The organism is Streptococcus suis, from assembly GCF_002960425.1.
GTDB classification, from domain to species: Bacteria; Bacillota; Bacilli; order Lactobacillales; family Streptococcaceae; genus Streptococcus; species Streptococcus suis_S.
The window spans coordinates 1-57,200 of the sequence record NZ_POIZ01000031.1 but is presented as its reverse complement, the minus strand read 5'-3'; the positions used below and the strand labels follow the sequence as shown (position 1 = coordinate 57,200).

Sequence of the window (57,200 nt, the reverse complement as noted above, 5' to 3'; positions counted from 1 at the left end):
AAGCCAGCTGCAACGATATTTTTTGCGATATAACGTGCCGCATAAGAGGCAGAACGGTCCACTTTGGTCGCATCCTTACCAGAGAAGGCACCGCCGCCATGACGTGAATAACCACCATAGGTATCAACGATAATCTTACGACCTGTCAAACCAGAGTCTCCTTGAGGTCCACCAATAACAAAGCGACCTGTTGGATTTATAAAGTAGTTGGTTTGGTCATCCAAATATTGAGCTGGAATAATTTCCTTAATGACACGCTCAATGACATCCTGACGAATTTGCTCTTGACTGACTTCCGGATCATGCTGGGTCGAAATAACGACTGTATCCACACGAACGGGTTGGTTGTTTTCATCATACTCAACCGTTACTTGTGACTTAGCATCTGGACGGAGATAAGCAATTTCACCAGATTTTCTCAACTCGGCCAAACGACGCACCAATTTGTGACTCAGTGAAATTGGCAACGGCATAAGTTCAGGCGTTTCATCTACTGCAAAACCAAACATGAGCCCCTGGTCACCTGCACCAATCAAATCCAGCGGATCTTGACTAGCATCTTGACGAGTTTCCAAAGCTTCATTGACGCCTTGGGCAATATCTGGCGATTGCTCTACAAGTGACGGATGAACCCCAACCGACTCAGCTGAAAAACCATACTCACCTTTTGTATAGCCAATCTCCGCAATGGTATCACGTACCACACGGTTAATATCCACATAGGCAGTGGTTGAAATCTCTCCAAACACATGAACACTGCCTGTATAAACAGCCGTTTCCGCCGCTACGTGCGCATCTGGATCCTCTGCTAAAATAGCATCCAAAATGGCATCTGAAATCTGGTCTGCAATCTTGTCCGGATGACCCTCCGAAACAGATTCAGACGTAAACAACTTACGTTCTGACATAAACATGTCCCCCTTAAAATAAATTGTTATCAAGGTTACAAAGAACTAGTCGAAGACTAGTGATTTGCGAAAGACTTTGGTCTTGAGCAAAGAAAAGCTCTATTTGCGAAAGACACCTGTCTTGAGCAAAGAAAAGCTCTATTTGCGAAAGACTTTGGTCTTGAGCAAAGAAAAGCTCCATTTGCGAAAGACTTTGGTCTTGAGCAAAGAAAAACTCTATTTGCGAAAGACTTTGGTCTTGAGCAAAGGAAAATTTCCAGATACATAACGAGAAAACAATAACTTCCAAGTATGTCTGCGAAAGTTAACTAGTCTGATAACTACCTTTTCGGGACTTAATAACGCTTCTAGTATAGCATATATTAGGTGACTAGCCTAGTATTTTTCTAAAAAATAAAGAGAGGTGTGCAAGACAACCTCCCTTACTAAATAAATTCTGCTTCTGCAATGGCCTGTTTGACCGTTTCCAGTGGCAAATGAACCAGTTCGCATCCCTTTTCCTTGTAGAGATAGTGAGCATAGTCGTCCATGCGGTATTCATTAATATAGACAACACGCTGGCAACCAACCTGCAATAACTGCTTGGAGCAATTTAAACAAGGAAAATGGGTCACATAGGCTGTAAACCCCTTGGGAATGCCACGCTCTGCCCCCTGCAAAATAGCATTGACTTCTGCATGCAGGGTTCTGGCACAATGCCCGTCAATCATGAGGCATTCCTGGTCCAAGCAATGTTCCGTCCCTGAAACAGACCCATTGTAGCCCGTCGCAATAACCTTGTTGTCCTTGACCAAGACAGCACCGACCTTGGCACGTTTACAAGTCGCCCGATTGGCAATCAAGAGCGCCTGCGCCGCAAAATACTCATCCCAGGCTAAACGATTTGTTGACATGATTTCTCCTTTCCAATCAATCCACCATTCCATAAATTGCTACTAAGTCGTGAGCCGTGATAATTCCAATTATGTCCTCTGGCGCATGAAGTTGCCCATTGGATTGACGACTGACCAAAACCGTTGTCCTTTTCTGGCCTTCAAAATGATTGATCAGCTGGTAAAGACTTGTTTGCGCTGGTAAAGTGACCACTTGGATACTATCTTCCTCACAAGCCAATACATCTGCCAAACTTGCTTCCACTAATGTATCACGGATTGAGACTACTTCCTTACTGGCTTTGGCTAACCAGTTGGCCAAACCCTTATCGGACACCAAACCTTGATAAGATTTGCCTGAAAAAATAGGAAACTTGGAAACATGTTCTCGCTCGACGATTTCCAAGGCTTTGATCAATTTATCCTGACTATCAAATATAATAGGCTTGATCTTCTGGACCTTTTGTAAATAGGTTTCAATGGTCACGGGTGTTTGGTACTGGGCAATGACCTTTTCCAAGACAGCAATCAACTCTTGCGAAGGTTGAGCTACCTCTTTCAAACTCGTTCGTCTTTCGTGGACCATGAGATTACGGAGCTGTCTGGCTACGTAGAGATTGTCCCAATTAGCCTCAACGGGATTATGTCGCGTCAATTCCTTGGCTTTGGCTAGCATGGAGCCAACATCTGCATATTCCCCATCCGCAACTCCACAGACCTTGCGCAGGACCTTGTCCAAGTCATTGAATAACTCTAAAAAACGGCTTTCATTCATCTTAGTCTACCATTGCTGATTTCAAGTAGGCATCGACCATCCGCTCTGTCGCATGGACCGAATCCAAATGGGTCCGCTCGTAAGAATGGCTGGATTCAATTCCTGCACCAAGCAGGGCATGTTTGACATCCGCACCCGCCCGCATAGCTGCTGAAGCATCTGAACCATAGTAAGGATAGATGTCCAACTTATAAGGAATGCCATCCCTTTCAGCCAAGGTTACCAAGTGTTGACGAAGTTCGTAGTGGTAGGGACCCGAGCCGTCCTTGACGCAGATAGAAACCGTGTATTCATCAGTCTGCTGGTCATCTCCCATTGCCCCCATATCGACTGCCAGATATTCAACTACTTGACTTGGAATGCTGGAGTTTGCTCCATAGCCAATCTCTTCATTATTGGAGAAATAGAAATGGGTGGTATAAGGAAGCTTGATTGCCTCTTCCTTGTAAACCTTCAAAAGATGCAGCAGGATAGCGGCTGAAACCTTGTCATCCAGGTGACGGCTCTTGATAAAACCAGTTTCAGTCACAACGGTCCGTGGATCAAAGGAGATAAAGTCTCCGACTTCAATACCCAAGGCCCGCGTCTGATCCGCATTGGTCACCTTTTCATCCAAACGAATTTCCATGTTGGTCTGGTTGCGCTCAGCGGTGCTGGCATCTCGGTAGACATGGACTGAAGTTTGGTGCATCAAAATTGTACCTGTAAAGATCTTACCATTCTTGGCACAATGAATCAGGCAGTTTTCTCCTTCAATAGAAGGGTAGCCAAATCCTCCCACCAAATCCATTTTGAGTCGGCCGTCTGGCTTGACTGCACGCACCATGGCACCCAAAGTGTCCAGGTGAGCAGTCAGCATCCGGTGCTCCTTGTCATTTTCCCCAGGAACTGTCACCAAAACGCCTCCCTTGGCTGTCTTGATGGCCTTATAGCCCAGACCTTCCACTTCTGCCTTGATGTAGTTCATAATGTCCGTCGTAAAACCTGTTGGCGACGGTGTATTGGTCAGTTTAACGATGTAATCAAGTGTCTTCATGAAAACCTCCTTATTTGTAATCTATTATATCATGTTTTAGGACATTTTTTTGCTATAATGAAGACATGAAAACCTACCAGAAGATTTATTTATTATTAAAAGAAAAAGACGACTACGTCAGTGGCGAGGATTTGGCCCAGGAATTGGGGATTTCTCGGACTTCCATTTGGAAAGCCATACGCCAGTTAGAAGCACATGGTCTGACCATTGAAGCAGCCCGCAATCGTGGCTACAAATTGGCCGAGGGGGATTTGTTGCTGCCAGATTTGATTTCACAGGAGCTCCAACTCCCTGTCCACCTCAATACCGATAGTGATTCGACCCAGCTAGATGCCAAGCAAGGTATCGAAACAGGTCATGCGAGCCCAGCCCTCTATCTAGCTCCCTACCAAAATAGAGCAAAGGGACGGTTTGGAAGACCTTTTTATGCTTCCAAATCAGGCGGTATCTATATGTCTCTCCGCCTTTCACCCAATGTCCCCTTCCTTGAATTTAAGCCCTATACCATTCTAGCCGCAGCCGCTGTGGTCAAGGCCATTCAGTCCCTCTGTGACCTAGATGTCCAAATCAAGTGGGTCAATGATATTTATCTGGGGCAGAAGAAAGTTGCAGGCATCCTGACCGAAGCTATTTCTTCCATGGAAAACCAACGGGTGACCGATGTCATCATCGGAGTGGGTATCAATGTCCATATCGATGATTTTCCCAAAGAACTCCGGCAATCAGCTGGAAACCTCTTTGAAGGTCATCCACCTTTTACACGAAATCAGTTGATTACAGCCATTTGGAAAGCATTTTTAGAAACCGATGACAAGGAACTCATTGCCCTTTACAAAGAAAAATCACTTGTTGTTGGCCAACAAGTGAGCTTTGTAGAAAATCAGGTTGAATTTAAGGGAACAGCCATCGCAGTCACCGACACAGGCAATCTAGTCATCCAACTGGATAACGGCAAGGCAAAAATCATCTCCAGCGGAGAAATCAGCCTTACTTCTTGGACTGCTTCTCCACCAAACGAATAAAGCGTGTCACCTTGTAGGCAAAGTGGAGATTTCGAAAGGCGATAAAGGCAAAAATACCTGCAAGCAAAAAATCCTTAGAAAGAATGGAAGTATTCATAAAATAAATAGCGATAATTGTCGAAAGAGACAAGAGAAGAAATTGTGACAGTTTCATAGATAAATTATACCAAAAAATCAGTCGACTGGCTGATTTTTTCTATCCCTTCTTTCTATGTATGCTAGTTAAACAAGAAAACACCAACTCAGTCGGTGCTTTCTTAAGGAGATTATGAAAAATATTTAGGATTGACTATAGTATAGCTTAGTCAACCACATTCCACATCAGTCCTAAGACCGATATTGCTATCAATCGTTTACTATCTCAACGGTGTCTGCTAGAAAGCCAAATTCTTCTGGAACAGGGCTTTCTTCTTTTTCTCTTTCTTGCGTTTTTTGCCCCTTGGCCTTGGCTGAAAATTCGGCTCGAATGCTGACCCAATCTTCTTGAGCAATAGCCAAAATCTGTGGCGAAAATCCTGCTGCCTTGCTGAGAATATTACCAAACATGGTATTGAGATTATCCCGTTTCATAGTCTGTTCAGCATTGAGTGGGGACTCAAAGGCCAAGATTGCATGATTTTCATTGGCTGCGACTGGCTGGGAACCAACAAGCAAAGCTCTGTCTGCACCAGATAAACTCTCGATAATTTCTCCCCAGGCATTTTGCAGGCGAGTCAAATTTTCACGCGCCAAAGCTGGATTTTCCATGGCTTCCTGCAAAATAGCATGAACCTTGCTGGTATCCAATCGGTACTTCTTCGGTGCCTGTGGCTTGCGTGAAACTGGCTTAACAGCACTCGGTTGACTGGAGAGTTGGCTTAATTGTTTCTGTAAATCCGCAACTTGTTGTTGAAGGTTACTTAATTGACTGACCAAATCTGCTGGTAGCTCTGCCATTGCTCCCGAAGAAGAACCACTTTCAGCCAACCGAATGGTCATCATTTCAGCGTAAATCTTGGGTTGGGGGCTAGACTTGATGTCCGCCAGTCCCTTGGTCACCAACTCAATCATGGTAAAGATCCGATCCTGAGCCAGTGCTAGATTTTCCGTAAAACCAGCAGTCAGATGGGTATTCTCACCGCCTGTCTGCACGATAAGGAGGTCACGCAGGTAATGCAAGAGGTCCGTCGCAAAACGGCTCATGCTCTTGCCTTGGTCAAACAAGGTCTGCAGATGCCCCAATGCTGACACGCTATCTGCCTGACGCAGACTAGCTATATAGTCATCCAGAGCACGCAGACTGATAGATCCTGTGATCTCCTCTGCGATTTCCAAGGTAACTGTCTGGTCATGGCTAAGACTGAGCGCCTGATCGAGAATAGACAGGGCATCCCGCATCCCCCCTTCTGCCCGACGGGCAATAATGGTCAAAGCTTGGTCATCAAATCTAAGACCTTCCTTGGTCAAGATTTGAGCCAAATGGGCCTGAATATCCGTGACCTTGATGGATTTGAATTCAAAGCGTTGCACCCTAGACAAAATTGTCGCAGGAATCTTATGCAACTCCGTCGTCGCAAGAATAAAGACCACATTCTCTGTCGGCTCTTCCAAGGTCTTCAAGAGGGCATTAAAAGCCCCCGTTGACAGCATGTGGACCTCGTCAATGATATAAACCTTATAGGTCGCAAGGCTAGGTGCATAAGTTGACTTGTCCCGAATATCACGGATTTCATCCACACCATTATTGGATGCCGCGTCAATCTCAATCACATCTTCCAGACTGCCCTCAGTGATAGCCTGACAGATATAGCAGTCATTACAAGGCTCGCCCCCAACCTGATTAGGGCAGTTCATAGCCTTGGCAAAAATCTTGGCTGCCGAAGTCTTACCCGTACCACGAGGTCCAGAAAAAAGATAGGCATGGCTGATTTTCCCCTGCTCAATGGCCTGCTTGAGCGTGGTCGCCACCACCTCCTGCCCCACCATTTCTCCAAAAGTCTGGCTGCGGTATTTCCGATATAAAGCTTGGTACATTACCCTTTTTCTCCAAACATAGCAAAATTCCAGTCCGTTTTCTCCACTAAGAGGGCAACAAACTGCTCTAAATATTCTTGGTCAATGGCATCATAATCCGCTACCAATCTCGAATCCAAGTCCAAAACGCCCAAAAGCTGGTCGTTTTTCACCATAGGTACCACGATTTCCGAAAGGGCTGCCGCATCGCAAGAAATATAGTTATCATGCAGACGAACATCGTCTACGAGAATGGTCTGGCGTTTAGAAGCAGATTCACCGCAGACACCTTTTCCAAGAGCAATGTGGACACAGGAAACGCCACCTTGAAAAGGCCCTAAAATCAATTCTTGACCATCATATAAGTAAAAACCTGTAAAGACAGAATGTGGTAGAGCCTGATTGAGCAAAGCTGAGGCATTAGACAAATTGGCAAGTGCATTGGTTTCGCCGTCTAATAGGGCCTCCAACTGAGCCAGTAATAATTGATAAGTTGAGATTTTTTCTTGTTTCATCATAGAAACATTATAGCATAGATGACTAGTCTAGGACAGTACCGACTGTTAGAAACCAGCAAAAAACGAGACCTGTCGATCTCGTTTATAGGATAGCCGATTAAGAAGACTTGCGTGAGCGTCTTTTCACAACCAGACCTGCTAGACCCAGTAAGCCCATACCTGTCATATGCAAGACAGAATGAGCTTCACCAGTAGCTGGTAGGGATTTGGCTTGGGGCTGACTAGTTGGCGCTGGTTTAACAGTTGCCTGTTTGCTTTGGCTGGCTGGGGCAGCTTGTTCCTTAGTCTCCTGTTTTGTTTCTTGTTTGCCTGGTGCTGACTGGCCCGTAGAACCTGACTGAGCCTGACTGACTGGCTTGTTAGCCTGATAAACAATACCATAGTGTGAAAAATGGCTTACAACAAAGCTCACCTGATTGGTTGACTTATCTACAGTAAATGGCAATTCTTCAACAGCTCCTGTACTCGCTAGGAAGTAGATAACCTTGTCAACCTCTTTTCCAGCTTCCACTGGCAAGGTAACGGTAGCATCTTCTGTGATTTGGACAAACTGACCAGCAGCATCAAGCGTCTTAATATCATATAAATCAACCTGCTGTTCTGCAAATGCTTGAGGAAGTTTGGCTATTACTGCAGGATCATTTTCCTCCTTAATTGATAATGAGGCAACCTTAGCCACATCCTCACCACGCACTCGTACAGTTACAGACGATGACGTTTCGGTCACATCTTTATATGAATCAAGGGAGGTGACCTTACTAGGTTCCAGCTGTTCTTTTACTGTCGGTTTAATTTCTTCTGATACAGGATTAGTAGTTTGAACAGTGCTTGGCTCGACAGGGCTAGTAGGGGTATTGACCGGTTTTCCTACTGTAGTCGTCGATTCGCCTTCTTGCTTAGGCTGAGCGGTTGGTGAAGTAACTGATTGTCCTGCTTGATTACCTGTCGTCTGGGGGACAGTCGTGGTCTCCTCTGGTTTGTTTAACGGAGTTTCTGCTGAGGTTTCTACAGGTTTTTCCGTAGGGGTAGATGGAGTGATGCTGCTATCTGTCTCACTAGTCACAGGAAGCTCTTTCTTTTCATGAGACCACTTCCCTACTTCAGTCGGAATTGCATAAATCCCATTGCTTAACTTGTCCTCAGGATAGCTATAGTTCAAGGTGATAAAACGAAAAGCTCTATCTGCATAATATTTTGTATTAACTTCACCTGCTTCAAAATTGACCAAATCTCCATAATTTGGATGGGTTAGAAGAGCTGGAGCGACAGCTGTATTGGCAGGAACCCTATATAAGCGATGACCCCGTTCTTCGCCATTGATTTTATCAACTACCCGCAACTGATACTTAACATCACCGGCAAGGACTTCTCCACTATAGTTGTCTGGAACAGCCGGAACAACTGGGATATATGGAGTATACCAATTGATATAATAGTTCTCAAAAACCGTATTACCATCATTGGTGAGCGTTTGATCTTGAAGCGAACCATGTTTAAAAGAGTATTCCTTATACTGAGGAGCTGTAAATGTATAGCTCTCTCCTGGCTGAAGGGTAATCTCTTTCACTTCAATAATGCTATTTGAACCATGAGGACCCCAAAAAACTTCAATCCTATTGTAAATCTTAAAGCTAACTGGTTGAACCGCTGGATCTACTGGAGGAGTTGTGGGAGCCTGTTCTGAAACAGGCGGTGTTACAGGAGGAGTATCTGTTACTGGATGTGTATCAGGTGATGAGCTAGAACTAGTATCCTCGACGGATTTTTTATAATGATTGACAATGCTGAGCTTGCTATTGTGCTGATTCTTGACCTCATCAAAACCAACCACTCTGCTATAGGAATCACCAATATAGTCATAGCCTTCTAACTCAGGAGTTGTAACAAGAATACTGTCTTTGTTATTCCAAAATGTAAGATGATAACTGCCTAGGACGGTACTACCTGAACCATCTTCATGATCATAGATATTTGTAACTTCAATATAGGGATAGGGATTCCCGTCTCTATCCTTATACTCAATCACCTCTTCCTCTGCATGGATCACTAAAGGATTATAGATGTCGACTGCTGTCGTCTCAACCACGCCTCCCAAAACTGTGACCGTAGCTAATCCAACACCAAGTTTGACCCACTTGTGAATTTGCATCTTTCTAGAACTTCTTTTCATTTAAAAACCTCCGTTATATAAAATACTTTTGTGCCAAAAGGTACTTCTATTAGTAGGCTAAATCCTATTTGCTCCAAACTCTTCTATCTTGTATCTTGATAGATAAGAGTTCGTTTCTTTCATAAGATTCCAAAGTTTCTTTTACTTAGCCGAGTAGAAGGCGATTCCTTCCTGTGTCCAGCCACGTGTAGCTAGCACTTTGTATTCATTTGCATCTGTAGTGTAAAGATGTTTTTTCAATCCTTCATTGTAAAGGCGGTAAACAGGTATGCCATCTGTCACTGAGTAAAAGGCAGTGCCTTCTTGTCTCCAACCACGACCTGCTAAAACCTTGTACTCGTGAGCATCTCTGGTATAGAGATGGACTTTCAAGCTCTCATGATAGAGACGATAAACTGGGCTACCTTTTGATGCGGACAAGAATGCCTGACCTTCCTGTCTCCAACCACGACCTGCCAAGACCTTATACTCATAGGCATCTATGGTATAGAGATGGACCTTCAAGTCTTCATGATAAAGGCGATAGACTGGAGAAGTGGATACTTGGTCCTCAGTAACCTTGGTTTCTGTTGGGTTGCTAGCACTTGGCTGGGTGCTGGAAGTACTTGTTTCGCTTGGCTGGCTAGTGCTGGACTGGCTAGTCGAGCTACTTGAAGCGGTAGGCTTAGTAGCACTTGGTTGGGTGCTGGAAGTACTTGTTTCGCTTGGTTTGCTAGCACTTGGCTGGCTAGTGCTGGACTGGCTGGTCGAGCTACTTGAAGTGGTAGGCTGGGTTTCGGCTGGCGTAGAAACAAAATGCGCCTCACCATAATAAATTTCCGTCCTACCGTTTTCCCCAACAACCTCTGTATGTTTCACTAATTTTAGACTAGTAAGAGTCTTACCATATATAGGCTCATACTCTTTAATATTAAGGTCGGCTGCCGAAGTTGGCAAGCTCCTTCTATCGTATCTTGGATGATCCTCTATTACGTAGAGATATTCTCCGTCAAGATAGGCATCTATAGCAATTACATATCCCACCTCTTCCGCATAAACAAGAGCAGGAGCACTTGGTAGCCGGCTACCCGCAGGAGCAACTACACCTCCCAAAACAGTGACTGCTGCCAAACCAAGACCCATCTTGCTCCACTTGACAAGCCACCACTTCCTAGAACTTCTTTTCATATAAAAAACCTCCGTTATAATAATACTTTTGTGCCCAAAGACACGCTCACCAGTATACTATAAAAAAAAAGCAACCTGTCAAGCAATTATACATTTAATATACAAATATTCGGTTCTTTCATCGTTTTCAGTCGATTTTTCAAATTTTCAACAAAAAGAAAAGGCTTACGCCTATTTCCATATCCAATACATGATAAGGACATCAATCAAAACACCCACAGCCCAAGCCAGTTGAAAATACTTCTTCTGGGTTTTATGGCGGAAATGAGTACCACCCGCCCAGGCACCTAGACCTCCACCCAAGTAGGCCATGAGTAATAAAGTTTTTTCTGAAATCCGATAAGCATCCTTTCTAGCCTTGCCCTTATCCAGACCATAGGTCATAAAGACAATCAGATTCCAAACCATTAAGACCATGCTTACCATTTGTTGAATAGACATTGGTTCCTCCTTCTCTCACATTTCTGTTATAACTCTATCACAAACTATCCGACATCACAAGAAAAAACGGCTCGGAAAGCCGAACCGTTATAAACTTGCTAGGGTATCTTCCAACCATTTGAGCTGGGCACGATTGCGCTCGATGGCTCGGGTCAAAATCAAGTAATGACCATAGTTGTCCTGGATACTCTCCTTGGTTGAGAACAACTCAACCTTGCGACTGTCTAGGTGTTTCAAGTGCTTGGTGACTAATTCAATTTGATTCTCCAATAAACCTGGTATCCGTGGATCATTCTTATCACGGATAAAGAACATTTTAATAGAAAACAAATCCTTTTGTTGAGGAGTTTCATCATTTGGAATGGATAGCCAATCATCCAAAATCTGACGACCTGTTGCAGTCATAGCATACTGCTTTTCTTTTTCATTGCCAGGTACCGCATGACAGGTAATCAACTCTTCCTTGGTCATGCGTTTTAGCTCTGGATAGACTTGGCTATGAGCTACCTGCCAAAATTCTCCTAAATCACGTTGAACATAGTCGGTAATCTGCTTACCAGTTACCATTTGACCGCTAGCACCCATTATCCCTAGTATAATATGGGGTAATATTCTCTGCTTCGGCATCTTAACCACGCTCTCTTAAAATACTCTCCACCTTGGTGTTGATCAAGTCGATGGCTACAAGATTGCTGACGCCTTCAGGAATGACGATATCTGCATAGCGCTTAGTTGGCTCGATAAACTGGTGATACATAGGTTTCACCACCGAGGTGTACTGTTCAATGATACTATCTAAGCTACGCCCACGTTCTTCCATGTCTCTCTTAATGCGGCGAATGATACGAATGTCATCGTCTGTATCGACAAAGATTTTAATATCCATCAAATCCCGCAACCGTTTGTCTTCCAATACCAAAATACCTTCCACAATAAATACATCTTGTGGTTCCTGACGATAGGTTTTATCTGAACGGGTGTGCTGAGTGTAATCATAAATCGGAATATCCACTGAACGCCCTGCTAACAATTCACCAATGTGGTAAATCATCAAATCCGTATCAAAGGCTAGTGGATGGTCATAATTGGTTAGTATCCGTTCTTCAAAGGTTAGGTGTGACTGATTCTTGTAGTAGGAATCGTGTTCAATCATTGATATGCGAGCATTTGGGAAATTATCCAGAATGGCACGCGACACACTTGTCTTGCCACCCCCAGATCCGCCGGTTACACCAATAATAATGGGTTTCTGAGTCATCATCATCTCCTTCTATTTTCAATACTATTTTACCATGAAACATGGTATAATGGAAAGGATAACACATAAAGAAATGAGAATTTATGCTAAATTTTGGTATTATTGGCACTTCAGACATCAGCCACAAGTTTATTTCCTCTGCTCATTTGAGTAAATATCTTCAATTATCAGCGATATTTTCAAGAAAATTGGAAACTGCTGTGTCATTTTCAACAAATTACGAAAATGTAATTTTATACACAGAATGGATAAAATTTCTTTCTGCACCGATTGATTTGGTCTATATTGCCAGTCCAAATGCCTTGCATTTTGAGCAAGCCAAGGCAGTCCTTTCTGCTGGTAAACATGTGATTATTGAAAAGCCAATGGTCTCAACACCGCAGGAACTGACCCAACTTCGTCAGATTGCCAAGGAAAATGGAGTCTATCTATTTGAAGCAGCACGCAACTACCATGAAGAAGCTATCACTATCATTAAGGACTTCTTGAAAGAACAGACGGTTTGGGGTGCCAACTTCTCCTATGCCAAATACTCTTCCAAGATGCCTGAGTTACTTGCAGGACAAACTCCCAATATCTTTTCAGCTGATTTTTCAGGCGGAGCCTTGATGGATTTGGGCGTTTATACGCTCTATACTGTCATTGGGCTCTTTGGCCGACCAAATACAGCTCGATACACTGCCCAACAACTTCCATCTACTATTGACTTGAACGGGACCGGGCAATTGATTTACAATGATTTTCTAGTGACTATTCAGGCTGGAAAAAATATCACCAGCAACCTGCCAAGTGAAATCTATACCAGTGAAGGAACCCTCACACTCAACGCTTGTCAGCATATCAGCTCTGCTATTTTTACAAAACACGATGGTAGCCAAGTGGTCCTACCTATCCAAGCGCAAGAAGATGCTATGCTGGAGGAAGTGCAAGCCATTGCCCAGGTCATCCTGCAAGACAATCATGAACTAGCAGAAGAATGGCTGGATGTGGCTGAAGCTGTCCATCAAACTCTATACACCATGCGTCAGGACGCAGGAATAACCTTTAAGGCGGATACCCATGAAAACTAACTTCCCGACCAGCTGGACCGACCAGCTGACTCAACTTGGCTTTGAGGACTTCACTCCCGTCCAAGTCCAAGCCTTCGAGCCAATTAAAAATGGCCAGTCACTGTTGGCTATTAGTCCGACTGGTACTGGTAAGACTCTTGCTTACCTCTGGCCAAGCTTGTTGGCTTTGACACCAAAAAAATCTCAACAATTGCTCATTCTTGCTCCCAACACAGAACTTGCTGGTCAAATATTTGAGGTCTGCAAAACCTGGTCAGAGGCCATTGGTCTAAACGCTCAACTCTTCTTATCGGGTTCCAGCCAAAAGCGCCAGATTGAGCGACTAAAGAAAGGACCGGAAATCCTGATTGGAACTCCCGGTCGTATCTTTGAGCTGATTAAATTGAAAAAAATCAAGATGATGAATGTCAATACCATTGTCTTGGATGAATTTGACCAACTCTTCTCTGACTCCCAATACCGGTTTGTTGAAAAAATTATCCACTATGTATCACGGGATCATCAATTGATTTACATGAGTGCAACGGCTAAGTTTGACCGACAAAAGATTGCTCAAGACATTGATACCATTGACTTGTCTGAACAGAAATTGGACAACATTCAACATTGCTACATGATGGTGGACAAGCGTGACCGCTTAGAAACCCTTCGCAAGTTTGCCAATATTCCAGACTTTCGTGCCTTGGCATTCTTCAACAGCCTATCAGACCTTGGTGCCAGCGAGGACAAGCTCCTATATAATGGAGTGAATGCTGTTTCTCTGGCTTCGGATGTCAATGTCAAATTCCGCAAAGTCATCATTGAACGATTTAAGAACCACGAGCTCAATCTTTTATTGGCTACAGATATGGTTGCGCGTGGGATTGATATTGATAACTTGGAATGCGTCCTTAACTTTGACGTTCCATTTGACCAAGAAGCCTATACCCACCGAGCTGGACGGACTGGTCGCATGGGCAAGGAGGGGCTAGTCATTACCCTAGTATCCAGTCCAAGTGAAGTGAAGCAGTTGAAAAAATATGCTCAGGTCCAAGAAGTTATCTTGAAGAACCAAGAACTCTATAAAGTATAAGAAAAAGGAGGCCCAAACCTCCTTTTTAATGTTGTGCTGGACCACTGGCTTCCTGATCATAATAAATATGTTGGGGATTGAGATTTGGTCCCAATAATTCTGTTATCGTCACTAGATTGTAGCCCTCAGATGTGAGGAACTGTAAGACAGGTTCCAAACTATCCACTGTCGGCTGACGGATATCATGCATAAGGATGATGCAGCCAGGACAAGCTTGCTCTTTCACTCTTTTAAAAATGGCATGGCTATCTCGATTTGACCAATCCTCTGTATCCACATTCCAGTAAATTGACGGTAATCCCATGGCATCTACCACAGCCTGGTTGATGGCCCCATAGGGCGGTCGCATCATAGTAGGACGCTTCCCAATAGCTTTTTCAACGATAGCCTGTGTCAACTCAATTTCTTCTTTAATTTGCTCGGTTGAAAGACGTGTCAAATTTGGATGGCTCCAAGTATGGTTAGCAACTTCATGCCCTTCCGCTACCATCCGTTGTAAGATAGCTTCGTTCCCTTCTACTACACTTCCCAGTACAAAGAAGGTTGCTTTGACATTGTATTTCTTCAAGAGGTCCAAAATAAGTGGTGTCGTAGCTGGGTTTGGTCCATCATCAAAGGTCAAGGCAATTTGACGAAGAGCAGTTTTATCCACTTGATTCTGAGCAAGAAACTGATCATAGTTAGCCTTATCAACGTCTGCCAGATAGTCTCCCTTCATAATCGCGAAGAAGTCCGAAATAGCTAGTTCTAAACTACTTACCTGAAATACTTCCTCAGATAATGCTAGGACCAACTGACTATTGGCATAACTAAATACGACCGTTTCCAAGTCCAGATTTTGAAACTCTGCTGCAATCCTTGCTTTTTCTGCCTCATCCACTCCTTGATTGGTCAACTTTTCCTGCAACTTAGTGACCATAATGGTCTTGGCGGCATTCAAGTCCAAGAACATATCCCCCAAGGTAAAGAGTTGCTGGTCCTCTGTCAGCAAGACACGTTCAGGTCTAGCCTCCTCCTCTTTTGTTACTTGTAAGGGTTGGACAGCATACTGCTCACTATGGATTTCATGGGCACGAACCTTTTTAAAATTGGTCTGCCCCTCCTTGGTATGAACAACAAGGACATTCTTTATTTTTCCTGACGGCTTCTTATAGCCTAACTTATGGCGGATATGACCCACTATTTTTTGTTCTAGTTGGGTAATTCTCTGCCCCGAAGGGTCTTTTGGTATGGTAGCAAGAACATGGGTAGAACCGATATTCCCCTCCTCTAAATCAGATGATTGTCCTTTCAGTACCAACTCTTCCGTTTCTTTAATAAAATGCGTTAATTGCCAATCCTGGAAATTGCGATACAAATAGATACTCGCAATCACCATCATAGCTACTAGAAAGGCATTCAAAAGAATCCAAAATAGCCTTTTCATACGAATCATTCCTTTTTCATTTTCTCTATTACTATACTATAATTTCAATCCTTTTCTGTCAAGTACACCTAGAGATTTTCTAATGGAAATCCGAACTTTTGTTTCAAAAAAAAGACTGCCTAAGCAATCTTTTAGACTTAATTTGCACGAATGACTTCTACACGGTAACCATCTGGATCGGTCACGAAATAATAACGACCTGGACTACCTGGCAAGCCCTTGATGTCTGTCGTTGGGTAGCCTAACTCCTTATGCTTAGCATTATCCCCTTCCAAATCATCGGAAGAAAGGGCCAAATGCGAGAAGCCATCGCCTACGATATAAGGACCATGGTCATAGTTATAGGTCAATTCAATCTCAAAGTCATCCCCTTCAAGCGCCAAGTAAACCAAGGTAAACTTGTGCTCTGGATAATCTTTGCGACGAGTTTCTTTGAATCCGAAAGCTTCCTCATAAAATTTTTGTGAAGCTTCTAAGTTTTCAACACGCAAGCAAGCGTGCAACATTTTTCTACTAGCCATGATTAACTCCTTTTGACTGTTTATGATTTAATACTCTTCGAAAATTAAAAGCAGACGTTGTTGACTTGATTTGATGAACTTCAGTTCTATCTGCATCTGCGTCGCCTAGTCTGTTTTTAATTTTTCATTGAGTATAAGTATAGCACAAACTCTGCAAAAAAACTCCTATTCAGTATGCAAAACACCTGAGGCTAGCTCAGGTGTCAATGAATTATGCTTCCAAGTAGTACTCTTTCACAATGTTCAAGTTTTCATCCAATTCGAAAACAAGTGGTGGGAAGTTTGGAATTTCCACGTCCATGATTTCGTCATCAGACAAGCCTTTGATGTGTTTTACAAGGGCACGGATTGAGTTACCGTGTGCACCTACGAATACGTTTTTACCGTCTTTCAAAGCTGGAGCAATCTTGTCTTCCCAGAATGGAAGGGCACGCTCAAGCGTTACTTTCAAGTTTTCAGCATCTGGAATAACTGCTGAGTCAAGGTGAGCATAACGACGGTCAGTATGTGCTGAGTGCTCATCGTCTTTTGCCATATCTGGAGGCAATACATCGTATGAACGACGCCAGATGTGAACTTGCTCATCACCGAATTGTTCTGCAGCTTCTGCCTTGTTTTTACCTGTCAAACCACCGTAGTGACGCTCGTTCAAACGCCATGATTTTTCAACTGGTACCCACAATTGATCAGCAGCTTCAAGAGCCAAGTTTGTAGTCTTGATAGCACGTTTCAATACTGATGTGAAAGCAAGGTCAAAATCAATACCAGCTTCTTTGATCAACTTACCAGCATCGATTGCTTGTTGAGTACCTTTTTCAGACAAATCAACATCAGCCCAACCAGTGAAAAGGTTAGCTTTGTTCCATTCAGACTCACCATGGCGAGCAAAAACCAATTTTACCATTTATGGATTCTCCTTTATATTTTGAGGTTTCCCCTCTTATACTCCTCTATTTTACACGAAAATGTAAAAAAATGCTAGCTTTTCCACAATCTGTTTACGCTTTCATTCACTTTCATGTAAATTCAGTCTGGAGACCTATCTTTCTTCTTATGAAAAAAAATAAAATCATGGTATAATAGTTGGGCTGAACACGACAGTTCAAAACGATACCATTACAGGAGTTATCATGCAAAAAGTAGCTATCGTGTCTGCCTATCGTTCTGCCATCGGCAGTTTCGGAGGTAGTCTAAAAGATATTGAAATCGCTGATTTAGGGGCGCAGGTTCTCCAAGCAGCTTTAGAAAACAAACAAATACCAGCCAATCTTGTTGACGAGGTCATTTTCGGCAATGTTCTTTCTGCTGGGCATGGACAAAATATTGCCCGTCAAATCGCCCTAAAAGCTGGACTTCCAGAAACCACCTCCGCTTACTGTGTCAATAAGGTTTGTGGCTCCGGATTAAAATCAGTCCTCCTGGCTGCCCAATCCATCCTACTAGGCGACAACGATGTAGTTGTTGCCGGAGGTATTGAAATCATGAGCCAGGCTGCCTACCTATCCAAATCCAGCCGATTTGGCAGCAAGTTGGGGCATATTACTTTAGAAGATTCCATGCTGACTGACGGTCTGACAGATGCCTTTAACGACTATCACATGGGTATTACTGCAGAAAATGTAGCTGAACGCTATCAAATCAGTCGTGAAGCCCAAGACGCCTTTGCATACAGCAGTCAAGAAAAAGCTGCCAAAGCTATTACTGAAGGTCGTTTTGTAGATGAGATTGTTCCGATTAGGCTCAATAGTCGCAAGGGAGAAAGCATTTTTGATAAGGATGAATACCCTCGACTAACACCACTTGAAAAACTGGCGACCTTACGACCTGCCTTCAAAAAAGATGGAACGGTTACAGCTGCCAATGCTTCTGGTATCAATGATGGCTGTGCAGTCCTCCTTCTCATGTCTGAGGAAAAAGCTAACGAGCTGAACCTCACACCACTGGCCTATATAGAAAGCTATGCTACAAGCGGTCTAGATCCTGCTCTTATGGGAATGGGACCAGTTACTGCAAGCCAAAAGGCGCTTCAAAAGATTGGTAAAACTGTTGAAGATATTGACTTGTTCGAGCTGAACGAAGCCTTCGCAGCCCAATCCATTCCTGTTGTTGACCAATTAGGAGCTGACCCTGCCAAAGTCAATGTCAACGGCGGTGCCATCGCTCTCGGTCACCCAATTGGAGCTAGTGGCAGTCGAATCTTGGTCAGTCTCGTCCACGAACTCATCAAGCAAGATAAAGAACTGGGACTTTGTGCCCTCTGTATCGGAGGCGGTCAGGGTATTTCCCTTATCGTTTCCAATGCACAAAAAAATAGCAACTAATCATTTGTAAACAAAGGATAAAGTATGAACATCGGTATTGATAAAATCGGTTTTGCGGCACCCGATTATGTTTTAGATTTGGCTAATTTAGCCCTCGCCCGCAACATTGACCCTAACAAATATAAGATTGGTCTTCTCCAGTCAGAAATGGCTGTCGCACCTGTCACACAAGATATTGTCTCACTCGGCGCTCAAGCTGCAGCAGCTATTTTGACCGAAGAAGACAAACAGACCATTGACATGGTCATCGTCGGAACAGAATCAAGCGTGGATCAAAGTAAGGCCGCTGCTGTATCTATTCACGGTTTGTTAGGCATCCAGCCATTTGCTCGTTCTATCGAGATGAAGGAAGCCTGCTATGGGGCTACTGCTGGACTAAGCTTAGCCAAGAGCCATATCGCTCAATTTCCAGACTCAAAAGTATTGGTGATTGCTAGTGACATTGCCAAGTATGGAGTAGCTTCAGGAGGCGAGCCAACTCAGGGGGCTGGCGCCGTTGCCATGTTGGTCACAGCCAACCCACGCATCATGGTCCTCAATAATGACAATGTTTGCCAGACTCGCGACATTTATGACTTCTGGCGACCAAACTATGACAAGTACCCTCGCGTTGATGGCCGCTTCTCAACTGAACAGTACACTGACTGCCTAACCACAACCTTTGATTATTACCAGCAAAAAACAGGTCAGTCGCTTGAAGATTTTGCAGCCATGTGCTTGCACATCCCCTTCTCCAAGCAAGGTCTCAAAGGTTTACAAGCCATCGCTAAAAATGAAGAAACCCTCAACCGCTTGACAGAGCGCTTCCAGGAAGCCATCGTCTATAACAAGGTTGTCGGTAACATCTACACTGGATCCATCTTCCTTTCATTCCTTTCCCTTTTGGAAAATAGCAGAGCGCTCGAGGCAGGGGATCAAATCCTCTTTTATAGCTATGGTAGCGGTGCTGTCTGTGAAATCTTCAGCGGTTCCCTTGTTGAAGGATACCAGAAACAATTAGACCAAAATCGCTTAGAAAGCCTCAACCAACGCACTAAACTCAGTGTCGAGGAATACGAACGCATCTTCTTTGAAGAAGTTTCTCTTGATGAAACAGGCACTTCAGTTGAGCTCCCAGCAGATCCAGCACCTTTCGCCCTCATTCAAGTAGACCAACACAAGCGGATTTATCGGAATTAAAAGCCAAAACGGCGCCCTTTGGCTCTAACCAAGGGCGCTTTTCGTTAGAAATTAGAAAGAGGAAAGCATGTCAACTTTTTCAGGATTTTACAAAAAGTCACGTCAGGAGCGCATTGAGCTTCTTCACCAAAACAAACCTCTGTCAGAAACGAGCTTGGACATTCTTCATCAAGACACCAATCTTCCTGAAGCCATTGCAGGCAAGATGGCGGAGAACCATCTGGGAACCTTTGCCCTGCCCTTCTCAGTTCTGCCTGAATTACTTGTGGATGGACAGGTTTACTCTGTTCCTATGGTGACAGAAGAACCTTCTGTGGTTGCCGCTGCTTCTTTCGGCGCCAAAATCATCGCTCGTTCTGGCGGTTTTACCACTACCATCCACAACCGTATCATGATTGGACAGGTGGCACTCTTTGATGTTCCTGACCATAGCCGAGCAAGTCAGGCTATTCTCGACCAGAAAGCTACTATTTTAGAAGCTGCCAATCAAGCCCATCCATCTATTGTGAAACGCGGAGGGGGCGCTCGTGACCTGACTGTGGAAAGTAAGGATGAGTTTTTGATTGTCTATCTTCAAGTGGATGTCCAAGAAGCCATGGGCGCCAATATTCTCAATAACATGCTAGAAGCCATTAAGGACGATTTAGAAGAGCTCAGTCAGGGACAGGCCTTGATGGGAATCCTATCCAACTATGCAACCGAATCTCTAGTCACTTCCCAGTGTCGTCTTGCCATATCCAGTCTGGCTACTAGCTTCTCTATTGCCCAAGAAACGGCTCAAAAAATTGCCCTAGCTAGCAAGCTGGCCCAGGTGGACCCTTATCGGGCTGCCACTCATAACAAAGGGATATTTAACGGTATCGATGCCGTGGTGCTTGCGACTGGAAATGACTGGCGGGCGGTTGAGGCCGGTGCTCATGCTTATGCCAGCCGTGATGGACAGTACAAGGGACTCTCTACTTGGTCTATCGATGGGGAGCACTTGGTCGGCTCCATCACCCTGCCCCTTCCGATTGCTTCGGTCGGTGGCTCGATTGGGCTCAATCCCAAGGTGGCAGTTGCTTTTGACCTGCTCAACCAGCCCAAGGCTCGCCAACTGGCCTCCATCATCGCTTCAGTCGGGCTTTGTCAAAACTTTGCAGCCCTGCGAGCCTTGGTCACTTCTGGTATTCAGGCAGGTCATATGAAACTCCATGCCAAATCCCTAGCCCTCCTTGCTGGTGCTGAGGAACAAGAAGTGGATCAACTGGCCCAACTCCTGCGCAAAGAAAAACACAGCAACCTAGAAACTGCACAAAAACTATTGGCAACTTTGAGACAATATAAAAAAGAGGGATAACCTCTTTTTTTAGTCAACTATTTGCTCCATGCGAAACATTTGAGGCTTCATGCCCAAGCGTTCATAGAATCGAACAGCTCCCACATTGTCTGCCCATACGTTTAGTGTGAGATTATGACACCCCTGTTCCTTGGCATAGGAAAGGGCAAAGTCATAGAATTGCTCACCGATTTTTTGACCACGTGCAGCACTAGCTACACACAAATCATCTATGAACAGGGTTTTGACCGGTTCCAAAACATCACCTGTCGCAGTCCTCAGCTCACAAAATAGATGACCAACCACTTTCCCTTCTACTTCATAAACAAAAACTGGCTTAGCTGGATTGTCCAATAATTCCCTTAATTCATCCTCAGAAAACTTTTGACCTGAGCTTCTAAAAATATCTGGTCGTGCCTGATGATGAACCTGTAAAATATCTTGCAACAATTCATTTAATACTGGAATATCTGATTGTGTAGCTTTACGTATGGTCATATAAATCTCCCCTTAATTTTGTTCTCTATTATAGCACAAGTTTGTTTTTTAACAAAATAGGTCTAAAGACCGATGAAGAATCTGAAAATTCGGTTATACTATAAGTGTATCCTAAAATTTTTCATAAATCTCCTTAAAAATCAGTCTGCTAAGGCTGGTTTTTTGTTTTCCAAAAAGTTACAAATACCGAGTAAACAAATATAGTTTGAATATATTTATTTTAAATGTTAGAATATAGTCAAGAACTATAAAAGAGAGGTCTGAATATGCCTACAATAATAAAAGATAAACAAATCAACTTTAAAGTTAACTCAGAATACTTTGAAATGGCTAAAGAAGTCTTTCAAGAAAATGGGTTAGATATTACCTCTGCATTCAACGAATTTGTTCAAGAGGTGGCCATTACTAAAACATTACCTTTTAAGACCATTGAAGAGAAGGAAAGAGAGAAATTAGTTTCTCGTCTTCAAGAAGAGATATCAGCTAGCTATGAAGAACTAAAAGCTAGTAAAGGTCTAAGTATCGAGGATGCTAGAAAGGCAGTACTAGGATAATGGAGAAATACAAAATCATTATTTCGCCAAGAGTTATTGAGCAGATTAAAAGCATCAGGGATTACATTGCCAATGTGAAGCTCAGCCCTGAAACTGCCGATAGGCTGGTAACTGCCATTTTTGATGAGATTGAGAGTTTAGAAGTATTTCCTGAACGTGGTTTTAATGCTGATGAAAAAATTGGAACTATAATTGATAGGTCCGGACGTAGTAGTCGCGGAATAACTATTCAAAACGGTAAATATATTGTCATCTATTCTATTGACAAGAGGGAAGGGTTAGTTGAGGTAGCTTTCCTGTTTTCATCTAAGACAGACTATGCAAAACTTTTCCTATAGAAATGCTTCTTTTTGTGTGACCTTTGCCTATACAAAAAAACTAACCAGCCACATCTTCCGTCATACCTTGGTCAGTCACCTGGCAGAGAATAGAGTACCACTCAAAGCAATTATGGACCGTGTGGGCCATGCAGACGCCAAGACAACTATCCAAATTTATACCCATGTTACCAAGAAAATGAAATCAAATGTGGCAGATATCATGGAAAATTACTAAAGTTTTGCTCCCTACTTGACGCAAAAAGTTTTTGCTATATTTCCAACCTCCCAGAGTCACTCTCCTGACTCTTTGACGCAAAAAGTTTTTGCTATATTTCCAACCTCCCAGAGTCACTCCCCTGACTCTGGGAGCCCCAAAACACAGAAAAAAGCCTACTGCACAACGTAGAAACGTTGATACAATAGGCTTTTTCACGTTAAATTATTTTACCGCATCCTTGAGTGCTTTACCAGCTTTGAATGCTGGAACTTTTGAAGCTGCGATTTCGATTTCTTTACCAGTTTGTGGGTTGCGACCTTTACGTGCTGAACGCTCACGAACTTCAAAGTTACCGAAGCCGATCAATTGTACTTTTTCACCAGCTGCAAGGTAGTCTGCTACTGCTGCAAATACTGCATCAACAGCTGCTGCTGAATCTTTTTTAGTCAATGAAGTTGCTTCTGCAACTTTTGCAATCAAATCTTGTTTATTAGCCATTTTGCTAAGTCCTCCAATAATTTTCTGAGATTTAACTCACCCTTATATAGTACCGAAATTTAAGCATTTGGTCAAGTTTTAAATGCTGGTTTCTTACCTTTTTCTGTATATATCAACAATAATTTGGTCATTGTATAAATCAATAGTATTGGCCTTGCCATAAAGTCCAAATTTATTGTCCAATTCTGTTATTTTTAACTGAATTGCTGCCTCTTGGGAATTTATTTTGACAAAGGTGGGTAATTTGTAGTTTTTTTGCAGATAGGCTAAAACTTCTGCCTTGGGCAAGGACAGGTTTCCTGCTGAAATTTCCAATATTCGTAGAAGAACATTGCCATCTTCCATTTTGAGAGGTTGAAAATAGATATACAAGGGGATATCTACACCAAATACCTGATAGGTTCCTTCAAAAACAACCTGTTGGTTAGTCACAAATAATTGGTAAGAAAATTTCTCCGTTTGGTAATCTTTTAAATAGTTGGCAATGGTTTGATTAAGGGCTTCACGGTTGGTCGCGAAAGTCCCCACTTTCGCATCTGTCTGGCTAGATGGCACTAACTCCGTCATATGTTCTCGATTAACTTGGATACGATTTAGAAAAACCAGGCCCGCACCCAATGTTATAGCCAATTGAACCAAGAAGAGCCACTTCCAGATATTAAGGTGTCCAGCTTTTCTCAGTTTCATACATCTTCTCCAATAGTGCTTTTTTCATGATTTCATATCCCGTATTATTGGGATGAAAATGATCATCTTCGTACAATAAATTATTTGTGCTAGCCGAACTAGACTGGCTAAGCCCCATCTCGCCTTCCAAACCCTTATATAGCAAGTCATTGATTTCTACAAAGTAAACATCCTTGTATTTTTCCGTGATGTGCTGGGTTGTCTGATTCCATTTATCAACCACCGTCTGCATCTCGGTCAATTCAGGAAAACTGAGGTAGAAGGGATTGTAAATTCCCAAAATATAAATCGGCAGATTGGCATTCTCCTGTCTTGCTCGTTTGACAATCTTTTCTAGATTTCTCCCGTATTCCCTTGCCGGCTTATCAAAGGTGGAGAGCTTGAGATTGCTTAAATTCTTGATAATGACCTTCCGAAGATCATTTCCACCGACTGTCACGGTTAATAAATCAGCTTCTTTTAAGGCTTGTTTGAGTTCCTTGTTCTCCTTCATCCGCTTCAAAATTTGTGTACTGGTATTGCCAGAAATTCCAAAATTTTGAACGTCTACCTCATAACCGTACTCATTGACTAGCGACTGGGCAAGCAAGGGGACAAAACCACCTTGACCTGTCACATCTCCCACTCCTTCTGTCAAGGAGTCCCCAAGAGCCAAATAGCGAAATTTCCTATTCACTGAAAGACCTAGCTCTTCCTGACTGATGCGTGACGGCGCCTGTGGGATTAACTGATGGAATAGGAAGATTGACCCCAATAAACAGAGAAAAAAGAAGACAAGTCCCTGTATCAACTTCCGATTATTCATAACGAATAAGGATAGCCCAGGCATCTTCACCCGTGTGGGTTTGGATGATAGAACCTGTTTCCAATACAGAAATATCTGTTTCTACATGGGGCTGGAGCAAGTCTTTTATTTCATGGGCAAAGTCCGCTTTTCCTGAATAGGAAATGCCAATTTCTGCAACATCTTTATTGTTCAATCCGCTCGCAAATTCATCCAACCATTTTTTGAAAGTCTTATTGCCACGTCCTTTTACAATCGGAGTTAATTGATGATTCTTCATTTCCATGATAACACGGATGTTAAGCAGGCTACTAAGCATGCCTTGAACACGACCAATACGACCTCCCTTGACAAGATTTTCAAGGGTAGATACCCCGATATATAGTTCAGTCTTATCTTTGAGCTCTTCAATGGCAGTAAGGATTTCCTCCTTACTAGCTCCAACTTGTGCCAGTCTAGCTGCCTCCACTACCTGAAATTTTGCTGCCTGGTCAGTAAAGCCGGAGTCAAGAACAGTCACATCTGCACCAGACAAGGTAGCTCCTTGACGGGCAGCTTCAACCGTACCTGATAGGGCATGGGAAAGTAAGATAGCAATAATCTGACTACCGTCTTTAGCTAATTGACTGAAGGTTTCCGCAAAGAGGCCTACTGGGGGCTGGCTAGTTTTTGGTAGATTCTTACTTTCACGCATTAAGTTTAAAAACTCACCCTCAGTTAAATCACTATCTGAATAGACAACCCCATCCACCATAACAGACAAAGGAATGATGGTAATCCCCAACTCCTTAGCCAAACCAGCTTCTATTGTAGTGCTAGAATCTGTTACAATCTTAATCTTCATCATCAAGTGTCCTTCCGTTCTCTTCTGTATTATCCTTTATTATAACAAATTTCAAGCTAAAAATAAACATAAAAACAAAAGCAAAAAGGCTAGTTGCCTAACCTTTTTCAACTAATTCTTTTGCTTGACTGCGGGCTGCATCCGTAATCTTATCGCCTGCCAACATCTTGGCAATTTCCTCGATACGCTCCTCTTTGGTCAAAAGGCGGACACGGGAAACGGTCGAGTGGTCATCGGATATTTTTTCAATAAAGAACTGATAGTCCGCAATCGCAATCACCTGTGGCAAATGCGAGATGGCCAGGACCTGACCATATTGTCCAATTTTATAAATCTTCTGGGCAATGGCCTGGGCAACACGGCCTGAAACTCCTGTATCCACCTCGTCAAAGACGATAGAAGTCTTGCCTTCCTTACGAGCAAAGGCTGACTTAATAGCTAACATCAAGCGGGATAATTCCCCACCCGAGGCAACCTTGACCAAAGGCTTGAAGTCTTCACCAGGGTTGGTTGAGATATAAAACTCCACCGTTTCATTCCCCTCTCGGTTAAACTTACCCTTGGTAAAACGAACTTGGAAGCGCGCCTTCTCCATGTACAAGTCTTGTAATTCTTGACGGATAATCTCTTCCAGCAACTGAGCCAATTCATGTCGGGACTGGCTGAGCTGACTGGCTAAGGTCACTAATTCCTTCTCCATGGTCTTGAGTTGCACTTCCAAGTCATCTCCAGATAGGTCATTTCCTGTTAGAAGATTGTATTCTTCGCTGATCTTAGCAAAATAATCCAAGACATCATCGACCGTTCCACCGTATTTTTTAGTAATGGTGTGGAGCAGATCCAACCGACTTTCTAGCTGCAACAGGCGATTGCCATCGAAGTCCAAATGATCCACCACATCACTCAAGCGTTTGGTCACATCTTCAACAACATAGTAGGCCTCTGTCAGACTGCTAGAAAGCTGCTTGTATTCTGGGTCAAATTCTTCTAAACTTTGCAAGTCCCCCATGGCTGAACGAAGGTTGTTCAAACTTGAAAAATCTTCATTGTCCAACAGAGCATAGGCATTGGTCAAGGTATCCGCAATCTGCTTATGATTGAGTAACTTATCCCGCTCTTGATTGAGCTGAACATCTTCACCAGACTGCAGGTCTGCTGCTTCAATCTCAGCAATTTGGTATTCCAGCATCTCAATGCGGGCCTTATGCTCCTGCTCATTTTTCTGCTTTTCGAGCACTCGTTTGCGGAGGCTACGATAGGCATCAAAAGTGGTCTGATAGCGGTCTTTTAAAGCCCAAAACTCATCTTCTCCAAAGCTGTCTAAAAGACGGATATGGTGCTGGGCCTTCATCAATTCTTCCTGGTCATGCTGGCCGTGGATGTCCACTAGGTGCTGACCGATTTGTTTCAAGACAGACAAATTGACCATCTGCCCATTGACACGGCTCACGGAACGGCCATTTTGTAGGATTTCCCGACGGATAATGAGCTCGTCCGCAACCTCAATTCCCTGCTCACTCAAAATCTGTTCCAGAGCTCTGCTATTTTCAAAGGAAAAAAGCCCCTCAATCTCCGCCTTGGCTGCTCCGTGACGAATGACATCCGTCGTCGCACGCGCCCCTAACATCAGGTTCATGGCATCGATGATAATAGACTTGCCGGCCCCAGTTTCACCAGATAGGATGGTCATCCCCTTTTCAAAATTGAGGGATACCTGTTCAATAATGGCAAAATTCTTAATCGAAACTTCTAATAACATGACCTACCACCCTTTTATCGTACGTTCTAAATTAGGGATGGTTTCCTGGTCCTTCAAAATGAGTAGAATACTGTCATCATCAGCAATAATCGAGAAAATTTCCTCTTGGAAATACTCACAAATCTGCCTTTTTACGACCGTTGCACTCCCTGGTACCAATTTTAAGTTGACCATCTTGTCCATGACTGCAAAATCAAGAATATTATTGGACTTGACCTTGACTAGGCTACTTTTGGGCAAGCCATAGACATATCCCTTGTCAGCTGATGGAACCTTGATAATGCCTAATTCCTTGATATCACGGGATACAGTAGCCTGGGTTGCATGAACCCCCAAGGCTTCCAAGCGTTCCACAATTTCTTCCTGAGTATCAATGGGAAATCGGACTACCAAATCTTTAATGACTTCTAATCGTTCTCGTTTATTCATCCTTCTTAAATTCCTCGTGTGCTTGATTGACTATACTTCTTATTTCACTTTGTTCAATCGGACTAGGCTGGCTTGATTTCTCCAAATGAGCTAAAAATTCCGTGTTGCCATGACCACCTTGAACAGGTGAAAAACTAAGGCTCTTTACAGAAAAACCGGTTGCGACAGCCATAGCAGTCACATCTTCCAAGACCTTGATGTGAACTGCCTTATCCTTGACAATCCCGTTCTTACCAATATACTCTCGACCTGCTTCAAATTGGGGTTTAACCAAGGCCACGACCTGACCACCGTCTACCAAAATCTTGTGAAGAGCTGGTAAAATCAAGCCTAGGGAGATAAAACTGACATCTATCGACGCAAAACTTGGTTGACCCACTTCAAAATCAGCTAACTCAGCATAGCGGAAATTATACTGTTCCATGCTGATGACACGCTCGTCCTGGCGCAATTTCCAAGCCAGTTGATTGGTTCCGACATCTACAGCATAGACCTGCTTGGCGCCAGCCTGCAACATAACATCCGTAAATCCGCCTGTCGAAGCCCCAATATCAATTGTCGTTTGCCCCTCAACTGATAGGTCGAAAACCTGCAAGGCCTTTTCCAATTTGAGACCACCACGGCTGACATACTTGAGTTTCTCTCCCTTGAGCTTGAGTTCAACTCCCTCGTCAATTTTCTCACCAGGTTTATCGTAACGTTCGCCGTTGATGACCGATACCACCAGCCCAGCCATAACACCGCGTTTGGCCTGCTCTCGCGTCTCGAAAAGCCCCTGTTTAAAAGCTAGTACATCTACTCTTTCCTTAGCCATTGATTCGTAAACTTTCTATGATTTTTTTGATTTCTTCTCTTGAAAATGGGACTAGTTGAGCCACTTGATCTAGCTCACTGCTTGCTTGATTCAGGCTGTCTTCTAGAAAGACTTTTGAGGCCTCCAAGCCCATCATAGCTGGATAGGTAGACTTCTCTGCCAATAGATCCTTTTGCGGTGTTTTTCCGATTTCCTCAAAAGTGGCCGTCACATCCAATATATCATCCCGCACCTGAAAGGCTAGACCGACTAATTGACCTGCTTTTCGCAAATGGTGGATAACCTCATCTGACTGTCCAGCAATCAAACCAGCTGCGACAAAGGGAAAGGTCAATAATTTTCCAGTCTTATTGGCATGGATGGCTTGTAATTGTTCGAGAGATAATTTTTGTCCCTCACCTGCCATATCCAAGACCTGACCAGCAACCATTCCAAAAGTCCCAGATGCCTGAGAAAGCTCTCTCACGAGAGCAAGGATGGTCTCAGCTGGCAAATCTACCTGAGCCAAAAATCCAAACGGATCTAAAAATAGACTGTCCCCTGCTAAAATAGCTGTCGCTTCATCGAATTTCTTATGGTTGGTCAAACGCCCCCTACGGTAATCATCATCGTCCATGGCTGGCAGATCATCATGTATCAGACTACCAGTGTGAATGAGCTCGACACAGGCTGCCACTTGGTAATGAGCTTTTTGCAAGGTCACTCCAAAAGCTTCCAAAAGCGTCAAAAGGAGCATGGGACGAATCCGTTTGCCTCCTGCTTGAAGGGAATAGAGAACCGCTTGATTGAGCCCCTCAGCTACCTGAGGTTCATAAAAACTTGCCATGGTTTCCTCAAGTTGCTGCAATTTACTGGCTACCATTAGTTCATCTCCGCTTCACTGCCATCTGCCTGCATGACCTTGACCAAGGTCTTTTCAGCTTCAGCAAGTGTCTTTTGTAAATCCTTAGATAAAACCATACCTTTTTGAAACTCGGCAAGTGCCTCTTCCAAGGCTACATCCCCACGCTCCAATTTGGTTACGATTCCTTCTAATTCAGCTAAATTTTCTTCAAATGTTTTTGTCTTTTTGGACATGATTTACCTCCACATCAAGTTGACCATCCTTCATCTGAATGGTCAGGTGTTCACCCTTTTGTATAGTTTCCACACTGTCTAGGACCCGACCATCTTGTAAAAGCATGGCATAACCACGAGCTACAATGCGACTGGTATCCAGCATGGTTAGGGCCTCAATCAGCTTGTCTGCCTTGGACATCTTGTTATCATAAATATTGGCCATATTGCTCTTCAAGAGTCGTTCCTGCTGGATAATTCTTTCTTGGAAACTCTCGACTTTACGGCCAAGTTGTAAGCCTTGTAGGCGTTGATTGAGTAATAAGCTAGCCTGTTTCTGCTGGCTATATACTTCTTTCATTCGTGTCTGCAATTGATTGGTCAAGCGGTCTAATTTTTGCAAATAACCATCGTATAAGCGTTCAGGCTGTCGAAACATAACTGATTGGCTAATTTTCTCAAGCTGACCTCTCAGGAATTTCAAGCGATTGGTCATGGCCTGATAGGCTCGATTTTCCTGCTGATTTAAATAACCCAGCAAATCTGCCTTGGTCACAGGGGTCGCCAATTCTGCGGCAGCTGTCGGAGTGGCTGCCCTGCGGTCTGCCACAAAGTCTGCCAGAGTTGTATCTGTTTCGTGACCCACACTGGAAATGATAGGAATACGTGATTCAAAAATAGCTCGAACCACTATTTCCTCATTGAAAGCCCACAGGTCTTCAATAGAACCACCGCCACGACCAACAATGAGGACGTCCAAATCATCCCGCTCATTGGCTCTTTGGATATTGGCAACAACTTCTTGAGCAGCACCATCTCCTTGCACCTTGGTCGGATAGAGGACAATTTCCACACCAGGAAAACGCCGACTGACCGTGGTAATAATATCTTGAATGACCGCTCCACTTGGACTGGTAATGACCCCTATTTTCTTGGTAAACCGAGGTAATTCCTGCTTGAATTCTTGCTTAAATAGACCTTCCTGGGTCAGAGCTTGTTTGAGCTGTTCAAACTTGATGGCCAGGGCACCAATACCGTCTGGCTCCGCCTTTTCAATGATAATAGAATAGGAACCGCTAGGCTCATACAATTGCACACGCCCGACGGCATTGATTTTCATTCCCTCTTCAAGTTCAAAGCCCAGATTTTTATAGACACCAGCCCACATGGTGGCCTGAATGACTGCCTTATCATCCTTGAGCGAAAAATATTGATGGCTAGGACGCTTGCGGAAATTGGACACTTGCCCTGTTAAATAGACCTTATCCAAATAAGGATCTCGGTCAAATTTTAATTTTAAATACTTGGTTAGATGGCTAACCGTTAAATATTCAACCATGTCCACTCCTTCTGTCTGTATCTCTACTATTATATCAAAAATTGCACATTTATACAGAACTGGACACATCATTTCCAATAGCTTTCCTGTGTTTTTTTCTGCAATTTGCTATATAATAGTTTGTGAGAAAATAGGAACTTGATGACAGGTTCTCAGGTTCTAAGGAGTTTATGATGAAAATTGATGATTTACGAAAAAGTTCCAACATTGAAGACCGTAGAGGTCAAAGGAGCTCGGGACCATCTTTCTCTGGTGGTTCTGCTGGGGGTAATCTCTTACTAAGCCTACTCTTCTCCCGTCTGGGTTGGAAGGGAAAATTGGTGCTAGTGGTCCTCCTCTTCGCTTTTGGTGGCATGTCTAATCTAGGTGGTCTACTTTCACCAACGACCAACACCAATCCTTATCAGTCTAGTCAAGTCACTACAAGTGGTACCAGTGTATCCGATGCAGATGCAGAATTCATGAGTAAGGTACTGGCCTCAACAGAAGATTTTTGGACACAAGAGTTTGCAAGAAATGGTCTGACTTACCAAGCGCCAACCCTTGTTTTCTATACAGACCAGACCCAAACAGGATGCGGAACTGGTTCTGCTCAAGCTGGCCCCTTCTATTGTTCGGCTGACCGTAAGATTTATATCGATACATCCTTCTATCAGGAATTATCCAACAAGTACAATGCTGCAGGCGACTTTGCCATGGCCTATGTCATTGCCCACGAGGTTGGCCACCATGTCCAAAATGAATTAGAAGTTCTCGGTGCCTACCACCAAAAGCGTGCTCAGTTGTCCGACAAGGAAGGCAATGCTCTCAATGTTCGTCTCGAATTACAAGCTGACTACTATGCTGGTGCCTGGGCCAAATATGTCGATGGTCAGGGTATCTTAGATGTTGGAGATATTGATGAAGCCATGAATGCAGCTCATGCTGTTGGTGATGATACCCTCCAGCAAGAAGCCTATGGCCGCACTGTCCCAGATAGTTTCACCCACGGTACTTCCGAACAACGCAAAAAATGGTTTAACCTTGGATATACCTATGGTGACCTTGCCCACGCTGATACCTTTTCAGTTGCTAATCCTTAAAAATGCAATCCCTAGTCAAATGACTGGGGATTTTCTTATAAAAAAACGAGGTCAGCCCTTGCCAACCTCATCTACTTTTTTATTTCCCGCTTCTAACACAAGCTTCATAGGTTTGCTCCATAAGCATGGTAATGGTCATAGGACCAACTCCTCCTGGAACTGGGGTGATGTGGCTGGCTAGATCTGCCACTTCATCATACTTGACATCCCCAATCAGTTTGCCGTTTTCATCACGGTTCATGCCCACATCAATCACCACTGCACCTGGCTTGACAAATTCCTTGGTTACAAAATGTCCACGACCGATGGCAACGACAAGAATATCCGCCTGACGAGCCAGTTCTGGGAGATTTTTTGTCCGCGAATGAGCAATAGTCACAGTCGCATTGGCATCCAGCAGAAGCTGGGCCATAGGTTTTCCAACAATATTAGAACGACCGATGACAAGAGCGGACTTGCCTTCTAGGTCAATCTGGTATTCCTTGAACATCTCCATAATTCCTGCTGGAGTAGAGGGAATCATGACCGGATGACCTGACCAGAATTTACCCATATTGGTCGGATGGAAACCATCCACATCCTTGTCTGGATCAATAGCCAACAAAACTTTTTCTTCACTGATGTGGGCTGGTAGAGGCAACTGCACCAAGATGCCATGCCATGCATCATCTTGATTGTAGCGCTCAATCAATTCCAAGAGTTCCGCCTCTGAAATCGTGGCTGCTACACGTACCACTTCACTCTTGAAACCAGCAGCAAGGGCTGAACGCTCTTTGTTACGAACATAGACCTGACTGGCTGGATCTTCGCCCACTAAAATAACGACCAGACCTGGCACCAAGCCTTTTTCCGCTTTTAGCCGAGCTGTTTTTTCTGCCAGAGCTGCCTGCAATTTGGCTGCTAAAGCTTTTCCATCAATAACTGTCATTGCTTAAAATCTCCTCACTTTTTCTTCATTATACCTTATTTCCTACTGATTTGACTAGGTTCTCCACCCAATTCACCAGAAAACAAGAAAAAACTCCGAACAATGTCGGAGTTATTCTTACAAGACTTTAGACAAGAAATCCTTGGTCCGTTCTTCCTTGGTATGTTCAAACACTTCTTCAGGAGTTCCATCTTCGACAATGTAGCCCCCATCCATGAAGATAACCCGGTCTGCCACTTCACGCGCAAAGCCCATTTCATGCGTTACAATGACCATGGTCATACCTGACTTGGCCAAGTCCTGCATAACCGCAAGTACCTCTCCAACCATTTCAGGATCAAGGGCAGAGGTCGGCTCATCAAAGAGCAAGACATCGGGATCCATGGCCAAACCACGGGCAATAGCAATCCGTTGCTGCTGACCACCTGATAAACTTTGTGGATAGGCATCTGCCTTATCAGGCAAACCAACTTTTGCCAACAATTCATGCGCCTTAGCTTCAGCTTCTGCCTTAGCAATTCCTTTTGTTTTAATGGGTGATAAGGTAATATTTTCCAAGACTGTCATATTTGGGAAAAGGTTAAATTGCTGGAAAACCATGCCCATCTTTTCACGCATCTTGAAAATATCGTTTGATTTATCCGTAATATCAACACCCTCAAATGTCACCGTCCCCTTGGTCGGTACCTCTAAGAGATTCATGGTTCGCAAGAAAGTTGATTTTCCAGAACCGGATGGTCCAATGATGACAACCACTTGACCTTGCTGGATATCTAAATCAATCCCTTTTAAAACTTCATTTTCACCAAAATACTTATGAAGATCTTTTATGGAAATAATTGCTTCCGTCATCTTAGTGTCCTCCCTTATTTAACTTTTTCTCGAGGGCTTGAATGCCAAGGGTCAAAATACTGGTCATCATCAAATAATAAAAGGCTGCAAAAATAAGCGGACTTTGCGTTAAATAAGTCGTCGTAGCAACCGTCTGTGCTCCATTCCACAACTCAATGACACCAATCGTTGACAAGAGCGAACTGTCCTTAACAATAGTCACAAACTCGTTTCCTAAAGCAGGAAGAATATTCTTGATGGCTTGTGGCATGATAACATAACGCATAGCCTGTTTGGGACGAATACCTAATGAGTAGGCCGCCTCTAATTGCCCCTTTGGTACGGCATTGATCCCTGCACGGATGGTTTCTGAAACATATGCACCTGAGTTCATTGAAATGACAATAATTCCAGGAATCAAGCGAGCCAAATCCACATCTAAAATCCCTAGTTGGATAGTTGGCGCCACAAAGTTGGTCATAGCAAAGGCGATCATAATCTGTACTACCATGGGAGTACCACGGAAAATCCAGACATAGACATTAGCCAACCACACCAAAACCTTGTATCTACTACGCTGGGCAAAGGCTAATAGAGTACCCAAAATGCTCCCAAAGAAAACCGAGAAAAAAGCGATAATAAGGGTTACGAGAGCCCCATAATTAAAATATGCCCAGTAATCAGGCAAGAAAGAAAAATCCATTCATTCACTCCTCAAATATGATATAAACACTATTATACCATTTCTGAATATTTATGCAACGTTTTTGGCTAAAATATTCATTTTACTGCAAGAAAAAAGCACCTCTCGGTGCTCGAGCTTGTTCTTAGTACAACAATTCATAGATTTCCATCGCAATCAAGTCAATACTGTCAAACGTGTAGGTTTCACGAGCAGCGACATCACGCAAGGTAAACACTGAACCATTTTCCTCGTCATAGCTATAAGCCACTTCTGCAACAACAACTCCTTCACGCTCAAAGTTACGTTTCAAGGTGCCGCCATCGTTAGCCATAGCTTCCAGACGGTTGATAATTCTCACCAAATGTGATTCCATATTCCTTCTCCTAATCCTTTTTATAAAAACATTTTACCACATATTATAAAAAAAGTCTTGATTTTTCAACATTTTCTTGTCAGTTACAAGACTTCCTAGAGATTATTTTCCGAATATAGCAGTTTCTTGATTTTTCCATAAATCTTGTTATAATTAAGCTATAACTGACCTTTATTGACTATTTGACAAAGGTCCATTCCAAAGAAAGAGGTAGAACTATGCTCTGTCATAACTGTAACATTAACGACGCAACCATCCATCTCTATACCAATCTAAATGGTAAGCAACAACAGGTTGACCTCTGCCACAACTGCTACCAAATCATGAAAACAGACCCAAATAATGCTATTCTAAAAGGATTGGGAGATTTGACCAATCCAAATAATATGGATCCTTTCAGCGAGTTCTTCAATCACTTGGGAGGCTACCCTGGCAACACTCCTGCTGGTAAGAAACGCGACCAAACACCTCCAACACAGGCCGGTGGAAATCACAACGGACGCGGAGGCCAAACGCCCCCACCTCAACAACCACAGCAACCAAATGGCCTTTTGGAAGAATTCGGTATCAACGTAACAGAAATTGCTCGTCGTGGCGACATTGATCCAGTCATTGGTCGTGACCAAGAAATTACGCGTGTCATCGAAATCCTCAACCGCCGTACCAAGAACAATCCCGTTCTCATTGGCGAGCCTGGTGTCGGAAAAACCGCTGTCGTTGAGGGACTAGCTCAGAAAATTGTGGATGGTGATGTACCACAAAAACTGCAAGGTAAAGAAGTCATCCGTCTGGATGTTGTCAGCCTGGTTCAAGGAACTGGTATACGTGGTCAATTTGAAGAACGCATGCAAAAACTCATGGAGGAAATCCGCAATCGCCGCGAGATTATTCTCTTCATTGATGAGATCCACGAGATTGTTGGTGCAGGTTCAGCAGGCGATGGCAATATGGATGCTGGCAATATCCTCAAACCAGCCCTTGCTCGTGGGGAGATGCAACTGGTCGGTGCAACAACGCTCAACGAATACCGGATTATCGAGAAGGATGCTGCCCTAGAACGCCGTATGCAGCCTGTAAAAGTGGAAGAACCAAGTGTTGAAGAAACCATTATTATTCTCAAAGGTATTCAAAATAAATACCAAGATTACCATCATGTCAAATACTCTGATGCTGCCATTGAAGCTGCTGCGGTACTCTCTAACCGCTACATCCAAGACCGATTCTTGCCAGACAAGGCTATTGACCTACTGGATGAAGCAGGTTCTAAAATGAACTTGACCCTCAATTTTGTCGATCCAAAAGAAATCGACCAGCGGTTGATTGATGCGGAAAACCGTAAGGCACAGGCAACCCGCGACGAAGACTTTGAAAAGGCAGCCTATTTCCGCGACCAGATTGCCAAGTATAAGGAAATGCAAAAGGCAACCATCAGCGAGGAAGATATTCCCCTCATTACTGAAAAGGAAATTGAAGCCATCGTAGAACAAAAAACCAACATCCCTGTAGGTGATTTGAAAGAAAAAGAGCAATCACAACTCATCAACCTGGCTAAGGACCTCAAGGCACATGTCATCGGGCAAGATGAAGCCGTTGATAAGATTGCCAAGGCCATTCGTCGCAACCGTGTCGGTCTTGGAGCGCCAAACCGTCCAATCGGCTCCTTCCTCTTTGTTGGTCCAACAGGTGTCGGTAAGACAGAACTGTCCAAGCAACTAGCCATCGAACTCTTTGGCTCAGCCGATAGCATGATTCGATTTGATATGTCGGAATATATGGAAAAACATGCCGTAGCCAAGCTGGTCGGAGCACCTCCCGGGTATGTAGGCTACGAAGAAGCCGGCCAACTAACTGAAAAAGTTCGCCGCAATCCATACTCGCTCATTCTTCTGGATGAAGTTGAAAAAGCCCACCCAGATGTTATGCACATGTTCCTCCAAGTTCTTGATGATGGTCGTTTGACAGACGGACAAGGCCGCACCGTCAGCTTCAAAGACACCATTATCATCATGACGTCCAACGCTGGTACTGGCAAGGTTGAAGCCAGTGTAGGCTTTGGAGCAGCCATGGAAGGTCGCACCCAGTCGGTTCTTGGCCAACTTAGCAATTTCTTCAGCCCAGAATTCATGAACCGCTTTGACGGAATCATCGAGTTCCAACCACTCAGCAAGGAAAACCTCCTTGAAATTGTCAGCCTCATGTTAGACGATGTCAACAAACGCTTGTCTAATAACGGCATTAGCTTACATGTGACAGATAAGGTCAAAGAAAAGCTAGTTGATCTAGGTTACGATCCCAAAATGGGGGCTCGGCCACTTCGCAGAACCATCCAAGATCAAATTGAAGATGCCATTACAGACTTCTACTTGGAAAACCCAAGCGAAAAAGACCTTCGCGCTGTTATGACCAGCAAGGGGAATATTCAAATCAAGGCACAGACAAAAGTAAAATAAGTAAGAAAAGTAAGAAAAGTGGGACTGGAACCTTGACCAGTTCCGTTTTTTCAAAAATCCTTCCTCACATATAAAAAATACCTGATTTGACCAGAAAAGTCTAGTCTGATGAAAAATGTAAGAAAAATGGTATAATATAGTCATCTCAATTGAAAAAGGACTTAGTTTACTATGAATATTGCCGTTTTTGGAGAAAAGAAGGCTGACGTAGACTATCAAAATCGATTTGGTGTCTATGCTGTTATCCCTGATGAAAAGAAAGAAAATATCATCCTCGTTCAAGCACCAAATGGTGCCTGGTTCCTACCAGGTGGGGAAATCGAAAAAGGGGAAAATCATCTCATCGCCCTAGAACGCGAACTAATGGAAGAGCTTGGTTTTACAGCTGAAATTGGTCACTATTATGGTCAGGCTGACGAATATTTCTACTCTAGCCATCGAGATACCTACTTCTACAACCCCGCTTACATCTATCAAGTGACCAGCTACCACCAGGTCGGCCTACCTTTAGAGGATTTTAACCACATTGCCTGGTTCCCAATCGATGAAGCCATCGAAAAACTCAAACGAGGCAGTCACAAGTGGGGAATTGAACAATGGAAATTGCAAGAAAATGTGTCTGATAACTAGCCAAAACACCCCCTAGCGTGCTATAATGGAACTAAAGAGATGTAGGAGGTTCCACATGAAAATCATAAATACGACAAATAGTCATTCATACCTGGTCCAAAATCAGTTGGCCAATACCGATGCCTTTCTAGTAGAAACCTATTCTGCTGGTAATACAGATGTTATTTTCACACAGGCCCCTCGTCACTATGAACTCTTGATTAGCAACAAATACAGGGCTGTGCAACAATCCGAAATCGAAAAAATCCGTGATTTCTTCCTTCACCGCAAGATTGATGAACGAACAATTGACAAGGCTGCTATTCAAACCATCCATACGGAACGTTTGATTGAAATGTCTATTCCCATTATCACTGAAATCTAAGAAGCCAACGGGCTTCTTTTTTTTGTCCAATATACAGTCGAATGAAGAGCTTTCAGACAAGGAACTGAGGTCTAGGTTGGAGGCTGGGCTCAAGTCCAGCAACGCTTCTCAGAGTTGGTGTCAAGATCTCAGCCCAGCGGACGTATAACTTGCAGAGCAAGATACTTTTGTAGAGTAGGACAAGCCGAAAGTGATGATGTGTCGTAGCTAACTTAAATAACCATATAAAGAAAAAGCCTATCTCAAAAGATAGACTTTATATCTGTTTTGTGCTTCAAAACCTTGAGCTACTGCTTCAGCAAAGTTTTCTTCTACTACGCTAGCACAGTGGTCACAGATTGTTGCACCATAGCTACGCTCAACAACGCTAGTATCAATGCGGCGGCAACGGTCACACACCTCTCCAGCTGCACGTTCTACAGCAAAGGCAACTTCATCAACCACAAGTGCTGTTGAAGGGGCAGTTTCAGTTGTTACTGTCAAGTTTGAAACGATGAGTAACTGAGCCAGGTCTGCATTCAAGCTCTCCAAGAAGGACTTGGTTTCAACTGACACATAGGCAGTCAGATGTGCTTCTAGCGATTTACCAATCACTTTAGCATTACGTGCTTCTTCCAAGGCTTTTTGAGCTTTTGTACGGAAGACCATAAAGCTTTCCCAATCAGCTAAAAGCTGCGCTTCATTGCCAAATGTTTCCACCTCTGGCATTTCCGCCAATTGTACAAACTCTTCTGCTTCATGTTCCAAGTATGACCAGATTTCTTCTGCCGTGTGTGGCAAGATCGGAGTCAAGAGCTTGGTAATTTTCACCAAGATGTCATAGAAGACAGTTTGCATCTGACGACGAGAAAGTGATTTAGCACCATCAATGTAGACGACATCTTTGGCAAAATCGAGGTAGAAAGCTGACAAATCAAGAGTCACAAAGTTTACGACAGACTTGTAGATAGCCATGAAATCATAGTTGTCGTAGGCTTCACGGATTTGAGCTACCAACTTGTTAAATTTCACCAAAAGATACTGGTCAACAGAACGAAGTTCGTCGTAGGCTACCGCATCGCTTGCAGGATTGAAATCAGAAGTGTTGGCAATCAAGAAGCGAAGGGTATTACGGATTTTACGGTAGGTTTCAGAAACCTGTCCAAGAATATCCATAGACACACGTACGTCGTTTGAAGTATCAACGGAAGTTACCCACAAACGTAAGATTTCTGCACCAAACTGTTTCTCAACATCACTTGGAAGGATGGTATTCCCTAGAGATTTAGACATCTTCATGCCTTTACCATCAAGGACAAAGCCCTGTGACAAGATAGCTTTGTATGGGGCATGACCATTTACGGCTACAGAGGTGATCAAGGATGAGTTAAACCAACCACGGTATTGGTCAGAACCTTCTAGGTAGAGGTCTGCTGGGTAGGCAAGGTTTTCACGGGCATTCATAACGCCATTCCAAGACGAACCTGAGTCAAACCAAACGTCCATGATGTCAGTTTCTTTGGTAAATTCGCCATTTGGTGAACCTGGATGAGTGAAACCAGCTGGCAAGAGGTCTTTTGCTTCAGATTGCCACCAGATGATAGACCCATGCTCTTCAAAAAGGGCAGCAACGTGGTCTGTCACTTCCTTGGTCATAATGGCTGTACCATCTTCTGCATAGAAGATTGGAAGCGGCACACCCCAAGCACGCTGACGAGAGATGACCCAGTCACCACGGTCACGGATCATGTTGTAAAGACGCGTTTTACCCCAAGATGGATTGAAAGTTGTTGCTTCGATTTGGTCCAAGATTTCCTGACGGAATTTAGAAACAGAGGCAAACCATTGCGGTACTGCACGCCAGATGATTGGCTTCTTGGTTCTCCAGTCGAATGGGTAGGAGTGATTGATCACTTCACTAGCAAGGAGCAAGTCACCCAATTTTTCTTTGACAGTTGGCACAACCTTGTCATAGAATTGACCTTCAAAATCAGGACCCGCAGCTTCATTCATCAAGCCACGTTCGTTGACAGTTACAGCAACTTCCAAGTCATATTTGACACCGACATTGTAGTCATCCTCACCAAAGCCTGGAGCCGTATGGACGATACCAGTACCCGAGTCCGTTGTGACGTGGTCACCCAAGATAACCAATTCATCAACTTCAGCATCCCATGGGTGTTCGGTCACAATGTATTCAAACTCAGCACCCTTGTGTTTTGAAATCACTTCAAAGGATTCCCAACCGAATTTGACTGCCAAGCTATCAACCAAGGCTTCTGCCAAGACATACTTACGGTCAGAACCAGCTGGTTGAACCAAGACATAGTCAATGTCTGCTCCCATGGTCAAACCGCGAGAAGCCGTTACTGTAAATGGAGTTGTGGTCCAGACAACGATGTAGCTATCTGTATCCAAGAGCCCTTTGCCATCTTTGACCTTGTTGGCATAGTAAAGAGATGTTGAGTCAATGTCGTGGTATTCAATTTCAGCTTCAGCAAGGGCAGACTCAGATGACCAAGACCAGTAAACTGGCTTAGCGCCACGATAGATATAACCCTTGTCTGCCATAGCACCAAAGACACGGATTTGAGCTGCTTCGTAGTCTTTTGTCAAGGTGATGTATGGATTTTCCCAGTCTGCTGAAATTCCTAAACGTTTAAAATCTTCACGTTGCTTATCAACCTGACTGAGTGCATAATCACCACACATTTCAAGGTATTCTACCAAGTCCATTTCCTTGCGCTTAACACCCTGTTTTGCCAAGACCTGCTCAATAGGAAGACCATGCGTATCCCAACCCGGTACAAATGGCGCACGGAATCCAGACATGGACTTAGCACGAACGATAATATCTTTAGAAATCTTGTTCAAAGCATGTCCAACGTGGATATTTCCGTTAGCGTATGGAGGGCCATCGTGGAGGTGGAAGGCAGGTTTGCCTGCATTGAGTTCTTGGCGACGAGCATATAAGTTTGCTTCATCCCAAGCCTTTTGCCATTCAGGTTCGCGTGTTGGCAAGCCTGCTCGCATTGGGAAGGCTGTTTGACCTAGGTTAAGAGTTTCTTTGAGTTTCATTTTATCTCCTTTATTAAAAAGTTAATTCCATTTTTATTTCTTGGCCAATCATACCAACTGATTGAAAGCCAAATTTTTCTAAGATGTACCGCATTTTATGATTACCAATAACATAATTCATGGTAACGGTGTGACAACTTGGATTTTCCTTAGCAAGACCAATCACTTGCCGAATAACTTCCTTACCATAACCGCGATTTTGATAATGGCTGTCTATTAACAAGCGCCATACATAATAGCTCTTATCTTCTTGAATAGCTAACAATACAAAACCTACGACTTTCTGCCCTGATTTGACTGCATAAGGAAAAAGATGTCCTTCCTCCCGATAGAGCCAAGCCTGGGCCAGAGAGTATTCAACCGAGGCAACTTTTCGTTCGTCTGCTTCTGCAAGTTTCACTTGCAATACAGCATCGAAATTATCTTTATTTACTAGTTCTAATCCAATCATAAAAACATAAAAAAACTCCCGTCAATAAGGACGAAAGTTCGTGGTACCACCTTAGTTTAGATAGGGTTTCCCCCATCCCTCTATGTTCGTAACGTGAACTAACGTCTTTCCCTACTAATTGTTCAGGAAAAATCAGACAAAGGGATTATTGACTAGAAAGGGATTGCAGGTCTTCCACCATCTCCTGCTCGCTAAATATATTTCTAGCAATACTGTCTTTGTATCTGATAACTATTCTGTAATGGAAACTTCAATCGTTTCCCCTTTATCAAAAGCTTCTGCCTGACGAGTTAATTCTGCCATTTCTTCTGCAGTCAACTGACGAGTATAGTCCAAGCTCTCCTCTTCAACAGCCACTTCCTCATCTAGAGCCTTATGAAGGACATCGCGGAAAGCATCATCACTAGTTTGAATATAGGTAGCTGTTGGACGGAGAATTTCTTCCCATTCAGAGGAATTAATTAGAGATAACTGACTTTCCACAGTTGATTTTAAACGTTGATGGAAAATACGTGTCTTATTCTTTAATTCTTCTGTTTCAATTACAACTTTTTTAGCATTATCCGTTGCATTACGAAGAATTTCATTGGCTTTTTCCTTTGCTTCGTGCAAAAGAGTTGCTGCATCATAATCTGCCTGTTGAATGATATTAGCAGCCCGATCTTCTGCAGCATGCTTTACCTTCTCTGCAGTATCTTGCGCAAGAAGCACAGACTGACTCAAGGATTCCTTCATCTCATCAAAGTATGCTAAGCGTTCACGAAGGGTCTTTAATTCCGCTTCTTGTTCGTGATTTTTACGAGTCAAGTCCTCATAGTCACGGGTTACAATATCCAAAAAATCATCTACCTCATCGGCATCATAGCCTCTGAATTTGGTTGCAAAGGTTTTATCCTTTAGTTCTAATGCTGTAAGTGCCATTTTTCCCCCTATGTTTTAATGATTTCTAACTTTAATTTTACTTTACCTTGCTTAGAAAAACCTAAAAGTTCGGTTACTCGAATTCTGCCGTATTTTCTAAGACTTATCAATTGTCCTAACTCAACCTGCCTACCTGCTTGCTCTGCCTGAACATAGTCTAATTTGACATGACCAGCTGCTATCAATATGTCTACTCTTGTGCGAGAAAGATGGAAGGCTACAGCAATTAACTTATCCAATCGCATACTGGAAACCAAGACTTCCTTGAAGAAAGGCTCTTCATTCATTTTAACTGGTATAGACAGCCAATCTCGCTCCATAAGCTTAACAGGAACCCTTGCGATTTTAGAAATGGACTGCTGGGCTAGTACTCCAAACTTCTTATCCAGAAAAACGAGTAGCTCATCTTCTCCAATAAGAATATCGCCTAGGTATTCTCTCCGAATCCCTAAATGGTTCAAGAATGTTCCCAATACCTGAGAATGTGACAAACTATGAAACTTTCGTGAATAGGTAATTTCCAAAACCATCACATCAAAGTCATCCCTATCCAAGACATAGTAGCTAGGAGCAAGAAGCATCCGAGAGTATTCTGTTTGGAAAAAATCCCTCGTCGAAAAGGCTTGTAAGTGATAGTGGTTTGCTAGCATGTGGACAATAGCATCTTGTCTGGGATTTAGAAAACTTGTCAATCGATAAGAATAGGTGTCTACAACCTGCTGACACATATCCATTATTTTCTCGACAAACTCCCTCTCCTCCCTGGCAAAATGCTCTAAAATATGTTTCTCATTCTTCATGCCTATGCAAGACCAACCAAAAGCTCTACCAAAAGACGCGTCCCCATATTCAAAACCAGCATAGCCACTAGGACTGTCAAATCCAATCCCATAAATTGTAAGTTCAAGCGACCAAAGGGCTTCAAGAGCGGACTAACTAGACTTTCTAGAAAGCGACCAAGGGGACTTGTGAAAAGAGCAGGAAACCAACTCAGTAAAGCATAAGCAAACAAGAGATAGGAATAAATCTCTACAAATTTTAATAGGATTAAAATCAGAAATTGCATACGCTTATCGCTTCATATCAAAATCGAAGGTCGCATCTGCCCCTTGTCCATTATTGGCATTACGCAATTCTTCGATATGCACTGTAACATTAACCGGTGTTAATAACCACATGGTATTTGATACTTTTTTCAAATTCCCAGAAAGAACAGAACGTGCTCCATCCAAGTAATCCAAACAGCGTCTAGCCTGTTGCTCTGACATGTATTGGAAATCAATCAAGATGCTAGCATTGTTCAAGAGCAAATTAACCATTTCCGGAGCATCCTCATAGCGTTTTGGAAACTTAATGTCAATAGTAGACTTGGTTTCAGCACTTGTTTCAACTACTTCATGCTGTCGTTCAACTCGAGGACGTTGAGTATCCACACGAACCTCTCTTCTACTTTCTATCTTTACAGGTTGTTCTTTTTGGGTAACTGGTGTATGTTGAGCAACACGCATCTTCGGTCGTTCGTTTGGCATAGAATATGCTTCTTCTTGCTCTGCTGCCTCATTGACATCATCCACCTCAAAATAGTTGAATAAATTTTTAAATGTATCTTTTAGCGCCACGGTTTTCCCCCTACTTCCCTATTCAAAAAACGCTGAGCCAATTCTCACATAGGTTGCTCCATGCTTAATGGCTATCTCAAAATCACCACTCATACCCATACTTAATTCTGTAAAAGGCATACCTGGCAACTGCCGACTTGACAACTCTTCTTGAACTTGCTTCATTTTAGAAAAAATGGAATGCAGTTCCAATTCATCTGCCTCAAAAGGAGCCATTGTCATCAAGCCGACCAACTCTATATTTTTAAATTGAGCTATTTCAGACAAGACTTCATCGATTTCGGATAGGTCAAATCCATGCTTGCTTTCTTCACCAGATATATTCACTTGCAGAAAACACTTAATTTTTCTAGTAGCTCGTTTCTCAATCTCACGAGCCAATTTTACAGAATCCAAGGCATGAAAATAATCAACATAATTGATAACATCCTTAACCTTGCGTCTTTGTAATGTTCCAATTAAATGCCAGGTGAGAGGTTGATCTGCCAAGGCATTATATTTGTCTAAAAACAAATCCACTCGGTTTTCACCTATATGTGAGATTCCAGTCTTTATCAGCTTATTAGCAATAGAGCTGTCAACATATTTGGTGACAGCTATTACATTTACAGATTCAATTGGACGACCGGTCTTTTCAGCTGCTTGAGCCACTGCTAAAAATACCTTATCCTTATTCGTTTGAAGATCCATTTTAACGATTTCGGAAGAATGGTGGTGTATCCAACTCATCTTCATCATGCTCCATTGAAAACTTCTCAACAGCTACTGCAGAAGCTGGCTCTGTATCAGTAGGACGAATTAAATTTTCACGACGAAAATCCCACTCACCAAAGGCAGAAACTTTCGGTGTTTCGACATGTGATACAGTCGTACGAACAGGAGCAGTAGCTGGCGCTACTGGATGATCAAAACGTTGTGCTTGGCGTGGCGCAACCGTTTCAGTGCGGTGGCGAGTAGTTTTTTCAGCTGCCTCTTGACGCACACCTGTTGCAACAACGGTTACTCGGATTTCATCCTTCATGGTTTCATCAATAGATGTTCCCAACCAGATATTTACTCCTTGACCAGCCGCTTGGTGAACAATCTCAGATGCATCCTCAGCTTCCGTCAAGGTCATATCATAACCACCTGTAACGTTGACAATAACATCTTCTGCACCATCAATTGTTGTTTCAAGAAGTGGTGAGTAAATTGCTTTACGAGCCGCTTCAATGACACGATCTTCACCAGTTCCGATACCAATACCCATAAGAGCATTGCCCTTGTTCTCCATAACAGTCTTCACATCCGCAAAGTCCAAGTTAATCAAACCAGGATTGGTAATCAAGTCTGTAATCCCTTGGACACCCTGACGAAGAACATTATCAGCTTCGCTCAAAGCTTCCAAAAGTGGAGTTTTCTTATCAACAATTTCAAGAAGGTTATTGTTTGAAATAATCAAAAGTGTATCTACTTGTTCGCGAAGACCTTCGATACCTTCGATAGCAAAGTTACCACGTTTGTTACCTTCAAAACCAAATGGACGCGTTACAACGGCTACAGTCAAGGCACCCAAATTTTTAGCAATACGTGCAATAACTGGTGCCGCACCTGTACCTGAGCCACCGCCCATACCAGCAGTGATGAAGACCATGTCTGCTCCAGAAAGAACGTTGGTCAAAACTTCTTCACTTTCTTCAGCTGCCTTACGACCAACTTCAGGTTGTCCCCCGGCACCTAGACCACGAGTCAACTTAGGTCCTAACTGGATAACCGTTTCTGCTTTTGAGCTGCTCAAGGCTTGCACATCTGTGTTGGCTGCGATAAACTCAACGCCTGCTACACCCTCTTCAATCATACGGTTGATGGCGTTACCACCGCCACCGCCGACACCGATTACTTTAATGACAGCACCATGACTTGCTGCTGCTTCAAATGAAAATGCCATAGTTTATATCACCTTTTCTTTTCTCTTATTCAAACATACTACCGAACAAACCACGGATACGATCCGTAATATTGCCTTTATTGGCTGAACGTTCCTCATTTACTTCCTTGTCATACACGGGAACAGAGGTTTCTTCGTCTTCAACCACATTCAACTCAGTCACAATTTCCTTTTGAATTGGTTGGCTAACACGTGGACGTGCCATAGGAATATCCACAGGCTTATGTCTTAAGAACGTCTCACCATTTACAGCACGTTGAGCAATGTCTGCCACTTCTTCAAGTTCTCCCACATACTCCACAAAACTGATAACACTAGCAAAAGACGGATTACGAATACCGATTTGGTTGGGAACAAAGAGTTTTGTATTCACTCCAAAGACTTCTTGAGCCAATTCAGTAACGCCTGGTAAAATAGCTCCTCCACCTACTAGAACGATGCCTCCTGGCAAGTCCAAAGCACGTGTTCTTTCTAGATCTTGCTTCACTCGTTCAAAAATTTGACGAAGGCGAGCTGCAATCACTTCTGATAGGTAACGTTCCGTCACTTCAACAGGCGCATTCTCACCAATAACCTCAACTGTAAATTTTTCCTTATCACTCGCTTCAGCTGGGAAGGCTATGCCATAATTGTATTTTAAATTTTCAGCAATGCTCTTTGAAGTTGTCAATACTTTTGAAATATCGTTGGTGATGTAGTCGCCACCCTCTTGATAGATATTGGTGTATTGCAATTCTTGACCGCGCATGACCGCTACTGTCGTTTGACCGCCACCAAGATCGATCACTGTTGCACCAAACTCACGTTCTCCCTCATTCAACACAGAACGGGTCAAGGCAAGTGGTGCAATCACAACATTCTCAACCTGTACGCCTGCACGCTCAACCGTCTTTCGAAGATTATGAAGAATGGTGCGAGGACCTGTATAGAGCATACCGCGCATTTCCAAACGAATTCCCATCATTCCACGAGGGTCCTTGATACCTTGGAAACCATCAACTATGAACTCTTCTGGAATAAATGAAATCACTTCACGTTCCGGCGTCATACTCTTAGTCAAGGCAGATTTCACAACATTCTCTACATCCACATCTGTAATTTCTTGTGAATCTGTTGTTACAGGAATCATGCCTTGAGTCGGTTCAATTTGTAAAAGATTTGCTGGCAAACCAACATTTACTCTGTCGATTCGAACTCCCGCCTTCTCTTCGGCTTGTTCAATAGCCTTCTTTATCGCTCCAGCAGCAACATCAATATTGACAATAATTCCATCCTTGACACCAGCACTTTTCACATTGCTGACACCAATGACGTTCATTCCATTTTCATTATATTCTGCAACCAAGACTTTAACGGAGCTTGTACCTATATCTAATCCCGTAAAAAAGCCGTTTCTAGCCATTCTATCAGTCCTCTCTTACTTTCCACTTTAACAAATCATCTTCCATTTTGAAAAATAGTATAATTAGTCATCTTTCATTATACCATAATCTATTCAAATATGGGGATAATAAAGGTTTATTTTATTAAAATTTTCTTCAAAAAAACTTAAAAAAGAATCCATTACGTCTCGCTTGAATAGCGATAGATGCCAACTTCCATATCAATTGTTGCTGGTTCAGTCACTTCTGTTGCTATTTTAGCATAATAGGGGAGTTTTTCAGCTAACTCACTGAGTGGCACCAGAACTTTATTTCCATCCGTCATGTTAAGTGTCAATAAATCAGCTGTCACTTTACTTGGTGTTAGACTTACAGTCTGGATTTTCTCCCTAATTGTAGCGTCTATTCCACCAAGTGCAACGGCTAGTTGTTTTACCTGATTCTTATCTGATAATTGAATGGTCGTGTAAGTTTCCGCCATGGTGTCTGTTGCCACTGCATCCGTGCCTACATTTCCACTGGATAAAACAGGATATAGCTGATCGTTCTGTTGAATATAGCCTATGATAGCGTATTCTTTGATACGGATTGTAAACTGATTTGGAAACTGATAGCTAATCTCTGAACTCTCAACCGACGGACTATTTTTTTTCACATTCTCAGCATAAGCTGGTGCATTCAACAAAGTTGTTACAATATAGTCCTTGTCTGAAATCAAACTATACTTAATGACCTGTTCTGCTGTCAGCTTGCTCTGCCCCTTGACGACAATATCCTTCGCCTTACTCGTTGGAGAAATAAAGTAGAGAGAAAGCGCTGCAAGTAATAGACTGACCACTAAAATAGGGAGAGATTTCAAAATCACTTCTTTAGGGATTTCTATTTGTCTATTTTTCTTTCCTTCTAGCCTGTTCTTAGAAACTGGGGTAGCTTTAAGTGGTTTCTTGAGTCCCTGAAAGAGTGGCTTTTTTTCCTGAACAGAAGGACCAACTTCCTCGCTAATGACCGTCTGTTTTTGACGTTCCAAATAGGCCATGTGCTTAGCCTTCCACTGTTCAAAGAAGGCACTTTTTTCTTCATTTGAAGCTTCCATCGTGGGAACTTCTATGTCTGTCTGGTCATGGACAGTAGGTTCTTTATCATTTTTTTCGGTCATTGCACCTATCTCCCCATATCATCTCGCAATAAATTGTAAAAACTGTCTACAGACTGAATTTCCTTGGAATTGGCCATGTTTTGAATATAGAATTCCTTATTTTCCAGCAGGTCTTCCACCTCTTTAAGCAGATTTTCCAAGGTCAACTGGCTTTCGTCAATTTGTTTGGAATATCCTTTTTTCTCTGCATAAAGAGCATTTTCTATCTGATCTCCACGGCTAGCTTGGCGCCCTAGTGGCACAATCAAATGAAGTTGTTGCATGGCAATCAACTCAAAAAGTGTATTAGAACCACCACGGGTAATAACGACATCAGCCAAATCCATCAAGGGTTGGTAAAGCTCTGTCACATAATCAACCCGATAGAGCCTATCTGCCAGTTTGTTTAACTGAGCATCTCCTGTCAGGTTGATAATATTGAAACGCTCTGTCAAGGCTTCGGTGTGCTGACTAATCAAATCATTAAAAACCTTGGCACCACCCGAACCACCTACAAACAGCAAGGTTGGTAGTGACTTGTCAAAATGACTGAGGATTTCTGGTAATTGAATAGGGGTCACCTTATCATTGCTTTGCCCTACCTTGGTAACAGCCCCGACATGTTTAACCTTAGTCAAGCTTTCAGGCTGTTCAAAGGTACTATACATGGTTGTAGCAAATTTATAGGCAATCTTATTGGCCAAGCCCATTGACAAATCTGACTCATGGATGTAAACCGGCACCCCTAGAAGTTTAGACGCAATAACAGGCGGAACCGAAACAAAACCACCTTTTGAGAACAAAGCCTGGGGTCTAATTTTAGCAATAATGGCCAGCGATTGTAGAACCCCAAAACCAACCTTAAATACATCCAGCATATTTTGGAAAGAAAAATAACGGCGTAGTTTTCCAGTGGCAATCGAATGAAAGCGCACATCCAAACCAGACTGAACAATCTGCTCATGCTCAATCCCTTTTCCATCACCAATATAGTGGACTTCCCAACCTTCTTCCAAAAATCGGGGAATCAAGAGGAGGTTGAGGGTCACGTGACCCACAGTTCCCCCACCTGTAAAAACAATTTTCTTCATTTGTTACTCAACTCCTCGTAGGTCTGCAAGAAAATATCTCCACGCACTTCAAAGTTTGGATACATATCCCAGCTGGCATTGGCAGGACTTAACAGGACAATATCACCTTCTTCTGCCTGTTCAAATGCCTTACGAGTTGCATCCGCAATATCCTCTGCCGCAACAGTTGGTACTCCAGCCTTGTCTGCTGCTCGCTGAACACGTGGAGCTGATTGACCTAGAATAACCATTTTTTTCAAACCGATGAGGTCTGGAACCAATTCATCAAACTCATTTCCTCGGTCCAAACCACCAGCAATCAAGATAACCTTGCTATTATCAAAACCTGACAAGGCTTTTTGCGTCGCTAGGATGTTGGTTGATTTACTATCGTTATAGAAGGTTACTCCATCAATCTTACCTACCAATTGCAAGCGGTGTTTGACACCACCAAAGGCAGCCAAACTTTCTTGAATTGCTTGGTTATCCACTCCCCATAACTTAGCTACCGCAATGGTCGCCAAGGCATTTTCAATATTATGGGTTCCTGGAACGCCAATCTGGTCTGCATCCACGACGTATTCACCCTTGAAATAGAGTTTGCCATCTTGCAGATAGGCTCCATCCACCACTTCTTTGGTTGAGAAAGGCAGAACTTGAGCCTTGGTCTCTTGTGCCAATTCTTTTGCTTCCTCTTGGTTGAAGTTCAAAACAATAGTATCTTGCTCTGTCATCTGGCGCTGGATCATCCATTTAGCATCCACATAATCTTCATAGGTTCCATGGTAGTCGATATGGTTAGCACTCAAATTGGTAATAACCGCCACACGTGGATGGAAGACTTCTGTCCCCATAAGCTGAAATGAGGATAATTCCATCACCAAGGTATCCTCTTTAGTCGCTGTTTGCGCGACAGAAGAAGCAGGATAGCCAATATTCCCACACAGTTTCGCAGACTTGTTTCCAGCATTTAGGGCTTCCGCAATCATGGTTGTCGTTGTTGTCTTACCATTTGACCCTGTAATACCGATAATCGGAGCATCTGAAATAAGGTAGGCCAATTCAACTTCTGTCCAGACTGGAATTCCTTTTTTAAGAGCCTTTTCAACCATAGGATTGTCATAGCGGATTCCCGGATTCTTAACCATGAGCGCAAAATCCTCATCCAATAGTTCTAGCGGATGGCTACCACAAATGACACGAATCCCTTCTTCCAGAAGAGCCTGAGCCGTTGGATTTTCCTCAAATGCCTTACCATCATTGACGGTTACAATAGCTCCCAATGTATCCAGAAGGCGCGCCGCAGATTCTCCAGATTTAGCCAATCCGAGAACCAAAACCTTTTTATTTTTAAACGTATCAATCATTTTCATAGCATATTTCCTTCTTATCCTCTAAAATCTAAACAAGTAGGTCTAGATGAGTTCCTCTCTTTTAGAAAACTTCACATTCTAACACTTTATTTTACCCTTTACAAGAAGCTTTTTCAAGCCAGAGGGAGTGGAAAATACATAATTCCTCATCCGTTACTGAAAACCCTTTACTGAAAATTCATCTTATTTGTCAATTATAGGCAAAAATGATAGACTTAATTCGAAAAATATTTTATTATAAGGAGTATTATATGACAAATATAATCGATAGCTTATTCTATCCATTGCTTTCTGCTTTACCAGGAGTCATACGGATGCTTGTTCTCGTCATCATCGCTTTTGCTTTGGCTGGCTTATTGCGCAAGTTAACTCTGTCTGGTTTGAACAAAATCCAGTTCTCGCAAAAATTGCAAGAATGGGGTGTTATCAAACCTGAAGATAATGGTCAATCACTCATCAAGACACTTGGTCAACTTGTTTACTTCCTTGTTATTCTTTTCTTCCTTCCATCTATCTTGTCTGGTTTGAATATCAGCAGCACGGTAGATCCAATCTCTAGCATGTTTGAGAAATTCTTTGCCTTTATTCCAAACATGATCGCAGCTGGTTTGATTCTCTTTGTTGGAACTTTCTTCTGCAAATTTATCAAAGGTCTGTTAACTGGTGTCCTAGAGCGTTTGGACATCGATACATGGTACAAAAAGGTTACAGGCCAGGAAAAATTGCCATTTGACAGCAAACAAATCATTTCTGTCCTATCAACTGTTGTTTATGTCTTGATTTTCATCCCAATCTTGACCTTGGCCTTGGAAACACTTGGTATCACAAGTATTTCTCAACCAATCGTTACGATTCTTAATCAAGTAATCGGTATCCTTCCAAATGTTTTGGTTGCCCTTGTCTTGATTGCAGTTGGTAGCTTCGTCGCTAAATTGATTGGCAACCTTCTTGAAAATCTTCTTGAAACTGCTGGTATCAACAACTACTCGAAATACCTCTTTGCCAAAGAAGAAGCTAACTTTGAATTGTCAGCTATCATTACGCAAGTCGTTCGCGCAATTATCATCGTTTTCTTCTTTATCCAAGCTATCCAAGTATTGAACCTTCAAGTATTTAATGCAGTTGGTTCTGCCTTGCTTGCTTACCTTCCATCACTGATTAGCGCTATCGCTATTGTCATCTTGGCCATTATCGCCAGCAACCTAGTAGCTAACTTCCTACAAAAAGTTACAGATAGCCCACTTGTTATCACTATTGTACGCTACTTGATGATTGTCTTTGCAGTCTTCATGGCTCTCGATCAGTTGAAGTTTGCACAACACATCGTTCAATCAACCTTCACAATCGTTCTCGGTGCACTTGCTGTTGCTTTCGCTCTTGCCTTTGGTCTCGGCGGTCGTGACTTTGCTGCAAGACAGCTTGAAAAATTAGAAAAGAAAATCGATAAAGAATAAGGATTTCAAATAGTCTGAACCTCTAGTTCAGGCTATTTTTTATTATACTAATCAACCGTTGGCAACTTGCCTAGATGAGTGTAAAGCTCCAGTGGAGCTTTACAGCCTGCTCCCTTGAAACAGGAGAGGAGCGGAGTTCTATCTTCGGCTTTGTTTCCTAGGCTACTTTTGATTTTTATTGAGTATTAGAACCCGATAAGAACAGGAACAAGAAGAAAAGACTGGACAAGCCGTCCAGCCTTTTCTTCTATTTTTGTTTACCTTACTTTCCTTTAGGAGAACTGTCTAGATTATGAATATCCCTCATCGCCCAAAGCCCAATGAGGATCATAATCAAACCAATCCAGAACTTTGTCGAAAACTGCATGATTTTTAGAATTCCAAGAATGAGCGCGATAACCAGTACTACCAGAAAAAATACTGCTAGAATCAAATTGATTGTCCCCTTGACATTTTTGGGGGCTACAAAGATATAAAAGAGTACCAATAAAATCGCTAGGATGAGGTAAAACATGTTTCTTCTCCTCGGAATTATTCTTCAGTTGCTAACTTTTTCTTCTTAGCAGCCTTATCACGCTCTGCCTTGTTCAAGATTTGCTTACGAAGACGGATAGACTCAGGTGTTACTTCCATGTACTCATCATCGTTCAAGAATTCAAGCGATTCTTCAAGGGTCAAGATACGCGGTGTCTTGATAACAGACGTTTGATCTTTGGTAGCTGAACGAACGTTTGTCATTTGTTTAGCAGTTGTGATGTTAACTGTCAAGTCATTTTCACGTGAGTTTTCACCGATGATCATTCCTTCGTACACTTCAGTACCTGGGTTTACAAAGATGGTCCCACGCTCTTCAATACGCATGATCGAGTAAGTCGTTGCCTTACCTTGGTCGATAGAGACAAGGGCACCACGGTGACGACCACCGATTTCACCTTGAACAACAGGCAAGTATTGGTCGAAAGTATGGTTCATGATACCGTAACCACGAGTCATTGAAAGGAATTCAGTTGAGTAACCAATCAAACCACGGGCAGGCACTAGGAAAACAAGACGAGTTTGACCATTACCTGTCGCAACCATATCCAACATATCACCCTTACGCTCAGATAGGGATTGGATAACAGAACCTTGGTATTCTTCTGGAGTATCGATTTGCACGCGCTCGAATGGCTCCATTTTCACACCGTCGATTTCCTTGATGATAACTTCTGGACGCGATACTTGAAGCTCATAGCCCTCACGACGCATGGTTTCAATCAAGATAGACAAGTGCAATTCCCCACGACCTGAAACAGTCCATTTGTCTGGTGAATCTGTCGCTTCGACACGGAGTGAAACGTCTGTCTGCAATTCTGCCAAGAGACGCTCTTCAATCTTACGAGATGTCACCCATTTACCTTCACGACCTGCAAACGGTGAGTTGTTGACCAAGAAAGTCATTTGAAGGGTTGGCTCATCGATACGAAGAACTGGAAGAGCTTCAACTGCATCTGTCGGTGTTACCGTCTCACCAACGAAGATGTCTTCCATACCTGAAACAGCAATCAAGTCACCTGCTTTTGCTTCTTGGATTTCCTTACGCTCAAGACCGAAGAAACCGAACAATTTCGTAACACGGAAGTTTTTAGTAGTGCCATCTAGCTTAGAAAGGGTAACTTGGTCACCAACTTTAACAGTACCACGGAAGACACGACCGATACCGATACGACCTACGAAGTCATTGTAGTCCAAAAGGGATACCTGGAACTGCAAAGGCTCATCTGAGTTATCCACTGGTGCAGGGATATGTTCGATAATGGTATCGAAAATTGGTGCCATAGTCTCTTCTTGGTCTGCTGGATTATCAGACAAAGATGAAGTACCGTTGATAGCCGATGCGTAAACCACTGGGAATTCCAACTGATCATCATCAGCACCAAGCTCGATAAAAAGTTCAAGCACTTCATCTACCACTTCTTCTGGACGAGCAGATGGCTTGTCAATCTTGTTAACAACAACGATAGGTGTCAAGTTTTGCTCAAGAGCTTTTTTCAATACAAAACGAGTCTGTGGCATAGTCCCTTCGTAAGCATCCACAACAAGGACAACACCGTCAACCATTTTCATGATACGCTCAACCTCACCACCGAAGTCCGCGTGTCCCGGTGTGTCCATGATGTTGATACGAGTACCGTTATAAGCTACGGCAGTGTTTTTAGCAAGGATGGTAATACCACGCTCTTTTTCAAGATCGTTAGAGTCCATGGCACGCTCATCAAGGTTTGTGCGCTCATCCAATGTTTGGGATTGTTTTAATAATTCATCAACGAGGGTTGTTTTTCCGTGGTCAACGTGGGCAATAATGGCAACGTTACGGATGTCTTCTCTAAGTTTTGTCATAATATCCTCTGTATCTTTTAATTTAACTAAAAAAGTATATCATAGATTGGCGAAAAAATCACAGATAATCACATTGTAAATGTTTTCAGACAGTAGTTTGGAAGAATCTATGAAAGAATCTGTAGCTAGCGTCGAAGCTATAGTTGAATAATCCGCTCTACCACCTATCTCTACCCATTTCAAACACTAGTCTTTTTATATAATAACATGTATAGAAAACACTTTTATTTTATGGTTGAATATGATATACTTAAAGAAATATGAAAGGAGATTCTTCAAAATGAAAGTGAAGACATTCGTTATATCGTTAGCTGCTCTCTTTATCGGAGCAAGTATCCAAACAAGCGTTTCTGCAGATACTCCTATCTATCGCCTATATAACCGACAGAATGGTGAACATCTTTATACCACTGATGCAAATGAAAAAGATGTTTTATATAACCAACATGGTTGGGGATACGAAGGCATTGGTTGGAATGCCCCTGATACTGGCACCCCTGTATACAGGCTTTATAATGCAGGTCTACAAAACCATCTCTATACTAGCGACACCAATGAAGTAGCCGTTTTAACTGCTAAACATGGTTGGACTTCCGATAACAATGGACAGCCAGTATTCTACTCTGGTGGTACTGTTCCAATTTACCGCGTTTATAACTTCAAACTTCGTGGACTTCACCACTGGACAACCGACCTAAATGAATATAATGTTCTCCCTAGTCATGGCTGGTCACAAGAAGGTGTTAAATTCTATGCGACATCCCTAGGACAACAAATTACAACTCAGTATGTTACTCCTCCTGCACCGCCTACTGTACAAACACCTCAGACTCCTGTTCAAACCGAACCAGCAACACCTACACAAACTGAGCCAGCAACACCTGCACAAACTGAACCAGCAACACCTACACAAACTGAGCCAGCAACACCTACACAAACTGAGCCAGCAGCTCCATACTATCCGAATTGCTCTGCTGTTCCTGAACATTTGAAACCTATCCTATCCGGCCAACCTGGTTATGGCCCACATTTAGATAGAGATGGGGATGGCCGTGCATGCGAACCAACTAGGCAGTGATAGAAACTATGATTAAAAAATTTGTCAGCTGTATTTCTTTATTGCTCTGTTTAGTGATCTTCTATGCCTGCCAACCCTCTCAGGAAGCTAAATCAGAGGTTATCACCTCCACCCAGTCTATTTCGCTCGAAGAAGTGGAAGAAAAGATACAAAGCCAGGAAGACTTCTACCTCTATGTAGGACGTCCAACCTGTCCTTATTGTCAAAAATTCTTTCCAAATTTAGAAAAAGCCATTCAAGATACACAAGTCCCCGTTTACTATCTCAATACAGATGAAGAATCTAGTGACCTTGTAAAAAGTTTTGTATCGTCTCAAAATATACAAACAGTTCCTCACTTAACCTACTATCAAAATGGTGAGAAACAGGCTTATCTTGAAAAAGGTAGTCAAACTCCAATTGAAGAAATTGAGCAATTCTTGAAACAATATTAAATCATGACCACCCGTCGGAAACAATTGGATTCTATACCGTATTTCTTCGTTTCACTCCAACAACGTAGAAAGCGTTCGTTGAACTGCGTTCAAGTTAAGGCTATGACTACATGACTAAAGTCAGTTACAACAAACCTTTATCTTGTTCTAATGTTTCAACTTAACGTAGGATTTATGTATGTCAAATTTTAGTTTCAGTACGACTCCCTAAAACGAGACACAAAAAAGAGGCTGGGCAAAAACTAGCCGCTCACATATAAAAAAACGAGCAATTCCAATTAGGATTTGCTCGTTTTCCATTTCATGCTTTATAATTATAATAACCACAAAACAACTAGAAAGGCATGAAAATGTATAAACAGTATAACACAAATCAGTTAAGTTTGGAATTAAATCTTGCTTGGGATTTACCTGCTACTCACGAGGCTCGTCTGATTAGTCAGTTTGTGGATACTATTCCTCAATCCGTTCTATTGGAAGAAACTTCCCATACTGGTCGTCCAGCCTTTCATCCAGCTATGTTGCTTAAAATGACCCTGTTTGCCTATGCTCGTCAGGTATTCTCTGGTCGGAAAATCGTTCAAATGAATGAAGAAGTTATTCCTATGAAATGGCTGAGTCAGGATACCTATGTCTGTTATCGGACCATCAATAGTTTTAGGGCTAGCACACACGCCAACCAGCTCATCAAAACTGCCTTCATCTACTTCAC

At 42.9% G+C, this 57,200-nt stretch carries 60 protein-coding genes and 1 pseudogene (1 of these 61 running past the window's edge); 17 read left to right on the top strand and 44 right to left on the bottom strand.

Going from position 1 to position 57,200, the window contains the following annotated elements; genetic code table 11:
• The 4 genes from metK to C1G57_RS03480 form a co-directional block, all read right to left on the bottom strand.
• A protein-coding gene (metK, locus tag C1G57_RS03500; protein WP_105113755.1) for a methionine adenosyltransferase crosses the window boundary here: on the bottom strand, positions 1-908 show its 5' portion. The gene continues 283 nt to the left of window position 1, outside the view; 908 of the gene's 1,191 nt are visible here — the first part of the coding sequence; its start codon is at positions 906-908; its stop codon lies off the left edge, out of view.
• A gap of 425 nt (positions 909-1,333) precedes the next feature.
• Entirely contained in the window at positions 1,334-1,801 is a 468-nt protein-coding gene (locus C1G57_RS03490; RefSeq protein ID WP_105113753.1) for a deoxycytidylate deaminase, read from the bottom strand.
• A gap of 16 nt (positions 1,802-1,817) precedes the next feature.
• Positions 1,818-2,555: a CBS domain-containing protein gene (locus C1G57_RS03485; RefSeq protein ID WP_105113752.1), complete on the bottom strand. Its 738-nt coding sequence runs from the start codon at positions 2,553-2,555 to the stop codon at positions 1,818-1,820.
• 1 nt (position 2,556) lies between these two features.
• Entirely contained in the window at positions 2,557-3,591 is a 1,035-nt protein-coding gene (locus tag C1G57_RS03480) for a M42 family metallopeptidase (RefSeq protein ID WP_105113751.1), read from the bottom strand.
• A gap of 65 nt (positions 3,592-3,656) precedes the next feature.
• On the opposite strand from C1G57_RS03480, the gene birA reads away from it, so the two are divergent.
• Positions 3,657-4,613 carry a bifunctional biotin--[acetyl-CoA-carboxylase] ligase/biotin operon repressor BirA gene (gene birA, locus C1G57_RS03475; RefSeq protein WP_105113750.1) on the top strand — a complete coding sequence of 319 codons (957 nt, stop codon included), beginning with the start codon at positions 3,657-3,659 and terminating at the stop codon, positions 4,611-4,613.
• On the opposite strand, the gene C1G57_RS03470 is transcribed toward birA, so the two are convergent.
• The 8 genes from C1G57_RS03470 to udk all read right to left on the bottom strand — a co-directional run bounded on the left by C1G57_RS03470 (position 4,579) and on the right by udk (position 12,159).
• A complete protein-coding gene (locus C1G57_RS03470) occupies positions 4,579-4,767 on the bottom strand; it encodes a DUF3272 family protein (RefSeq protein WP_105113749.1) in 189 nt (62 codons plus the stop codon). The genes birA and C1G57_RS03470 overlap by 35 nt on opposite strands.
• A 191-nt stretch (positions 4,768-4,958) precedes the next feature.
• The gene (gene dnaX / locus C1G57_RS03465) at positions 4,959-6,626 is read right to left on the bottom strand and encodes a DNA polymerase III subunit gamma/tau (RefSeq protein ID WP_105113748.1); all 1,668 of its coding nucleotides are present in this window, start codon (positions 6,624-6,626) and stop codon (positions 4,959-4,961) included.
• Positions 6,626-7,123, bottom strand: coding sequence for a GAF domain-containing protein (locus tag C1G57_RS03460; RefSeq protein ID WP_105113747.1), 498 nt, complete (start codon positions 7,121-7,123; stop codon positions 6,626-6,628). The genes dnaX and C1G57_RS03460 overlap by 1 nt, the downstream gene beginning before the upstream one ends.
• Positions 7,124-7,220: 97 nt before the next feature.
• Positions 7,221-9,293, bottom strand: a complete 2,073-nt coding sequence (locus tag C1G57_RS03455; RefSeq protein ID WP_105116966.1) for an LPXTG cell wall anchor domain-containing protein — start codon at positions 9,291-9,293, stop codon at positions 7,221-7,223.
• Between the two features lie 141 nt (positions 9,294-9,434).
• On the bottom strand, positions 9,435-10,460 hold the full coding sequence (locus C1G57_RS03450) for a hypothetical protein (RefSeq protein ID WP_153045604.1): 1,026 nt from the start codon (positions 10,458-10,460) through the stop codon (positions 9,435-9,437).
• Positions 10,461-10,631: 171 nt separating this feature from the next.
• Positions 10,632-10,901, bottom strand: a complete 270-nt coding sequence (locus C1G57_RS03445) for a DUF1294 domain-containing protein (RefSeq protein WP_044775388.1) — start codon at positions 10,899-10,901, stop codon at positions 10,632-10,634.
• Between the two features lie 87 nt (positions 10,902-10,988).
• Complete coding sequence (locus C1G57_RS03440) at positions 10,989-11,528, bottom strand: PadR family transcriptional regulator (protein ID WP_105113744.1); 540 nt, start codon at positions 11,526-11,528, stop codon at positions 10,989-10,991.
• A gap of 1 nt (position 11,529) precedes the next feature.
• Positions 11,530-12,159 (bottom strand): uridine kinase, encoded by a 630-nt coding sequence (gene udk / locus C1G57_RS03435; RefSeq protein ID WP_105113743.1) that lies wholly within the window; start codon positions 12,157-12,159, stop codon positions 11,530-11,532.
• A gap of 83 nt (positions 12,160-12,242) precedes the next feature.
• Between udk and C1G57_RS03430 the strand changes: the two genes are divergently transcribed.
• Together C1G57_RS03430 and C1G57_RS03425 are read left to right on the top strand one after the other, a co-directional pair.
• Complete coding sequence (locus C1G57_RS03430; RefSeq protein WP_105113742.1) at positions 12,243-13,229, top strand: Gfo/Idh/MocA family protein; 987 nt, start codon at positions 12,243-12,245, stop codon at positions 13,227-13,229.
• Positions 13,219-14,301: a DEAD/DEAH box helicase gene (locus C1G57_RS03425; RefSeq protein ID WP_105113741.1), complete on the top strand. Its 1,083-nt coding sequence runs from the start codon at positions 13,219-13,221 to the stop codon at positions 14,299-14,301. Before C1G57_RS03430 ends, C1G57_RS03425 begins: the two co-directional genes overlap by 11 nt.
• Positions 14,302-14,326: 25 nt before the next feature.
• Here C1G57_RS03425 and C1G57_RS03420 read toward each other — a convergent pair whose 3' ends face one another.
• The 3 genes from C1G57_RS03420 to C1G57_RS03405 all read right to left on the bottom strand — a co-directional run bounded on the left by C1G57_RS03420 (position 14,327) and on the right by C1G57_RS03405 (position 17,152).
• Positions 14,327-15,727 (bottom strand): polysaccharide deacetylase family protein, encoded by a 1,401-nt coding sequence (locus C1G57_RS03420; protein ID WP_105113740.1) that lies wholly within the window; start codon positions 15,725-15,727, stop codon positions 14,327-14,329.
• A gap of 137 nt (positions 15,728-15,864) precedes the next feature.
• The gene (locus C1G57_RS03415; RefSeq protein WP_105113739.1) at positions 15,865-16,248 is read right to left on the bottom strand and encodes a VOC family protein; all 384 of its coding nucleotides are present in this window, start codon (positions 16,246-16,248) and stop codon (positions 15,865-15,867) included.
• A gap of 211 nt (positions 16,249-16,459) precedes the next feature.
• Positions 16,460-17,152 carry a phosphoglycerate mutase gene (locus C1G57_RS03405; RefSeq protein ID WP_105113738.1) on the bottom strand — a complete coding sequence of 231 codons (693 nt, stop codon included), beginning with the start codon at positions 17,150-17,152 and terminating at the stop codon, positions 16,460-16,462.
• Positions 17,153-17,378: 226 nt separating this feature from the next.
• On the opposite strand from C1G57_RS03405, the gene C1G57_RS03400 reads away from it, so the two are divergent.
• The 3 genes from C1G57_RS03400 to C1G57_RS03390 all read left to right on the top strand — a co-directional run bounded on the left by C1G57_RS03400 (position 17,379) and on the right by C1G57_RS03390 (position 21,087).
• Positions 17,379-18,569 (top strand): acetyl-CoA C-acetyltransferase, encoded by a 1,191-nt coding sequence (locus tag C1G57_RS03400; RefSeq protein WP_105113737.1) that lies wholly within the window; start codon positions 17,379-17,381, stop codon positions 18,567-18,569.
• Positions 18,570-18,593: 24 nt separating this feature from the next.
• Positions 18,594-19,748, top strand: coding sequence for a hydroxymethylglutaryl-CoA synthase (locus C1G57_RS03395; RefSeq protein ID WP_105113736.1), 1,155 nt, complete (start codon positions 18,594-18,596; stop codon positions 19,746-19,748).
• Between the two features lie 67 nt (positions 19,749-19,815).
• Entirely contained in the window at positions 19,816-21,087 is a 1,272-nt protein-coding gene (locus tag C1G57_RS03390) for a hydroxymethylglutaryl-CoA reductase, degradative (protein WP_105113735.1), read from the top strand.
• Between the two features lie 9 nt (positions 21,088-21,096).
• On the opposite strand, the gene C1G57_RS03385 is transcribed toward C1G57_RS03390, so the two are convergent.
• The gene (locus C1G57_RS03385; RefSeq protein ID WP_105113734.1) at positions 21,097-21,564 is read right to left on the bottom strand and encodes a GNAT family N-acetyltransferase; all 468 of its coding nucleotides are present in this window, start codon (positions 21,562-21,564) and stop codon (positions 21,097-21,099) included.
• Positions 21,565-21,830: 266 nt separating this feature from the next.
• Between C1G57_RS03385 and C1G57_RS03380 the strand changes: the two genes are divergently transcribed.
• The 3 genes and pseudogenes from C1G57_RS03380 to C1G57_RS03370 form a co-directional block, all read left to right on the top strand.
• Positions 21,831-22,118: a toxin-antitoxin system antitoxin subunit gene (locus tag C1G57_RS03380; RefSeq protein WP_105113733.1), complete on the top strand. Its 288-nt coding sequence runs from the start codon at positions 21,831-21,833 to the stop codon at positions 22,116-22,118.
• A complete protein-coding gene (locus C1G57_RS03375; RefSeq protein ID WP_105113732.1) occupies positions 22,118-22,456 on the top strand; it encodes a type II toxin-antitoxin system RelE/ParE family toxin in 339 nt (112 codons plus the stop codon). Before C1G57_RS03380 ends, C1G57_RS03375 begins: the two co-directional genes overlap by 1 nt.
• 28 nt (positions 22,457-22,484) lie before the next feature.
• Positions 22,485-22,673 (top strand): annotated as a pseudogene (locus C1G57_RS03370) (tyrosine-type recombinase/integrase); the annotation flags it as partial.
• Between the two features lie 204 nt (positions 22,674-22,877).
• Here the strand turns inward: C1G57_RS03370 and C1G57_RS03365 are convergent.
• From C1G57_RS03365 to xseA, 10 genes are all read right to left on the bottom strand, one after another.
• Positions 22,878-23,153: an HU family DNA-binding protein gene (locus C1G57_RS03365; RefSeq protein ID WP_105113731.1), complete on the bottom strand. Its 276-nt coding sequence runs from the start codon at positions 23,151-23,153 to the stop codon at positions 22,878-22,880.
• A gap of 93 nt (positions 23,154-23,246) precedes the next feature.
• A complete protein-coding gene (locus C1G57_RS03360) occupies positions 23,247-23,840 on the bottom strand; it encodes a YpmS family protein (RefSeq protein WP_105113730.1) in 594 nt (197 codons plus the stop codon).
• Positions 23,812-24,645 carry an SGNH/GDSL hydrolase family protein gene (locus C1G57_RS03355; protein ID WP_161941096.1) on the bottom strand — a complete coding sequence of 278 codons (834 nt, stop codon included), beginning with the start codon at positions 24,643-24,645 and terminating at the stop codon, positions 23,812-23,814. The genes C1G57_RS03360 and C1G57_RS03355 overlap by 29 nt, the downstream gene beginning before the upstream one ends.
• Positions 24,638-25,471: a DegV family protein gene (locus C1G57_RS03350; protein WP_105113728.1), complete on the bottom strand. Its 834-nt coding sequence runs from the start codon at positions 25,469-25,471 to the stop codon at positions 24,638-24,640. Before C1G57_RS03350 ends, C1G57_RS03355 begins: the two co-directional genes overlap by 8 nt.
• Before the next feature lie 94 nt (positions 25,472-25,565).
• Entirely contained in the window at positions 25,566-27,227 is a 1,662-nt protein-coding gene (gene recN, locus C1G57_RS03345; protein ID WP_105113727.1) for a DNA repair protein RecN, read from the bottom strand.
• Positions 27,228-27,230: 3 nt separating this feature from the next.
• Positions 27,231-27,656, bottom strand: coding sequence for an arginine repressor (locus tag C1G57_RS03340; RefSeq protein WP_105113726.1), 426 nt, complete (start codon positions 27,654-27,656; stop codon positions 27,231-27,233).
• On the bottom strand, positions 27,649-28,470 hold the full coding sequence (locus C1G57_RS03335; RefSeq protein ID WP_105113725.1) for a TlyA family RNA methyltransferase: 822 nt from the start codon (positions 28,468-28,470) through the stop codon (positions 27,649-27,651). The genes C1G57_RS03340 and C1G57_RS03335 overlap by 8 nt, the downstream gene beginning before the upstream one ends.
• Positions 28,463-29,332, bottom strand: coding sequence for a polyprenyl synthetase family protein (locus C1G57_RS03330; RefSeq protein WP_105113724.1), 870 nt, complete (start codon positions 29,330-29,332; stop codon positions 28,463-28,465). The genes C1G57_RS03335 and C1G57_RS03330 overlap by 8 nt, the downstream gene beginning before the upstream one ends.
• On the bottom strand, positions 29,332-29,547 hold the full coding sequence (locus C1G57_RS03325) for an exodeoxyribonuclease VII small subunit (RefSeq protein ID WP_029186527.1): 216 nt from the start codon (positions 29,545-29,547) through the stop codon (positions 29,332-29,334). The genes C1G57_RS03330 and C1G57_RS03325 overlap by 1 nt, the downstream gene beginning before the upstream one ends.
• Positions 29,522-30,865, bottom strand: coding sequence for an exodeoxyribonuclease VII large subunit (gene xseA, locus C1G57_RS03320; protein WP_105113723.1), 1,344 nt, complete (start codon positions 30,863-30,865; stop codon positions 29,522-29,524). The genes C1G57_RS03325 and xseA overlap by 26 nt, the downstream gene beginning before the upstream one ends.
• Before the next feature lie 173 nt (positions 30,866-31,038).
• On the opposite strand from xseA, the gene C1G57_RS03315 reads away from it, so the two are divergent.
• On the top strand, positions 31,039-31,947 hold the full coding sequence (locus C1G57_RS03315) for a neutral zinc metallopeptidase (protein ID WP_105113722.1): 909 nt from the start codon (positions 31,039-31,041) through the stop codon (positions 31,945-31,947).
• Positions 31,948-32,026: 79 nt separating this feature from the next.
• Here C1G57_RS03315 and C1G57_RS03310 read toward each other — a convergent pair whose 3' ends face one another.
• From C1G57_RS03310 to C1G57_RS03295, 4 genes are all read right to left on the bottom strand, one after another.
• Entirely contained in the window at positions 32,027-32,875 is an 849-nt protein-coding gene (locus tag C1G57_RS03310; RefSeq protein WP_105113721.1) for a bifunctional methylenetetrahydrofolate dehydrogenase/methenyltetrahydrofolate cyclohydrolase, read from the bottom strand.
• A gap of 117 nt (positions 32,876-32,992) precedes the next feature.
• A complete protein-coding gene (locus tag C1G57_RS03305; protein WP_105113720.1) occupies positions 32,993-33,727 on the bottom strand; it encodes an amino acid ABC transporter ATP-binding protein in 735 nt (244 codons plus the stop codon).
• A gap of 1 nt (position 33,728) precedes the next feature.
• A complete protein-coding gene (locus C1G57_RS03300) occupies positions 33,729-34,409 on the bottom strand; it encodes an amino acid ABC transporter permease (protein WP_105113719.1) in 681 nt (226 codons plus the stop codon).
• Positions 34,410-34,533: 124 nt separating this feature from the next.
• Positions 34,534-34,764 carry a DUF1797 family protein gene (locus C1G57_RS03295; protein ID WP_024532454.1) on the bottom strand — a complete coding sequence of 77 codons (231 nt, stop codon included), beginning with the start codon at positions 34,762-34,764 and terminating at the stop codon, positions 34,534-34,536.
• 218 nt (positions 34,765-34,982) lie between these two features.
• Between C1G57_RS03295 and C1G57_RS03290 the strand changes: the two genes are divergently transcribed.
• The 3 genes from C1G57_RS03290 (at position 34,983) to C1G57_RS03280 (ending at position 38,208) form a co-directional block, all read left to right on the top strand.
• Positions 34,983-37,214, top strand: coding sequence for an ATP-dependent Clp protease ATP-binding subunit (locus tag C1G57_RS03290; RefSeq protein WP_105113718.1), 2,232 nt, complete (start codon positions 34,983-34,985; stop codon positions 37,212-37,214).
• A gap of 171 nt (positions 37,215-37,385) precedes the next feature.
• Positions 37,386-37,844: an NUDIX hydrolase gene (locus C1G57_RS03285; protein ID WP_105113717.1), complete on the top strand. Its 459-nt coding sequence runs from the start codon at positions 37,386-37,388 to the stop codon at positions 37,842-37,844.
• A gap of 55 nt (positions 37,845-37,899) precedes the next feature.
• Positions 37,900-38,208, top strand: a complete 309-nt coding sequence (locus tag C1G57_RS03280) for a DUF1827 family protein (RefSeq protein WP_105113716.1) — start codon at positions 37,900-37,902, stop codon at positions 38,206-38,208.
• 237 nt (positions 38,209-38,445) lie between these two features.
• Here C1G57_RS03280 and ileS read toward each other — a convergent pair whose 3' ends face one another.
• The 12 genes from ileS to murD form a co-directional block, all read right to left on the bottom strand.
• Entirely contained in the window at positions 38,446-41,265 is a 2,820-nt protein-coding gene (gene ileS, locus C1G57_RS03275) for an isoleucine--tRNA ligase (RefSeq protein WP_105113715.1), read from the bottom strand.
• Positions 41,266-41,278: 13 nt separating this feature from the next.
• Positions 41,279-41,716 carry a GNAT family N-acetyltransferase gene (locus tag C1G57_RS03270; RefSeq protein WP_105113714.1) on the bottom strand — a complete coding sequence of 146 codons (438 nt, stop codon included), beginning with the start codon at positions 41,714-41,716 and terminating at the stop codon, positions 41,279-41,281.
• 231 nt (positions 41,717-41,947) lie between these two features.
• Entirely contained in the window at positions 41,948-42,637 is a 690-nt protein-coding gene (locus C1G57_RS03265) for a DivIVA domain-containing protein (RefSeq protein ID WP_105113713.1), read from the bottom strand.
• An 8-nt stretch (positions 42,638-42,645) separates the two neighbouring features.
• Complete coding sequence (locus C1G57_RS03260; protein ID WP_105113712.1) at positions 42,646-43,437, bottom strand: RNA-binding protein; 792 nt, start codon at positions 43,435-43,437, stop codon at positions 42,646-42,648.
• 2 nt (positions 43,438-43,439) lie between these two features.
• Positions 43,440-43,703 (bottom strand): YggT family protein, encoded by a 264-nt coding sequence (locus C1G57_RS03255; protein ID WP_105113711.1) that lies wholly within the window; start codon positions 43,701-43,703, stop codon positions 43,440-43,442.
• A 4-nt stretch (positions 43,704-43,707) separates the two neighbouring features.
• Positions 43,708-44,256, bottom strand: coding sequence for a cell division protein SepF (locus C1G57_RS03250; RefSeq protein ID WP_105113710.1), 549 nt, complete (start codon positions 44,254-44,256; stop codon positions 43,708-43,710).
• A gap of 18 nt (positions 44,257-44,274) precedes the next feature.
• Positions 44,275-44,946: a YggS family pyridoxal phosphate-dependent enzyme gene (locus C1G57_RS03245; RefSeq protein WP_105113709.1), complete on the bottom strand. Its 672-nt coding sequence runs from the start codon at positions 44,944-44,946 to the stop codon at positions 44,275-44,277.
• A gap of 1 nt (position 44,947) precedes the next feature.
• Positions 44,948-46,183 (bottom strand): cell division protein FtsZ, encoded by a 1,236-nt coding sequence (ftsZ, locus tag C1G57_RS03240; protein WP_105113708.1) that lies wholly within the window; start codon positions 46,181-46,183, stop codon positions 44,948-44,950.
• Positions 46,184-46,208: 25 nt separating this feature from the next.
• Positions 46,209-47,585, bottom strand: coding sequence for a cell division protein FtsA (gene ftsA / locus C1G57_RS03235; protein WP_105113707.1), 1,377 nt, complete (start codon positions 47,583-47,585; stop codon positions 46,209-46,211).
• 161 nt (positions 47,586-47,746) lie between these two features.
• Complete coding sequence (locus C1G57_RS03230; protein WP_105113706.1) at positions 47,747-48,721, bottom strand: cell division protein FtsQ/DivIB; 975 nt, start codon at positions 48,719-48,721, stop codon at positions 47,747-47,749.
• Positions 48,722-48,726: 5 nt separating this feature from the next.
• A complete protein-coding gene (locus C1G57_RS03225) occupies positions 48,727-49,791 on the bottom strand; it encodes a UDP-N-acetylglucosamine--N-acetylmuramyl-(pentapeptide) pyrophosphoryl-undecaprenol N-acetylglucosamine transferase (protein WP_105113705.1) in 1,065 nt (354 codons plus the stop codon).
• Positions 49,788-51,143 (bottom strand): UDP-N-acetylmuramoyl-L-alanine--D-glutamate ligase, encoded by a 1,356-nt coding sequence (murD, locus tag C1G57_RS03220; protein WP_105113704.1) that lies wholly within the window; start codon positions 51,141-51,143, stop codon positions 49,788-49,790. Before murD ends, C1G57_RS03225 begins: the two co-directional genes overlap by 4 nt.
• Positions 51,144-51,394: 251 nt before the next feature.
• Between murD and C1G57_RS03215 the strand changes: the two genes are divergently transcribed.
• Positions 51,395-52,597, top strand: coding sequence for a mechanosensitive ion channel (locus C1G57_RS03215; protein WP_105113703.1), 1,203 nt, complete (start codon positions 51,395-51,397; stop codon positions 52,595-52,597).
• A gap of 262 nt (positions 52,598-52,859) precedes the next feature.
• Here C1G57_RS03215 and C1G57_RS03210 read toward each other — a convergent pair whose 3' ends face one another.
• Together C1G57_RS03210 and typA are read right to left on the bottom strand one after the other, a co-directional pair.
• Positions 52,860-53,111, bottom strand: coding sequence for a DUF3165 family protein (locus C1G57_RS03210; RefSeq protein WP_105113702.1), 252 nt, complete (start codon positions 53,109-53,111; stop codon positions 52,860-52,862).
• Positions 53,112-53,128: 17 nt separating this feature from the next.
• Positions 53,129-54,976, bottom strand: coding sequence for a translational GTPase TypA (gene typA / locus C1G57_RS03205; protein WP_105113701.1), 1,848 nt, complete (start codon positions 54,974-54,976; stop codon positions 53,129-53,131).
• Positions 54,977-55,256: 280 nt separating this feature from the next.
• Between typA and C1G57_RS03200 the strand changes: the two genes are divergently transcribed.
• The 3 genes from C1G57_RS03200 to C1G57_RS03190 all read left to right on the top strand — a co-directional run.
• A complete protein-coding gene (locus tag C1G57_RS03200; RefSeq protein ID WP_161941095.1) occupies positions 55,257-56,054 on the top strand; it encodes an excalibur calcium-binding domain-containing protein in 798 nt (265 codons plus the stop codon).
• 8 nt (positions 56,055-56,062) lie between these two features.
• Positions 56,063-56,488: a thioredoxin family protein gene (locus C1G57_RS03195; RefSeq protein ID WP_105113699.1), complete on the top strand. Its 426-nt coding sequence runs from the start codon at positions 56,063-56,065 to the stop codon at positions 56,486-56,488.
• 350 nt (positions 56,489-56,838) lie between these two features.
• On the top strand, positions 56,839-57,200 hold a 362-nt coding region (locus tag C1G57_RS03190), incomplete at its 3' end, for a transposase (protein WP_161941097.1).

Coding starts and splice junctions, on each gene's coding strand:
- C1G57_RS03490 (WP_105113753.1), bottom strand. CDS start 1,801: ATGTCAACAAATCGTTTAGCCTGGGATGAGTATTTTGCGGCGCAGGCG.
- C1G57_RS03325 (WP_029186527.1), bottom strand. CDS start 29,547: ATGTCCAAAAAGACAAAAACATTTGAAGAAAATTTAGCTGAATTAGAA.
- C1G57_RS03290 (WP_105113718.1), top strand. CDS start 34,983: ATGCTCTGTCATAACTGTAACATTAACGACGCAACCATCCATCTCTAT.
- birA (WP_105113750.1), top strand. CDS start 3,657: ATGAAAACCTACCAGAAGATTTATTTATTATTAAAAGAAAAAGACGAC.
- C1G57_RS03360 (WP_105113730.1), bottom strand. CDS start 23,840: ATGAAACTGAGAAAAGCTGGACACCTTAATATCTGGAAGTGGCTCTTC.
- C1G57_RS03460 (WP_105113747.1), bottom strand. CDS start 7,123: ATGATGAAACAAGAAAAAATCTCAACTTATCAATTATTACTGGCTCAG.
- C1G57_RS03485 (WP_105113752.1), bottom strand. CDS start 2,555: ATGAATGAAAGCCGTTTTTTAGAGTTATTCAATGACTTGGACAAGGTC.
- C1G57_RS03255 (WP_105113711.1), bottom strand. CDS start 43,703: ATGCAATTTCTGATTTTAATCCTATTAAAATTTGTAGAGATTTATTCC.
- C1G57_RS03285 (WP_105113717.1), top strand. CDS start 37,386: ATGAATATTGCCGTTTTTGGAGAAAAGAAGGCTGACGTAGACTATCAA.
- typA (WP_105113701.1), bottom strand. CDS start 54,976: ATGACAAAACTTAGAGAAGACATCCGTAACGTTGCCATTATTGCCCAC.
- C1G57_RS03310 (WP_105113721.1), bottom strand. CDS start 32,875: ATGACAGTTATTGATGGAAAAGCTTTAGCAGCCAAATTGCAGGCAGCT.
- C1G57_RS03330 (WP_105113724.1), bottom strand. CDS start 29,332: ATGGTAGCCAGTAAATTGCAGCAACTTGAGGAAACCATGGCAAGTTTT.
- C1G57_RS03225 (WP_105113705.1), bottom strand. CDS start 49,791: ATGAAGAAAATTGTTTTTACAGGTGGGGGAACTGTGGGTCACGTGACC.
- C1G57_RS03390 (WP_105113735.1), top strand. CDS start 19,816: ATGTCAACTTTTTCAGGATTTTACAAAAAGTCACGTCAGGAGCGCATT.
- C1G57_RS03340 (WP_105113726.1), bottom strand. CDS start 27,656: ATGAATAAACGAGAACGATTAGAAGTCATTAAAGATTTGGTAGTCCGA.
- recN (WP_105113727.1), bottom strand. CDS start 27,227: ATGTTATTAGAAGTTTCGATTAAGAATTTTGCCATTATTGAACAGGTA.
- C1G57_RS03280 (WP_105113716.1), top strand. CDS start 37,900: ATGAAAATCATAAATACGACAAATAGTCATTCATACCTGGTCCAAAAT.
- C1G57_RS03195 (WP_105113699.1), top strand. CDS start 56,063: ATGATTAAAAAATTTGTCAGCTGTATTTCTTTATTGCTCTGTTTAGTG.
- C1G57_RS03260 (WP_105113712.1), bottom strand. CDS start 43,437: ATGAAGAATGAGAAACATATTTTAGAGCATTTTGCCAGGGAGGAGAGG.
- C1G57_RS03430 (WP_105113742.1), top strand. CDS start 12,243: ATGCTAAATTTTGGTATTATTGGCACTTCAGACATCAGCCACAAGTTT.
- C1G57_RS03400 (WP_105113737.1), top strand. CDS start 17,379: ATGCAAAAAGTAGCTATCGTGTCTGCCTATCGTTCTGCCATCGGCAGT.
- C1G57_RS03245 (WP_105113709.1), bottom strand. CDS start 44,946: ATGGATCTTCAAACGAATAAGGATAAGGTATTTTTAGCAGTGGCTCAA.
- C1G57_RS03440 (WP_105113744.1), bottom strand. CDS start 11,528: ATGCCGAAGCAGAGAATATTACCCCATATTATACTAGGGATAATGGGT.
- C1G57_RS03230 (WP_105113706.1), bottom strand. CDS start 48,721: ATGACCGAAAAAAATGATAAAGAACCTACTGTCCATGACCAGACAGAC.
- C1G57_RS03480 (WP_105113751.1), bottom strand. CDS start 3,591: ATGAAGACACTTGATTACATCGTTAAACTGACCAATACACCGTCGCCA.
- C1G57_RS03200 (WP_161941095.1), top strand. CDS start 55,257: ATGAAAGTGAAGACATTCGTTATATCGTTAGCTGCTCTCTTTATCGGA.
- ileS (WP_105113715.1), bottom strand. CDS start 41,265: ATGAAACTCAAAGAAACTCTTAACCTAGGTCAAACAGCCTTCCCAATG.
- C1G57_RS03425 (WP_105113741.1), top strand. CDS start 13,219: ATGAAAACTAACTTCCCGACCAGCTGGACCGACCAGCTGACTCAACTT.
- C1G57_RS03355 (WP_161941096.1), bottom strand. CDS start 24,645: ATGAATAATCGGAAGTTGATACAGGGACTTGTCTTCTTTTTTCTCTGT.
- C1G57_RS03305 (WP_105113720.1), bottom strand. CDS start 33,727: ATGACGGAAGCAATTATTTCCATAAAAGATCTTCATAAGTATTTTGGT.
- C1G57_RS03350 (WP_105113728.1), bottom strand. CDS start 25,471: ATGATGAAGATTAAGATTGTAACAGATTCTAGCACTACAATAGAAGCT.
- C1G57_RS03365 (WP_105113731.1), bottom strand. CDS start 23,153: ATGGCTAATAAACAAGATTTGATTGCAAAAGTTGCAGAAGCAACTTCA.
- C1G57_RS03420 (WP_105113740.1), bottom strand. CDS start 15,727: ATGAAAAGGCTATTTTGGATTCTTTTGAATGCCTTTCTAGTAGCTATG.
- C1G57_RS03385 (WP_105113734.1), bottom strand. CDS start 21,564: ATGACCATACGTAAAGCTACACAATCAGATATTCCAGTATTAAATGAA.
- C1G57_RS03295 (WP_024532454.1), bottom strand. CDS start 34,764: ATGGAATCACATTTGGTGAGAATTATCAACCGTCTGGAAGCTATGGCT.
- C1G57_RS03300 (WP_105113719.1), bottom strand. CDS start 34,409: ATGGATTTTTCTTTCTTGCCTGATTACTGGGCATATTTTAATTATGGG.
- C1G57_RS03265 (WP_105113713.1), bottom strand. CDS start 42,637: ATGGCACTTACAGCATTAGAACTAAAGGATAAAACCTTTGCAACCAAA.
- dnaX (WP_105113748.1), bottom strand. CDS start 6,626: ATGTACCAAGCTTTATATCGGAAATACCGCAGCCAGACTTTTGGAGAA.
- C1G57_RS03335 (WP_105113725.1), bottom strand. CDS start 28,470: ATGGCTAAGGAAAGAGTAGATGTACTAGCTTTTAAACAGGGGCTTTTC.
- C1G57_RS03445 (WP_044775388.1), bottom strand. CDS start 10,901: ATGTCTATTCAACAAATGGTAAGCATGGTCTTAATGGTTTGGAATCTG.
- C1G57_RS03405 (WP_105113738.1), bottom strand. CDS start 17,152: ATGGTAAAATTGGTTTTTGCTCGCCATGGTGAGTCTGAATGGAACAAA.
- C1G57_RS03455 (WP_105116966.1), bottom strand. CDS start 9,293: ATGAAAAGAAGTTCTAGAAAGATGCAAATTCACAAGTGGGTCAAACTT.
- C1G57_RS03415 (WP_105113739.1), bottom strand. CDS start 16,248: ATGGCTAGTAGAAAAATGTTGCACGCTTGCTTGCGTGTTGAAAACTTA.
- C1G57_RS03375 (WP_105113732.1), top strand. CDS start 22,118: ATGGAGAAATACAAAATCATTATTTCGCCAAGAGTTATTGAGCAGATT.
- C1G57_RS03315 (WP_105113722.1), top strand. CDS start 31,039: ATGAAAATTGATGATTTACGAAAAAGTTCCAACATTGAAGACCGTAGA.
- C1G57_RS03395 (WP_105113736.1), top strand. CDS start 18,594: ATGAACATCGGTATTGATAAAATCGGTTTTGCGGCACCCGATTATGTT.
- xseA (WP_105113723.1), bottom strand. CDS start 30,865: ATGGTTGAATATTTAACGGTTAGCCATCTAACCAAGTATTTAAAATTA.
- C1G57_RS03450 (WP_153045604.1), bottom strand. CDS start 10,460: ATGAAAAGAAGTTCTAGGAAGTGGTGGCTTGTCAAGTGGAGCAAGATG.
- ftsA (WP_105113707.1), bottom strand. CDS start 47,585: ATGGCTAGAAACGGCTTTTTTACGGGATTAGATATAGGTACAAGCTCC.
- C1G57_RS03210 (WP_105113702.1), bottom strand. CDS start 53,111: ATGTTTTACCTCATCCTAGCGATTTTATTGGTACTCTTTTATATCTTT.
- C1G57_RS03215 (WP_105113703.1), top strand. CDS start 51,395: ATGACAAATATAATCGATAGCTTATTCTATCCATTGCTTTCTGCTTTA.
- C1G57_RS03470 (WP_105113749.1), bottom strand. CDS start 4,767: ATGAAACTGTCACAATTTCTTCTCTTGTCTCTTTCGACAATTATCGCT.
- C1G57_RS03270 (WP_105113714.1), bottom strand. CDS start 41,716: ATGATTGGATTAGAACTAGTAAATAAAGATAATTTCGATGCTGTATTG.
- udk (WP_105113743.1), bottom strand. CDS start 12,159: ATGACTCAGAAACCCATTATTATTGGTGTAACCGGCGGATCTGGGGGT.
- murD (WP_105113704.1), bottom strand. CDS start 51,143: ATGAAAATGATTGATACGTTTAAAAATAAAAAGGTTTTGGTTCTCGGA.
- ftsZ (WP_105113708.1), bottom strand. CDS start 46,183: ATGGCATTTTCATTTGAAGCAGCAGCAAGTCATGGTGCTGTCATTAAA.
- C1G57_RS03380 (WP_105113733.1), top strand. CDS start 21,831: ATGCCTACAATAATAAAAGATAAACAAATCAACTTTAAAGTTAACTCA.